Raw genomic sequence first — 46,462 nt, forward strand, 5'->3', positions numbered from 1 at the left:
ACCTCATTTATGGAGATTTTTACCTCATGAAGAAACAACGATTCAAACGTTCCCAGCAACCCGCGCCGACGCCGCCCGGCCAGGTGGCGCCGGCCTCATCCGTGGAGGCGTTCGCCTTTGGCGATCCAACGCCAGTGCTGGATCATGCCGACATCATGGAAAGCCTGGAGTGCTGGCTCAATGGCCGCTGGTACGAACCGCCAGTCAGCTGGCAAGGTCTGGCGAAGTCGTTTAACTCCAGTGTCCACCACAGCAGCGCTATCCACTTCAAGGCCAACATCCTGACGTCGACCTTTGTGCCGCACAAATGTCTGTCGCGGGATGCCTTCAAACGGTTCACGCTGGATTTCCTGACTTTCGGCAATGCCTACCTGGAGAAGCGCGCCAGCCGCACCGGGCAGATCCTCCAGTTAAAGCACTCCCTGGCCAAGTACGTGCGGCGCGGCAAGGATCTCGACACCTATTACTTTGTGTCCGGCTGGCAGCAGGAACATGCGTTTGCCAAGGGCGCGGTATTCCACCTGATGGACCCGGATGTAAACCAGGAGGTCTACGGCTTGCCGCAATACCTGTCGGCCTTGCAGTCGGCCTGGCTCAATGAATCGGCCACGCTGTTCCGGCGCAAGTATTACAAGAACGGCTCTCACGCCGGCTTCATCCTGTACATGACCGACGCCGCCCAGGACATCAAGGACGTCGACAAGCTGCGCAATGCGCTGAAAGACAGCAAGGGGCCGGGCAACTTCCGCAACGTCTTCATGTACGCACCTGGCGGCAAGAAAGACGGCATCCAGATCCTGCCGGTGTCCGAGGTCGCGGCCAAGGACGAATTTTTTAACATCAAGGGCGTGACCCGCGACGACCTGCTGGCGGCGCATCGCGTGCCCCCGCAGTTGATGGGGATCATGCCGAGCAATGCCGGCGGCTTCGGCGCCGTCGAGCCGGCGGCCAAGGTGTTCGCCCGTAACGAACTGGTGCCGCTGCAATCGCATTTTTTAATGATTAACGAATGGCTGGGAGAAGAGATAGTGAAATTTAACGACTACAACTTAGAGAACATGGAAGGGAAGGCAGCATGAGTGACGTAGCAGACCGCGCCGAGTGGCGCATTGCCCAGGACATCAAGGCAGCCATGGCGCATGCGCGCCGTACGCCCAAGCCGGAGGCGGATGGGCATTGCCATTACTGTGATGATGATGTCGCCCATGGGGCGCTGTTCTGCAATACGGATTGCCGGGACGACTACCAGAAGGAACAGGAGGCGCTCAGGCGCGCCGGACGCTGACGGCATACCTGCCCCGCCGCCATGTTGTAACGGCGGTGTCTGCATCGATCTGAGCCGCCTTGCGCGGCTTTTTTAACGTCCTGATAATGCCGTCTTGTCATGGAAAAGACGCCGGCTGCGGCTTTTAAAATCCAGTCCCCCACCCGCCTGGAGGCTTCGTTAAAGGCACTCCTTTTAACGCAGTTCGCCAAAACGCTGAACTTCGGCGTCACGCGGGGTTCGAGGGCAAATCGGCGGCATCGCCGTGACGCAAAATGACGCACTTTGTATGGGATTTTTGGCGCTTTGGGAGGGTTACAGCAAATTCGGCACGGAAAACCGTTTTTTTTCTTTGTGACGATCTAGGTTCTTTTGCTTATCCTGGTCAATCAGGCGGCACTCAGGACACCATGAACCTTGTTTGACGCTTGCCGGGTTCGCTTCCCAGCGATAGCCGGCTATGCATTGCCATTCCAGCGCTGTGTATAAATCTACATACAATATCGACAAGCAGCGCCCGCCATGCCGGGTGGCCCATTCCTGCATTTTTGTCATTCCCAGGCGCTTGCGGTCAAAGACACACTTGGCACACCATTGTTTTTTTTTGTTTCTTGGAATATTCAGCCAAACATGACCCGCCGCGCATTGCCATTGCATAGTGGTCGTTGAATTAACGTAGTCGGTGGACAAACAACGTCCTCCTCTGGAAACGACAATTGCCTGCATTTCCTCTATGCTGCTGCGTTTTCGGTCATGACTACATTGCGGACACCACGTGCCGGAAGCAATTTTCCCGCTTCCAGATTTCCATATATGCCCCTCCGCGCAACGCCAGCGCGCCGGCGTCTTATTGTTGCGGTAAGTCTCTTCCAGATACTCGCCGCCCCGATCTTTGGCGAGTCGTTGCACGCGCTCCAAACTCCCGTTCCGCTCCCTTGCGCATTCAGGACACCAGCGCCCATTCTTAATGTGATGAGGAACACAGGACCATTGATGCTGCTTGGCGCACTGCCAGAGCAGTGGTGTCTTGGTGTTAATGTAGCTGGTCGACAAACACAGTCCGCCGCGTTGCTGGGCACGCCGCTGCATTTCTTCAATTGTGAGTCGTGTATTGCTTTGTTTTGCGGGCAACTCGACTTCAAGTGGTTTGATGCTGGTCATTCGGAATATTGTATTAACCGCGACCACTGTTCGGCATAGTGGAAATCAGCGATGCACCACAAGTGGTCTTGTGTCCGTCAAAAGCGACAGGGATCCCGTCGATCAACACCTCGGGGTCGCCTTCAGCAATAAAGCAGACTTGATGGCCTGGGACTGGGCAGATGCACCGATCCCCCTTGCGCGCCACTTGACGATCCATCACCTTGCTGTTCGGCGCAGCCGAGACCACCATGCCGCCGTGGCTGGTGGGGTCGTTCAAACGGATAACACCGCGCATATACAATTCTCCCGATCAATACAATTGACGCGACGTTACTTGGAATAGCCTTGGGAGCCGGCACGGGCATCATGGCGAATACCCCACCATGGTAAAAACGCATTGCCCTCGCCACGGGCACGAAACCACGGTTTGTCAGAATCGATAGGACGCACTATCGCCGGTGGCACAACCAACACGGCAGTAGGATGCGCAGCATCGCTGGTGCCGGCCACCAGTACATTCTTGCCAAAGTGATTAGCGTAAGCGATGCCGAGAGCGACGTTGGTCAACGCGGTGCCAGCCCCCATTTCCCCTAGCAATGCCGGCGTATTGAATGACTGCTTCTTGAAGTCGAATTCGACCAACTCCGTGCTGAGCGTGTGCGCCAGGTTCGCGATACGGTCCCCGGAATCAGGATGCACAGCATTGGCGTCGTGGATCACATAACCGATGTCGGTATCTTGTTTTCCTGCGTTGTGGGTAGCAGCGTCCATCGTTGCTTTCCATGCCTGGACAACGCGGGGTGGCTTGCCCTTCTCTGCATTGAAATCAGTTACAGCCTTGGTGGCCGGATAACCAACCCAGGCCAAGGCTGCGCGCTCAGTGTTGTAACCGGGACCGGCTAAAATCAGCAGCACCATGTTTTCGTTGATCTGTTCATCTTTTGGCGGATAACTTGGTGCGTCCCAATTCATGACCCAGACGGTTTCGGCCGGGTGCGTCTGCAAATAGTCCAGTGCCGCTGTCAACGAAGTAAAGCCAGCGTTCGGTCCACCCATCGTAACGTGTACATCAGGTGGCGTGTTACGTGTCCAGACCGTTGGGAAATTGACGTTTCCGATGTCAAACGTATCGACAATAGTGTCTCGGGTGTAATTGGCAGCTTCGACCGGATCAAGCTTTCCGGTCGGGAGGGCATATTCCACATGGATACCAGCAAGCTCGCGCCACGACTTCTTGTCTTCAACCGAGTGTACATTGTAAAAATAACGTGAATCGGCGCCGTAGTTATCATGAAATTGGGATATCAGCTCAGTAATATATTTATGGTGATAACCCTTGAAGGTTTCTTTTCCACTATTACCTGAAGCAATCATGCCAATGGATTGCAGCGTACTAAATTTTTTTGGCTCCGTTTTCACCATATCGTCGTTCTTGTTTGGCTGCGCCAAGCCCAATGTCCACAAAAGTTGCCATTCAGTGGGATAGTCGCGCCGCTGCAGCGGGTTGAGCCATTGCACGCCAACGACCTGGGCCACAAACGGCTTGGAAGATTCAGTGGCGACTGGGGCGGCAGCGTTTGCCGTAGCAATAATTGGTGTCCCCGCAAACGCAGTCAGTAGTCCCAGCGCAGCTGTAGCTGCGAGAGTGGGTAGAGCAAGGAAACGAATCATAAGTTCTCCAACAGATATAGATTGCGGCGTGCTGGCATTGGCGCGGCCGGTAAACCAGAGCGCGATACTAAACACGAGAAAAAAAGCTAAGACAGCCCAAACCAGACGTTGGTTGCGGGAAGCGATTAAGGTATTCAATGGTGCTCCCTAGGCTGTGGCGCTGGTTTCGATTCGGGTGGGTCTTTTCGTCGGTCGACAATCTTTATGGGTATGCTTCCATTGAGGTCACCATCGCCTGCATGGTTTGCCCATTTGAGCGCGGACGTTTTCTGAAATTCGCCTTTGATGAAGTATTCAAGAAATATCTTGTTAGAGTCGGCGTCATCCAATCCATTGAGAAATCTCCAGTCTGCGGCGATTCTCAAATTGTGCAAATCCGTTTCCCGTATATCACAGCAGCCAATCGCTACATCATAAGCGAGTGCCTTTTCGGCATGCATGCTGTTGGTCATGATCGTTGAATGATTGGTGGCATGAGTATCCAGATTGAGTGCCAAGGTTTCCCTGATCTGCTTTTTACGCCAGTCGGTATATTCCGCGCTTGCGCTTCCCGGATCGTCCTCTGCAGTCACCGGATCGCCGTTCTTGTACATGCCTTCGCGCTTGGCTTTCATGCGCAATAGTGCATGATACTCATAACGCAAGGACGCTTCACTATCAACATCACCCTTGGCTGCGTCATTGGCATCTCTAGGATCTGTCGTACCCTCGGTATGTTTTGCATTGATATCATGGTCGCCCGCAAAAGGATCGTCAGGGTCTTGTACTCGCTTTGCATCGCGCGACTGGCCTGGGGCATCGAAACTTTGATTAAATTTCAGCGTTGTCGTGCCGAATCGCTTCGCCTCTGGCTTAAATGCGGATTTAGCATCTTCTGCCAATGGCGGGGCTTCCAGTGGGATTGTCCAATCTTTTGGCGGAAACCCATTGATGCTCATCCCCATGAGTTTTGTTACAACGATCATCAACGGAGCGAAAGTGACAGTCATAATCTTACCGACAGTGCTTTCGTTTGCCTCAATCCCCTTGCTGACTGAATATTGCGCATCGGGTGAATGCGGAATCCAAAAATCCTTTTTGGACTGCGGCTTGTTGTATTGGTTGACCATATAGTTGTATTCCATCCGCTCCGGATCGCCAACTCCTATGTCTTGCGCGAATACACGCTGGGTGAATATTCCTGCGCCTTCGCAAGCATCAATTTCTATTTGTTCCAACCCACGCCAGCCCATACCTTGTACCGGAGTCGCTGAAATAACTTGGTCATGTGGATTACAATATAACGTGACACGCCCATAAGTCGATTCTTTGTAGCCGTATTTGGTTCTGTCCGCTTGGGCGGTAAAACCATGGCTCACATTCGCCATGCGCTGATCAATACGCACGACCTCCTGGTGTTTTTCCTTGCGTGCTCCAATGATTTTAAAAAAAGCCTTCAACGTATCCCTACGCGCAGTAAAAGTCTGGCGTCCCGTGTGGCCTTGGGGGTCCTTCATACCGCGTTGCCCCCAGCTTTCAGTGAAATTTCCATCCAACAGGCTGTAAGGAGGATTGCACAATACATAGTTATCGGCCACGCATGACGAGGACTTACCACAGCCATCGATGGCCAACGGCATTCTATCCCCAAGAAAAGCCGCTGCCATGCCGACCATATTGCCTTGACTGTGACAGACAATAGTGATCGGCACATCGGCCTGTTTTTCGCGCAAAGACTTCACGAGTTTCGCCAAGCGTAACGCCGCTAGTACATAGTACGGACGTGGCGGACAGGCATAAACATTACGATCATTGGTAGGATTCATGTGTTGCACATGTACCCAGAGAAACAACTCTTCTGACAAACCTTCGCCCCACAAATCGGGCAACGTGGTGCAGCCGTTCGCAAAAGGACCGCCGCCCCAGTAGTTTTTTTCGTTGACGTAAATACCTTTGCCGTATGTTTGTAATTCCTGCAGACTGGCTTTGTAACCCCATCTGAACCGAATCACCGGCGAGAAAGTGTCATCGTTCTTTATAAACGTATTGGATGTCAGGTTAGGATTCAGATAGCCATCGGGCGTCAACTCGGTCTCGTATTTGCTGGACGTCAACTGACCTGCCTCTGGGGTTGCAAAGAAAAGATGGTCATTCCCCCGCTTTATGCGGTTGTTGAGCCCAGCGCAGATACCGTCTTCCGACTCCGAATACCATTCGCCATCGGAATTCACTCCATGGACGAAGATCACGATGCCGGGCAACGGCAGTTTCATGATCACGTCCAAAGGATTACCGTCAAACAGTGTGACGCCAGATTTGCAGCCCAATTCCAAGTTCTGCGGATCATCCACAGGAGAAGGAGCTGCGACACTCTCCGGATTTGTAGAAATATCAGTCATCGCGCATCCCCAAATGTAATCGGTGACTGCAGTGTCATTAAATGAAATTTATTGAACATGGGTAGAATTCTCATGAACGTGGTGTGTAGAAAAATGCCTTAATTTGCTGTAGGCGGTCGGCATCAATTTTGCTGGCTTTGCCGTCGCTGCCGCTTTGGCCGCTGACAGGGCTATCGCCTGCACGTTCGACGTGCGCTTTCATACCTTCCACCGGTTTGCCGTCCATCGGACTCAACAGCCGTGGCGTGCGGTTCAGATCGCCCTGGTTAAACTTAGGCAATTCCGCAGGTGAGCTGGCAGGACCATTCCAGTTATGGCCGGCGGTCTTGACGGTCAACGCACCCGGCCCGCCGATTTCGGGCGTACCGCCTTTGAGTTTGATGTAGGCGCCACCGGTGGTCATGAGCGTGATCTCTTCCGCCATCAGGATCAGGTGCTTATTGGCGGTCACCTTGAGATCCTTGGCCGAATCGACCTGCATGTCGTCATGCTGGCTTTGCATGAGGAATTTGCCGTAGTGGGCGATCTGCACGATACCGTCCTTGTGCGAGAACAGGGAAATACCTTTGCCCGCGTTCAGATTGAAGCGCTGGCCGGCAGTGAACTGCATGTGCTGCTGCGCCACCGAATCAATGTTCTTGCCGCCATAGCTGACAATGGTTTTAGGTGTGCTGATGGCGATGCCTTCCGGCGCCGTGACGCTGATGGTCGGCTTGCCGCCCTGGCCCTGCTGGTTGACGTTGCTGCCGGCGGAAGCGCTATTGATATCGTCCTTGAGCGCGCTCTGCGGCGAGTCATCCAGCGCCAGGCCCTGGTGTTCGGCGGCGTACTGGCCCAGCGATTTGAACAGGTCCAGGCAGTCTTGCATCAAGGCGACATGCTCTTCGTTGCTAAGTTGGTTGCCGCTGGCGTCGAGCCGTTTCCAGGCCGATATGAGCAAGGATTTGGCCGTTCTTAAACTGCCGCTTTCGTTACTCGTCAGCTCGAAGCCGTCGCCCCTGGGCGTGGTTTTCCCGTTGTTGCGTGGGTGCGTCAGGTAACCCAGGTTCAGCTGGCTCGACGCATGCTCACTACCTACCTGGACCGAGATCTGGGCCGGCGTGTCATCGAAGCGAACCTGGTTTATCCTGGTCCCTTTGATTTCCTTGCTGACAATACCGGACAGGTAGCGGTCACCAGGCAGGTTGCTGGTGCGGCTAAAACTCGGCGGCGGCGTCGGGCCACCATGCACGGCGCTGGTAATCACGATTTTATCCGGATCCCCGCCAATGAACGAAATTCTGCACTCGCTACCAACTCGCGGCAGAAAGATCGCACCGCCTCGGGCGAAGGCCGACGACGCAGCGACCCGCACCCAGACGGTGTCGAATTCGGTAATGTCTTCGCTGGCCGCCTGCGGGTTGGCGCGTTCTGTCGGCCGAATACCAGGGAGCCGAACCTTGACTCTTCCCAGCGAGTCGCAATGTACTTCTTCGCCCGGCGGGCCTACTACGATGACGGTCTGCGATTCGGTACGCGGTAAATCGATGCGCGGATCGTAGGCCGGCACAATGGCAATACCGCGTCGCACACAACTAAATTGATTGGTGTAGCGCGCATTGCGTTCGGCGTTGGCCTGGCCCAGCGTGGTCGCTCGGTCGCTGCTGTCGAAGCCCCAGCTGTTCAATGCAAACAGGCGCTTGGTACGTTCGCTCAGCGCGTGCGGGAGGTTGTTCTCCGCATCGACGCGCAGTTCGGTGATGATGAATTCGCGGTCCTTGGCGGGATGGCTGTCGATGCCATCGTGGCCGGTGACGGCGATCCATTGGCCTATGCAGAGGTCGCGCACGCCGCTTTCGCCCTGGAAGCATTTTGAGGCGTATTCGTGATGCTGCATGCGTAGCGTGCCGAGACTCTGGTAATCGGCGGCATTATCGCCAACATGTGGCGCGTCAATCTGAATATCTTCAATACCGGCAGCAAAACGATTGCCCAGCTTGCCCTGATTATTCATGCTCTGCATGGTGGCGCTGGTCAGGCGCGCTGTCTTGTAGTCCCAGCTCAGGCGCGTGAGATTGCCTGGCGTCAGGCTGCGCACGGCATGCCAGGCGGTGATACAGTCGCTGACCTCGGTACCGGCGTCGCGATGGTAACGCACGCTGCCAGCCTTGTTTTGCTCCAGCGTCCAGGCGTCGTCGAAGATGACCAACGTATGCGCCGGCGTCTTGTCGCTGCCGGCGGCGCTGGATTTTCCGGGCCGGATAAACCATGACAGGCCGCGTCGTTTCCACAAGCGGCGCAAGAAGGCCGCGTCCGACTCATTGCACTGATAAGTAAATTCTCGTTGCGGATAATTACCCTTCAACTTCCACAGCTCAAATTCAAACGCACGCGCCAGGACCGGATTGCTGTGGCGCCAGTTGTTCAAAATGATTTCGGTGATTTCGATTTCACTTTTCTTGTGGAAAATTCGGCTGTTGCAGCTTTTTTCCATGATGGCCAACGCATCGCGCACGATCAGCTGGTAACTGGCCAGTCCCCCATCTGCCTCACCGGCCACCACGCCATCCACGATGCCGCACACGGAGCGCAGGTCACCGGAATCGGTAACGAACTGCACTTCGACTGGCAGCGCCATGAATTCTTTGGTCGGCAGATTGGCCTGGGTGGACACGCACAGCAAGTGATATTCGATGCCGCCGCAGATGGTTTCCACACCGCGCACGTGCTGGACCAGCAACGCATCATCGACCACACTTTTTTCTTGCGACAGGCGCAGGCGGATTGGACGGTTGGCTTGGGTCAGGCCGGTGACTGCGCCGAGTAATGTGTTCGGATTCATCGCGCTCTTTTAAGTGGTTACGGAGGAAACGTAAAGATTTCTTTGTAAATCAGGAGCCGGCAAGTAAAGTATTTCCCGCGGGAAATTATGTATACCATTTTAGCAAACTTTATAGACATATTGGCATGCACATTGCAAACAATTGTGCCATAACAACATATTGCCGATATGTTAATGGTAGCATTAACGTAAACCTAAAATATAAACCGACAACTAAGGAGTCAATTGATCATGAGCACTAACCCCAGCCAAGATGCACCGAGCGGCAACACACTCAACGATCTCGTGACTTATGATCCCAATCACCTGCTTGATTCGTTGATTGAAAAATTGCACCTGAAAAACGATGCTGCGCTCTCGCGTGCGCTTGAAGTTGCGCCGCCAGTCATCAGCAAAATTCGCCATCGCCGATTGCCGGTTGGCGCATCACTATTAATTCGCATGCACGAAATTAGTGATCTTACGATTGGGGAGTTACGCGGCTTGATGGGGGATCGCCGTGCCAAATTCCGCATCAGCGACAAGCAATTCAAGCCGAAATAGAGCGAATTTCCAACCTATCGATGCGTAGGAGGTGCTTTCGCCACAAGTGAAAGCACCTGGACACGTTACCTCGATGAACATTTCCCCCGCATTTATAAAGTCGAGTTATACTTTTTAGCGATTGCAAAGCTCAACGCAGCACATTCCGCCAAAAATAGATGAAAACATCCCGCCTTATTGCCATTTCCAAACAGTTTGCCTCCTGGCAGCTGCGATGGCGTCCCTCGACTTAGTAAGGCCGTGGCACTGAAACCACACGTTGCCCCTATAATCTAGGGCTACTTGGCGTCGCCCGCGACATTCTTGCTCCAGCGCCTGAATAACAGGACAACATACCGGACAAGAAATTACAACGCGGGCAGCTTCACCCAATAAAATCAATGGGTTAGAACTAATATGCTGCTAATGATCGACAACTATGATTCCTTCACCTACAACCTGGTGCAATACTTCGGTGAACTCGGTGAAGATGTGCGGACCTACCGCAACGATGAAATTACGCTGGAACAGATCCAGGCGCTGAAACCGGACCGCATCTGTCTGTCGCCAGGCCCGTGCAGCCCGCGCGAAGCCGGGATTTGCGTCGACTTGCTGCAGCAGTTTGCCGGCAAGCTGCCGATCCTCGGCGTCTGCCTTGGCCACCAGGCCATCGGCGAAGCGTTCGGCGGCAAGGTGATCCGCGCGCAACAGGTCATGCATGGCAAGACCTCGCCGATTACCCATACCGGGGTCGGCGTGTTCAAGGATCTGCCTAGTCCGTTTACAGTGATCCGCTATCACTCGCTGGCGATCGAGCGCGCCTCGATTCCGGCTTGCCTGGAAATTACCGCCTGGACTGAAGACGGCGAAATCATGGGAGTGCGTCACAAGGACTACGATATCGAGGGTGTGCAGTTTCATCCGGAATCGATCTTGTCGGAACACGGCCATACGCTGCTGCGCAATTTTGTTCAGCGAACCGCCTGAACGCGCGGTAGCCGTATGCAGGCGTCAAACTAATTCCGGGTAAGGACATCATGCCAATCACAGACCAAGAAGCGCTGTTGCGCTGTATCGAGCATCGCGAAATTTTTCACGACGAAATGCTGTCGCTGTTCCGCCGCATCATGAAGGGCGAGATGTCGCCGCTGATGATTGCAGCGCTGACCATGGGTCTGCGCGTCAAAAAAGAAACCATCGGCGAAATCGCCGCCGCGGCGCAAGTCATGCGCGAGTTCGCCACACCCGTGCCTTGCCGCGACACCAGCAACCTGGTGGATATCGTCGGCACCGGCGGCGACGGCGCTCAGACTTTCAATATTTCCACCGCTTCGATGTTCGTTGCCGCCGCTGCCGGTGCGCGCGTGGCCAAACATGGCGGCCGCAGCGTCTCCTCGTCGTCCGGTAGCGCCGACGTGCTGGAATCGTTCGGCGCCAATATCAACCTGACGCCAGCGCAGGTAGCGCAATCGATAGAACAGACCGGCATCGGCTTCATGTTCGCGCCGAATCACCACGCAGCCATGAAGCATGCGGCGTCGGTGCGTAAAGAACTGGGTGTGCGCACCATTTTTAATATCCTGGGGCCGCTGACCAATCCGGCCGGTGCGCCAAATATCCTGATGGGCGTGTTCCACGCCGATCTGGTGGGGATCCAGGTGCGCGTATTGCAGCGCCTGGGTGCGCAACATGCAATCGTGGTCTGGGGCCGCGATAACATGGATGAAGTGTCGCTCGGCGCCGGCACCATGGTGGGTGAACTGGTCAACGGCGAAATCCGCGAGTATGAAATCCATCCCGAGGATTTCGGCCTGCAAATGATCGCCAGCCGCAACCTGAAAGTATCCAACTCAAGCGAGTCGAAGCAAAAAGTACTGGAAGCGCTGGAAGACCAGCCTGGCGCAGCGCGCGATATCGTCGCGATCAATGCCGGCACCGCCTTGTATGCGGCCGGTGTAACCAGTTCAATCGCCGACGGCCTGGAGAAAGCCCGTGCCGTAATCGCATCCGGCGCAGCCAAAGCCAAACTTGATCAGTTCGTGCAAGCCACGCAAACCATCGCCGCCGCCGGCTGATCGCAACAAACCGCAGTAAAGGAAGAATGCCATGTCTGATATCTTGAACAAAATTCTGGCCGTCAAAGCGGATGAAATCGCTGCGGCAAAAAAACAGCAAGACTTCGCCAGCCTGCGACGTGAAGTGGAATCGGACGCCGATGCGCGCGCCGGCTTGCGCGGATACGAAGCAGCCTTGCGTGCGAAAATTGCCGCAGGCAATGCCGGCGTGATCGCCGAAGTCAAGAAGGCTTCGCCATCCAAAGGCGTGATTCGCGCCGACTTCCGGCCGGCCGAGATTGCAGTCGACTACGCAGCGCATGGCGCCGCCTGTCTGTCTGTACTCACCGACATCAACTTCTTCCAAGGCGCGCCGGCTTATCTGCAACAAGCGCGTGCGGCATGCAGCTTGCCGGCGCTGCGCAAGGATTTCATGATCGATCCTTATCAGGTGTACCAAGCCCGCTCCTGGGGCGCCGACGCCATCTTGCTGATCGTCGCCGCATTGGACCACGGCCTGATGGCAGAGATGGAAGCGGTCGCCCATGAACTGGGGATGAGTGTGCTGGTGGAGGTGCACAGCAAGGAAGAACTGGATGCGGCCCTGAAGCTGAAGACCAATCTGCTTGGGATCAACAACCGCAATCTGCGCACTTTCGAGACATCGCTGCAATCCACGCTGGATCTGCTGCCGCATATCACGCCGGACAAGCTGATCGTCACCGAATCCGGCATCCACACCAAGGATGACGTCAAGCGCATGCGCGACGCCAATGTCCATGCCTTCCTGGTGGGCGAAGCGTTCATGCGCGCGGAACATCCAGGCGTTGAGCTCGCTCGCCTGTTCAATAACTAACCGGCTTTTCTCGTGCCTTGGCCATAGCGCCAAGGCATGCAATCAAGACTTAGAGGCTGTTGCAAAATTAACCTGGCGTTGTTGCATCTCCTAGCCGTACTACTCGTACTGTTTTCGTCGGCGCGCCTAGCCATCTTAATTTTGCAACAGCCTCTTAGAATGCCGGAATCAAGGAACCCTTGAATTCTGTCTCAATGAATTTGCGCACGTCTTCTGACTGATATGCTTTTATCAGTTTTTTCACCCAAGGTTTGTCCTTGTCGTCCACCCGTGTGACGATCAGGTTGGCGTACGGTCCCTTGGCATCCTCCACCACAATCGCATCGCGCTGCAATGACAATCCCGCCTTCACCGCGTAATCGTTATTGACCGAAGCCGCAGCCAGGTCATCCAGCGAGCGCGGCAACTGCGCCGCATCCAGTTCTACCAGCTTGAGTTTCTTCGGATTCGAGATAACATCCAGCGGCGTCGCATTGACGCCGTTTTCAGCGACACCTGCCTTCAACTTGATCAGGCCGGATTTCTGCAGCAACAGCAGTGCGCGATTGCCGTTGGATGGATCGTTCTGGATGCCGATACTGGCGCCGATCGGCAACTGGTCGACATTTTTGTATTTCTTCGAATAAATCCCCAGCGGCGCGGTGATGGTCAGGGCGACCGGGACGATCTTGTAGCCGCGCGCCTTGATCTGGCTATCCAGGAAAGGCTTGTGCTGGAACGCGTTGGCATCGAGATCGCCTGCCGCCAGCGCTTCGTTCGGCTGCAAGTAATCGCTAAAAGTGATCAGCTGGATTTCCAATCCATCGCGCGCCGCCACTTTCTTGACCACTTCAAACGTCTGCTCGGCATTGCCCACCGAAACGCCGACCTTGATCCTCGTCTTGTCCTGCGCATGCGCCATGTTGATGCCGGCGGCCAGCAATAAAATCGGTAAGGTCTTGAGGATCAGGCGACGCATTGTTTCTCCGTGGCGGTGTGTTGACAATAAAGTGAATGACAATATTCACATAGTCGTCGCCATTCGCGAAGGAACGATTTTGCATGTCGATATATCTCAATTACTTATTGATTGAGATTCATTCTTGTTTTATTCATATAATAAGCTTGCCGATCAAGCAAGCCATACCGCCGCTTACGGGTTCTCAGCAACACGAAAAATGACGACCGAAGTACTTTTGGAGGTTTTTGATGCGCACTATATACAAGGTGGTTACGGCCACATGTTTCAGCTTGTCCCTAATCAGTGGAGGTGCAATGGCAGCCGACCCGCCCAAGCAATATTCAGTACGCGATTTCTTTCGGAATCCTGAACAAGCCAGCTTCCAGCTATCCCCCAACGGCAAATACGTCAGCTTCATGCAACCGTGGGAAGGACGCATGAATATCTTCATCCGCACCGTCGGCTCGGATGCGGCGCCGCTGCGCATCACCTCCGAAAAGGCGCGCGATATCAGCGGCTATTTCTGGAAGGGCGACGATCACATCCTGTTTGCCAAGGACTTTGGCGGCGACGAGAATTTTCACGTGGTCTCGGTCGGGCGCGACGGCAAGGATCTGAAAGACCTGACGCCCTATCCCAAGGTGCGCGCACAGATCATCGACGACCTGAAGGACGACAAGGATGAGATCCTGGTCAGCCACAACAAGCGCAATGCGGAAATATTCGATGTCTACCGGATCAACGTCAAGACCGGCGCCGAAAAGCTGGTAGCGAAAAACCCCGGCACGATCCAGTCGTGGATTACCGATCACGATGGCAAGGTGCGGGCGGCGACCACGTCGGATGGCGTCAACACCAGCCTGCTGTACCGCGCCACCGAGAGCGCGCCGTTCAAGACCATCCTGACTACCTCGTTCAAGGATTCTGTCAGTCCGCTCTTCTTTACCTTCGATAACAAAAAGCTGTATGTCTCGTCGAACCTGGGCCGCGACAAGCAGGCGATCGTGATTTTCAATCCAGAAACCGCCAAGGAAGAACAGGTGCTGTATGAAAATCCTGAGGTCGACGTCGACGGTCTTTCCTATTCGAGGAAACGCAAGGTCCTGACAGAAATCAGCTACACCACCTGGAAACCCGAATATAAATTCCTCGATCCTGAAACCGAAGCCTTGCACAAAACCTTGCAGGAAAAGCTGCCCGGCTACGAAGTCCTCACGCAATCGCATACCAAGGACGAATCGAAGTGGATCGTGGCGGCCTATAACGACCGCACCCAAGGCAGCCGCTATCTGTTCGACAGCAAGACCGGCAGCCTGACCAAGCTGGCCGACATCAATCCCGCCATCGCCGAAAAGGATATGGCTGAGATGAAGCCGGTGCAGTACAAGGCCCGCGACGGCTTGCTCATCAATGGTTACCTGACCCTGCCGCTCGGTAAAGATCCCAAGAACCTGCCGGTGATCATCAACCCGCACGGTGGCCCGTGGGCGCGCGATGTCTGGGGCTACAACCCGGAAGTGCAGCTGCTTGCCAACCGTGGTTACGCGGTGCTGCAGATCAATTACCGCGGCTCGACCGGCTATGGCCGCAAGTTCTGGGAAGCGTCGTTCAAGCAATGGGGCAAGACCATGCAGGATGACCTCACCGATGGCGTCCAGTGGCTGGTCACGCAAAGCATCGCCGATCCTAAGCGGGTGGCGATCTATGGCGGCTCCTACGGTGGCTATGCTACGCTGGCTGGCGTTACCTTCACGCCGGATCTGTACGCGGCGGCGGTCGACTATGTCGGCGTCTCCAACCTGTTCACCTTCATGAATACCATCCCGCCGTACTGGAAACCGTTCCTCGACCAGATGCATGAGATGGTCGGTGATCCGGAGAAAGACAAGGCTTTGCTGAGCTCGGCGTCGCCGGCCCTGCATACCGACCGCATCAAGGCGCCGCTGTTCGTTGCGCAAGGCGCCAACGATCCGCGCGTCAACAAGGCGGAATCGGACCAGATTGTGGAAAGCCTGCGCAAGCGCGGCGTGCCGGTGGAGTACATGGTGAAGGACAATGAAGGCCACGGCTTCCACAACGAAGAAAACCGCTTTGATTTTTATACTGCAATGGAAGGCTTCTTAGCCAAGCATCTGGCGCCGCAATAAAGATCTCGGCACAGCTTTGATACAGGAATAGCGGGCACCGGCAACGGTTGCCCGCTTTTTTATGGCCGACACCAAGGTAACAATCAAAGCGCATCAGCTTTCCTCGTATAAACACATATCCCGCCGGTGTTTAGATACTGTTTCTCGGCAAATGCCTATTTGTTATAGGTCGAATCACAAAAGTTTAGTACGTTTACTAAACAATTAATAAGACTATATGTTAAATAAATCCTTATATATCAGTTAGTTATGTTTATTTATTTTTCAAAAAATTTGTACATTTAGATTTTTTACTATACATTGATACTCACAAAAACATTCTTGAGTTCCGGCGACATAAACCGCAGCAAGCTGCCGCGTCGTCAGCCAGCTCTCAAGTCAATGCGTGCGCCGCTGGCAGCATGCAAATAAGGAGGAGAGAATGAGAGCAACGATTCGCGATATCGCCCTGGCTGCCAACGTCTCGATTGGCACCGTGTCGCGCGCCTTGAAGAAGCAATCGGGGCTGACCGAGCAGACCCGCATCCACGTACAAAAAATTGCGAGCCAGCTCGGCTACAACGAATCCAATCTGCGTCAGGGAAAAATCCGCCGCCTGACTTTCCTGCTGCATCGACAGCATAATAATTTTGTCGCCAGCCCGTTTTTCTCGCATGTGCTGCACGGCGTGGAAACCGCCTGCCGCGAGCGCAGCATCGTGCCGACCGTACTGTCGATCGGCCCTGCCGACAATGTGATGGAGCAGATCCGCCTGCACGAGCCCGATGCGCTGGCGGTGGCCGGCTTCATGGAACCGGAAGTGCTGGAATGGCTGACGGAAACCGGCAAGCCGGTGGTGCTGATCGACTTGTGGGCGCCCGGCTTCCGCTCGGTCAATATTGATAACCTCGGCGGCGCGCTGGCCGCGACCCGCCATCTGATGGATCTCGGCCGCAAGCGGCTGGCCTTCATTTCCGGTCCGCTGTCCCACTACAGTATTGCGCAACGCGGGCTCGGCTACCGCCAGGCCTTGTTCGAGGCCGGCCGCCTGTTCGACCCGCGGCTGGAAATCACCCTGCAGCCAGGTCCGGAGCTGCATCTGCAGGCAGCTGCAGCGATCCAGACCTTGCAGCAATCGGGCCAACTGCCTGACGCCATATTTTGCTACAACGACGCCGCCGCGCTCACCGTCATGAGCGTTTGCCAGGCGCGCGGCTTGCGGATTCCGGAGGATATTGCAATTGTCGGCTTCGACAATATCGACGGTGCCACCAGCGCCACGCCGCCGCTCACCACGCTTGGTGTCGATAAGGAGGCGTTGGGACGGATGGGCATCAAATTATTGCTGGAAGACGCCCCGGCACAAACCGAAGTGACGCTGCCGGTGGATTTGATCCAGCGCGCCAGCACGCTTGGCAACTGAGCCGACCACACCATGAACATGCTCGAACTGACCGCAATGCCAAAAGACGAATTTCGCAATCCCTCGTTCCTGTTGCAACACGTGCGCGACACCATGCACTTCTATCATCCGGCGGCAATCGACGCCTCGGGTGGCTTCTATCATTTTTTCAAAGACGACGGCAGCGTCTACGACAGCGAGACCCGGCATCTGGTCAGCAGCACCCGCTTCATCTTCAACTATGCGATGGCTTACCGCCAGTTCGGCGATCCAGCTTATCTGGATGCAGTGAGCCACGGCGTGAAATTTCTGCGCGACGTGCATTGGGATCCGCAACTGAAAGGCTACGACTGGACTCTGTCGTGGAAAGACGGTCGCAAGCAGGTCACCGATCCGACCCGACATTGCTATGGCCTGGCGTTTGTGCTGCTGGCTTATGCACATGCCGCGATGGCAGGGGTATCCGGCGCGGAAAAATGGCTGTACGAGACCTATGATTTGCTGGAGCAGCACTTCTGGGAGCCGCATGCCGGCTTGTATGCAGACGAGGCCAGCGCCGACTGGCAAGTACAGTCGTATCGCGGCCAGAACGCCAACATGCACATGACCGAAGCTTTGCTGGCGGCCTATGAAGCGAGCGGCGATACGCTGTTCCTGGACCGCGCCGAAGCCGTGGCGCGCCATATCACCGTGCGCCAGGCTGCGCTGAGCAACAACCTGATCTGGGAACACTATCACCCCGACTGGTCGGTCGACTGGAACTACAACAAGGAAGACAGCAGCAACATTTTCCGTCCGTGGGGCTTCCAGCCCGGCCATCATACCGAGTGGGCCAAGCTGCTGCTGATCCTGGAACGGCACCGCCCGCTGGAGTGGCTGCTGCCGCGCGCGATCGAACTGTTCGACGCCGGACTCGATGCAGCCTGGGACATGGAATGCGGCGGCATCTACTACGGCTTTGCGCCGGACGGCGTGATCTGCGACCAGGACAAGTATTTCTGGGTGCAGGCGGAGAGTTTCGCCGCCGCCGCGCTGCTCGCCAAACGCACCGGCAAGAACCGCTTCTGGGACTGGTACGACCATATCTGGCAATACAGCTGGCGGCATTTTGTCGATCATCAGTACGGCGCCTGGTTCCGCATCCTGACGCGCGACAACCGCAAGTACAGCGACGAAAAGAGCCCGGCCGGCAAGACCGACTATCACACCATGGGCGCCTGCTATGAAGTGCTGGGCGCCTTGTCCGCTGAACCGAAATGATGAATCTCATGCCGCAAACAGGATCTCCGCAGTTCGTCTCCGCCGGCGACATCCTCACCGACCTGATCCGCGTCGATGACCGGCATTGGGCGGCGCAAGCCGGCGGCGGCGTCTGCGACGCATCGATCAGCGGCTTGCCTATTCAGTCTCATGCGCCATTCGCACCGCAGCTGGGCAGAACATCTCAACTTTGCCGTAGCAGTGGCGGCTGCATCCTGTCGCCGGCAAGGCGCTTACGCGCCGATGCTGGACGAAGTGGAGCAGCTGCTGATTCACAACCCGTCGAACGTATCGACCACATGTCTCTACTAAAGATCCCTTAGCACGCGGCGCCGTTCCGGCCCGCCCTGTCGCCAATCAGTTTTCCGATTTGGCAACGCCGGCAACGAACAACATCGAATTGCATACGTAATTCGTAGTGGGTAGGTGTATCCGATTACTTTGCACAAGCAGGTAACGATTATAAGGAGGAACGATGAATACGCAGTCATTCAGGAAGCTTGCTATTGGTGTTCTCGCCGCCATGTTGTTCGGCTGCGGCGACGGTTCAAACGGTCTGGATGGCGCGACAGGAAGCGCCGGAGCATCCGGCGCAAATGGCGCCGCCGGGGCTGCCGGTGTTAACGGCGTTCCCGGCCAGCCTGGTGCTGCCGGCGCAACGGGGCCGGCCGGTCTGCCTGGCGTTCCAGGAACCGGCACCACGCCACCGGTCACCGAGGTTGACGCCAATCAGCTCAAGCCGCTGCCCGAACTGGCGCTGACCAAATACATCAATCCGTTTCTCGGCACCAAGCAACAACCCGGCGGCACCCATCCCGGCAACACCAGCCCGGCCGCAACCCTGCCGTTCGGCATGGTGTCGTTCGGGCCGGATACCGACATCGATCATGAGTACTATTCCAGCGGCTCCGGTTATAACTACGACAGCAACATGATCAATTATTTCAGCATGACCCGCATCAGCGGCCCCGGCTGCCGCAGCGGCGGCACCTTACCGATCATGCCGACCATGCTGACCAGCCAGCTCACCAGCAACAGCAACCTGGTCATGCGCCAGAGCACCACCACTTTCGATCACAAGGATGAAAGCGCAACGCCAGGCTATTACAAGGTCAAGACCAAGGATGGCATCGTCACGGAATTGACGGCGACAGCCCGCAGCGGCTTTGCTCGCTTTACCTATCCGGACAAGACCAAGGCGATCCTGGTGATCGATGCGACCCAGAACAACTCGATGACTGGCGTCAACGCCCAGATCTGGCAAGATCCGGCCGATGCCAACGGCTTCTACGGCAAGACCACCAATAAGTTCAATTGCGGCGGCAGCTACGATGTGTATTTCTACATCCAGTCCGGCTCCGCCTATGCCAATGCGCCGCGCTTCATCAACAATACCGGCACCTTGATCCTGAATTTCGATCTGTCCAAATCCGCAGGCAGCAGCGCGGCGGTCAAGATCGGCCTGTCCTATGTCAGCCCGGCCAATGCCCTGCGCAACCTGAAAAAAGAAAACACCGGCTTTGACTTCGATAAAACAAAAAGCAAGGCGGACGCCGCATGGAACACCCGCCTCAATACTATCCAGGTGGATGCAGCCGGCGCCAGCAATGACTCCCTGACACAGTTCTATACAGCGTTCTACCACGCCATGTCCGGCCCGACCTTGTTCAGCGATGTGGACGGCAGCTACATCGGCCTGGACAAGCAGCGTCACCAGACCGATACCTACAAGGACAAGAATGGTGTGCTGGTGCGCAGAAACCACTACACCACCTTCTCCATCTGGGATACCTACCGCTCGCTCGGCGCCATGCAGGCCTGGCTGTTCCGCGACGAAGCGGCAGACATGGCGCAATCGCTGGTGAACGACGCCATACAATGCGGCGCCTTCCCGCACTGGGCTGACGCCAATGTCGATGATGTACCGATGGAAGGCGACCATGCGCCGATGCTGCTGGCCAGCCTGCAAGCCTTCGGCGCCACCAGGTTCGACAGCGCCACCGCCCTGACGTATATGCGGCGCGCCGCGTTCGGCCCTACACCAGACTGGCCGCAATGGCCGGCATGCAATGGCAATCCAGCTTTTGGCAGAAACGTGGCGGGCACCGCACAAGGCAATATGCCGGATTACCTGAAGCTGGGTTATGTCGCTGAAGGCAGCGACGCCAGCGGCATTCATACCGGCTCGATCACCATCGAAGGCGCCAATCGCGATTTCGCCATCGGCCGCTTCATCGACAACCTGGACCAAAGCAACGTCAGCGCCGACGACAAGAAAAATGCGAGCACCCTGCTGTTGCGCGGTGAAAACTGGAAAAATATTTTCAAGCCCGACACCAAGGTCATGGCGGTCAAGGACCTGGCCGGCAACTGGGCAACGCCGTCACAAGACGATGGTTACCACGAAGGCACGGCGGCGCAATATCTGTGGGCGATTCCGCACGACCTCGGCAAGATCGTCACTGCGCTGGGTGGCAACGCTGCTGCGATAACACGATTGGATACCTTGTTTTCCATCACCGCCAAGCCAGGCACGCCATCGGGATTGGCCATCGATTCCGGCAGGTTGAACGGTGGTGAAAACTCCAATGATTTCTACATGGGCAATGAACCCGGCTTCGCTTCACCGTGGGCCTATAACTGGACCGGCACGCCTTCGCGCGCACAGTTCGTGCTGCCGCAAATCATGGCAGCCACTTTCTCCAACAAACCCGAAGGCTTGCCGGGCAATGACGACGTCGGCGCAACTTCAGGCTGGTATGTGTGGGCATCGCTTGGACTGTATCCGATGATCCCGGGCGTGCCCGGACTAACCCTGGCGACGCCGCAATTCTCCAACGTCACGATCCAGCTGGCCGACGGCAAACGGCTGGTCATCAAGCGCGACAAGAGCGCCGCGTTTGTCAAAGCCCTGAAGGTGAATGGCAAGGATTGGCCCAGCACCTGGCTGCCTCTGAGCCAAGTACAGGCCGGCGGCACGTTGGACTTCAGCGTCGCCGACAAGCCGACCACTTGGGGACAGGCAAGCACGCCGCCATCGGGCGCCAGCGGTAATTTCTCTCAGACTCCCTGACCTGATGTAAGAAATGCGAATCGGCCATGCGGCCGGTTCGCTGGCGTTCGCCTGCTGCTGGCGCGGATTGCGTTCGTCTTTGTCAAAACACGCCAGCACCATCCAGAAATTTGGACTTTCAAAAATATAGCTATTGGAGGAACAATGAATCTGCACTTGAAGAAAAATCTTGCGATCGGTATTGCGATGGCCTCGCTGTTCGGTTGCGGCGGCTCTGACCAGGCATCGGTTGGCGGCGCCGGCGCTACCGCCGCTGCCAACAGCATGGTAAAGAAGGTGGATCCCGCAAACCCCGTTGACTCGCAATCGGACAGCGATACCTTGACCAAAACGGCCCTGACCGACTATGTCAATCCCTTCATCGGCACTGCGGATTCGGCAGCGCCGGCCACCGATCCGGTGCCTGCCGGCGCCAGAGGCGGCACCTTCCCCGGCGCCACGACGCCATTCGGCATGGTGCAATGGACGCCCATGACGCCTAGCAACGGCGGCCAGGACCATCCGGTGGGCTACATCTACAAGGAGAGCACCATTACAGGTTTCCCGTTGACGCAAATGAGCGGTTCCGGTTGCGATGGCAACCAGGGCGAATTGCCAATCATGCCGACCTTCGATGCCAGCTCGGTCGGCATCAACGCCAAGCCGAATTTCGATCACAAGAACGAAACGGCAAAACCAGGTTATTACCAGGTGACTTTGAACGATGGCATCAACACCGAGCTGACGGCTACCACCAGAACCGGCTTCGGCCGCTTTACCTTCCCTGCCCAGTCAGCCATCGCCAACGCCAACAAGACGCCTTACCTGGTGTTCGACGCCACCCGCACCAACACCATTGCATCGACCATCGGCGTCATCAAGACCGAAGGCAAGGATGCCTTGTCCGGCTCCACAGTAGGCGGCAATTTCTGTGGCGCGCGTACTTATACCCTGTACTTTTACGCCAAGTTCGACCGCGACATCACCGCCACCATCAGCAATGGCAAAGCCAACGTCACCTTCGACGCCAGCAAAAAACCGGCAGTGCTGATGAAAATCGGCTTGTCCTATGTCAGCAGCGACAACGCCAAAAAGAATCTGGAGCAGGAAAGCCCGCACTGGAATTTCAATGCAGTGCGCAATGCCGCTTCGCATGCCTGGAACAAACGTCTCAAGACGATCCAGGTCAGCGGCGGCAGCGATACGGAAAAACGCAAGTTCTACACCGCGCTGTATCACTCGATGCTATCGCCGAACACCAATAGCGATGTGAACGGCGACTATCTCGGTTTCGACCAGAAGACGCACAAGGTACAAGACGGCCGCACCCAGTATGTCAATTACTCCAACTGGGATATCTACCGCAGCCTGATTCCCTTGAACAGCATGCTGTTTCCAAAGGAAACCAGCGACATGCTGCAATCGCTGGTCAACGACGCCGACCAGTGCGGCGCCATCCCGCGCTGGGCGCCGATCAATGTCGATGCCGGCATCATGCCGGGGGACTCCGGAGTAGCGACCGTCGGCGGCGGCTATGCCTTCGGCGCCACCAATTTCGACGCCAAGAAAGCATTGAGCTACATGACGCTGGTGGGCAACAAGGCCGATGTGCAATGTACTGGCGATCACGTCCGTGACAGCGTCGACCGCATGAACGACTACCTGGTGCATGGTTATGCCGACATGGATAACGGCTGGTGGGCCGGTTCATTGACATTTGAATTCGGCACTGCGGATTTCGCCACTTCGCAACTGGCTAAATCCCTCGGCGACAACATGAATTACCAGCTGTTCCTGAGCCGCTCCGCCAACTGGAAAAACCAGTACAACCCGATCCAGAAACAACTCTTGCCACGCTATCGCAACGGCTCCTGGCTGTTGAATCCGCAACCGAACGCCGATATGGTGGAAGGCAATGCCGAACAATATACCTGGATGTCCGCCTACGATGCACGCGGCTTGTTCAATCTGGTGGGCGGCAATGCGGCAGCCATTACGCGCCTCGACGCCTTCTTCCAGAATCTCAACGCCGGCATGAACCTGCCGAATTTCTACATGGGTAATGAACCAAGCTTCGCCACGCCGTGGCTGTACAACTGGAGCGGCGCTCCATGGCGTACGCAAAAAGTGGTGCGCGATGTCGTCAACACGGTGTTCTCGGATGGCCCCGGCGGTTTGCCCGGCAATGATGACCTGGGTGCGGTCTCCTCCTGGTACGTCTGGGCTGCCATCGGCCTGTATCCTGAAGTACAGGCAGTCAGCGGCCTGACCATCGGCAGTCCGATGTTCGACAAGGTAGTCATCCACTGGGCCGACGGCAACAAGAAGCTAGTGATCAAGGCCAGCGGCGCAGCCACCAACTCGCCATACATCCAGACCGTGGCGTTGAACGGCAAGTCGCTCGACATGCCTTGGCTATGGCTCAAGGATCTGAAGGATGAGGCGAAGCTGGATTTCACGCTTGCCGCCAGCCAGTCGCAATGGGGCCAGGATTCAGCAGCCAGGATGCCGTCCTTCGGACTGGATGGCTTTACCAATCTGGCCGATGCGCTGAACAACCACGGCATAGGCACCGATGGCCAGCAAACCACGCGCGGCCTGGAAGGCTATACCTACGACATGGGCGGCTGGAGCTATTCCTCGCCAGCGCTGGCCGCAGCCGGCGCAACGCCGGGCGCCAGCTTCAGCTTCAATGGCATCTCGTTCACCTGGCCGGATGGCAAATCGGGGTTGGACAATATGGTCAGCCAGGGGCAGACCATTACGCTTGCCACGCCGCAGGCGGCCGGTACGCTCGCCATCCTGGGCAGTTCGACCAATGCCTCGGCCGCACCTACCGGCAAGCTGACCGTCATCTATACCGACAATACCCAGGCCGGTTTCGATTTGCGCTTCGACGACTGGACCCTGGGCGGCGGCTCGGCCACGGTGGGCAGCTACAACAAGATCGCCCTGACCAGCGCGCACCGGGTCGACCAGAACGGCAATACCGACAGCACCAAGGCTTACGTCTATTACTGGGACGCCACGCTCGACAAACAACGCAAGGTCAAGAGCATCACCCTGCCGTACCAGACCGACAACGGCGCGTTGATGCACGTGTTTGCGATGCAATTGAAGTAATGTGAAATGCGCTTATGGTTCGCCATGCGATCCATAAGCGCATTAATTCCAACTGGCGCTACCGTCCTAGAATTCCGCGTGCAGCCGTAACGAGCCTACTGTTACCGGCCCACGATCGGCGTTGTACGCAGGATTGTAAAACCGCTGCAAATCCGCCGTCACCGAGACTGCTTTGGACAGGCTGAAACTGTAATAGGCTTCCAGAATGCGTTCCGGCCTGTAGTTCAACTGCCCGTCGCCGATAAACACCCCCAGCCCGCCCGCAGCCAGATACTCTTGATGCGCTTTGCTCAAGCCGTTTTGTATCAGCGCGAAACCGACCGTGTCATTGTCGCGATGCCAGCTGCCGCCCTTGACTGATATCCCCGCACTCACGGAGCGTTCTATTTCAGAGAATGAATAGGTTTCGGTCTTGCCATCATTGCGGCTGGCGCGCGCAAAGATGCCGATATCGCTGCTCAGGCTTTGTTCGATGTTGATGCCGTAACCGTACTTGATCCGGCCCTTGCGCACCTGCGCCACATCAGGCGTGCTGCCGTTGAGCGCGGTATAAGCCAGTGCGTCGGAAAAGCTGCCCATGATTTCCTTGTTGCGGAATGCCAGCACGCGCACTTTCCCGGGCAAGTCCCCGATCACATGATCGTGTTCAAGCTCGATCTGGTCGCTATGGTATTTCATGATGCTGGTATCCAGGCGCTGGCCGTTCGACTCCAGCGGCACCATGAATCTGCCGGCCCGCACAACCCAGTCGTCATAGTAGTATTCAGCCGCTCCACCCCAGGTATAGCCACGGGTATCGCCAGAATAATCGTAGGCGCCATACGTCGACAAAGCCCAGTTAAGAAACTGCGTGCGGCCGTCATGGGCATAGGCATTGCTGTCGAAGATATCGATGATGCTGAGATTTCCCAGGGTCAGCACCAGACGCCGTCTGTCGACCATGCCGGCGAGCTGGTTCGGCGCCGGCTCCATGGCCTGCTTGTCGCCGCCGAAGCCCCATGTTTGCCGCAGGAACAATCGCGCCCGATAAAAAACCGGGTTGGGGCTGCTGCCCTTTTGCTGCTCTGAATCCATCATCCCGCCCAGGCCGGTCAAGCCGGACATCGGCACGGCTTGCACTACTTCCGGATCGAAGTACAGTTCGCCGCCGGTCCAGGGGCGCAGGCCGAAGAACAAGGTGCCGGAGAAGGAATAACCCTTTTCCGCTACGGTGCCCAGGCTGTTTGTGCCGGAATAGGCAGCGTCGAATGATGGTTTCTTTTGCCAGATATAGGTGGCCTGGCCATGCACGCCCCAGGTTTCTTCCGGGGTATCGTCCGCATGCGCGCCAACCGGCGCTGCCATCAACGCCGTCACCGCCAGTAAGGGCAATAGCAAATGCGGTTGCAACGCGGTATTAATCGACATTCTTGCGGCTTTCAACCAAGGCCGCCATATCCGGGAACTCCTGGCTGCCGCGCGTCCGCAAACCCTCGACGACGGTAGCCTGATTTTTCTCAGGCTGGTTCTGGCTGACTTTCCATTTGCCCGCCAAGCGCGTGATGACGATTTCGATGCCGACGATGGCGGTGATCAGTTTGTCGGTATAGTCGCGCGGCGCATCGGATACATGCCAGGGCTGCTCGAACGACGCTTCGTTGTGCGCTGTGAGCATTTCAAGATGCGTGCGCAACCAGACCGGATCATCAATAGGCCGCAGCGTGCCGTAGGCATGCGCCACCGCGTAGTTCCAGGTCGGCACGACTTTGCCGGTCTCGGCCTTGGTGGCGTACCAGGATGGCGTGATGTAGGCATCCGCGCCCTGGAATATCGCCAGCACTTCTACCTCTTTGGTGAACTCTTTCCAGAGCGGATTGGCGCGCGCGACGTGCCCGCGCAAAGTGCCGAACGGATCGGGTTCGGCCGACAGTAACAGAGGGATGTGATTGGCGTTGAGACCGTCTGGCGACAGGGTCACCAGCGTCGACAAAGGCCGCGCACGAATCAGATCGTGCAGGACCTCGACTCTCGGTTCGTCAAAGTGTTTTGGAATGTACATGGCGTGTAGCGGCTAGTGCGTGAGGTTAGTTGAATTGGCGGCGTAGGCGTCAGGCGTAAAGCGCTCCATCAGCGATTGCAGCCTGGCAGGTGTGGCAAAGCCGAACTTCGCGTACAGGCCATGCGCGGTACTGGTCGCCAGCATGAAGCGGCGCAACCCCTGCAGCCTTGGATGCGCCATGACGGCAGTCATCAGTTCGGCGCTGTAGCCTTTGCCGCGCTGTTCGGCCAGCACAAACACATCGACCAGGTAAGCGAACGTCGAATAATCGGTGACAACGCGCGCGTAAGCCACTTGCCGAGCGCCGGCAAACAGGCCGAAATTCAGCGAATGGCGAATCGATTCTTCCACGATCGCCAGCGGAATGCCGCGGGCCCAAGCCGATTCTTCAGACAGGAAGCGATGAATCAATGGAATATCCAGCTCGGCCGGTTCGGTGGTGATGCGCAGTTCTTCCATCAGGGGCTCTTTCAGCTCAAGTCATTTACATTACAGAAAACCACAGCCCTTTAAATTAGCATACTCCCGAATGAAAAACAGCGCCCTGGCGGCGCTGTATCTCAAATACGACTCTTCAATGCTTTCTTCTCAAGCTTTATTTCTCATGCATTGCTTGCCAGCGCCTTGCGACCCGCGTCTTCATCCAGCTCGCCTTCCCATTTGGCGATCACCGAAGTGGCGATGCCGTTGCCGATCACATTGGTGGCGGTGCGGCCCATGTCAAGGAACTGGTCGATGCCGATGATCAGCAGGATGCCGGCTTCCGGCAGATGGAACATCGGCAGGATGGCGGCCACCACCACCAGCGAACCGCGCGGCACGCCGGCCATGCCTTTGCTGCTCACCATCAGCACCAGCAACATCGTCAGTTGCTGGGCAAACGACATTTCAATGTTGTAAGCCTGGGCCACGAACAGGGCCGCAAATGCCTGGTACATCATGGAACCGTCGAGATTGAAGGAATAACCGAGCGGCAGCACAAAGCCGGTGATCTTGTTGTTGACGCCGAATTTTTCCAGCTGCTCCATGGTCTTCGGATAGGCGGCTTCGCTGCTGGCGGTGGAAAATGCCAGCATGATCGGCTCTTTCAACAAGCGCAGTAAAATGAAGATCCCGTCGCGCAGGAAGATGTAACCCATCGCGATCAGCACGGCCCACAGCGTAGCCAACCCGACATAGAATCCGCCGAGGAACTTGGCATAGGTCGCCAGCACGCCGAAACCCTGGACCGTAATCACGGCAGCGATGGAAGCAAACACGCCGAACGGCGCGAAGCGCATCACATAATCGGTGACCTTCAGCATGACATGCACCAGGCCGTCTACCGCCGCCGTCACCACTTTTGCCGACTCGCCTTTGATGGAGGCCAGGCCAAACCCGAAAAACAGCGAGAACACCAGGATCTGCAGGATTTCATTTTTCGCCATGGCGTCCACGAAACTGCTCGGGAATACGTGCGAAATAAAATCCTTGAGGTTGAAGCCGCTGGTATTCAGCTTGGTGTCAGCGCCCAGGGCCGGCAACGGCAGGTTGAGCGCATGGCCGACCTGGAGTACATTGACGAAAAACATGCCCAGCGCCAGCGACAGCAAAGAGGCAAGTACGAACCATCCCAGCGCCCGGACGCCGATACGCCCGACCGAGCTGCTGTCCTTCATGCCGGCAATGCCGGATACCAGCGTGCCGAACACCAATGGTGCGATGATCATCTTGATCAGCCGCAAAAACACATCGGTGATGATGGAGAAATAGCCGGCGATTTCTTTCGCCGCCGCTTCATCCGGCGCCAGGTTGTGGCAAATATAGCCGACCACTATGCCCAGAACCATGCCGACCATGATCCAAGTCGTTGCTTTAATTTTCTTCATGTGCGCTTCTTCATGTGCATATCCTGCCTCTGCCGTTAATCATACTTAACCATACAAAAACCTCTTAAGCCGATCCGGCATGCAAAGGATTGGCCGCCTCGTCATCTGTGCTTGTTCGGGCTGTGTTGTTTTGTGTCGACATGTGCCACATCGCAGAATGAATCCGCAGAAAATAGCAACATGGATTTTGCGTAAATGGCAATGTCTTACGAATCAAAATAAAAAAGCCCTCATGGCGGAGGGCCTTATGAAACCTGGCGTCGGCTGCAGGTTTGATGCCACCCCTGCCGTTGTGCCAAAGCGCAAACAGGCTCGCATGTTACCTTACAAAACATGCCTCAATCAACCAAAAATGAAGGCCCCGGGAGCAGGGAAACCTTGAACAGGCACACCTAGCTATGAGCGCTGTCTTGCCGGTGCAAAAATGAGACAGGCGGGCCGCACCGCCGGTTTTTCCCCAGCCCGGAAGGACTACCTTCAAGTTTTAGCGTCCACATCCCCGTTGTATTTTAATTTTGGAGTATCAAAAACCCGCGTTTTGCATCTCTCTGATGTATATTTCTCATCGGAAACTATAACAATGATTCATCCTGGAGATTGCAATGCAAAACCGTAGCATGAGCGGCGTCATTTTTTGCCTCGCCACATTAGGACTCAGCACTGCCGCATACGCTGAACTGCCCCCCATCAAAATCGGCGTGATCGGTCCTATCACCGGCCCTTCGGAAGACATGGGGCAAAGCATGATCGGCGGCGCCAGGGTCTTCCTGGCCGACATCAACCAGGTCGGCGGCGTACTTGGCCGCAAGATTGAACTGGTCGAGCGCGACGATCATGCCAAGCCGGATGTCGGCGCGGCCATGGCCAAGGAAATGATTGAAAAAGACCAGGTCGTCGCCGTCGTCGGTTTCGGCAATACCGGCGTCGCCCTGCCGGCGGCGAAGCTGTTCGAAGATGCAAAGATCCCCTTGATCGTCACCGGCGCCACCGGCGCCACGATCACCAAATCCTTCATGCCCCCGGCCTATCCAGCCAACTACATATTCCGCACTGCCGCCAGTGACGCGCTGCAGCCGATCGTGATCCTCAACGATGTGATCGACCGCCGCAAGATCGACAAGATCGCGCTGCTGCATGACGACAGCCCCTATGGCCAGTTCGGCAAGCAAAGCATGCTGGCCGAGCTGGGCCGGCGCAACATCAAGCCGGTGCTGGTGGAGAGTTTCAAGGTCGGCGACCAGGACATGACGGCGCAGTTGCAGCATGCCAGGGACAACGGCGCGCAAGCCATTGTGATGTACTGCCTTGCTCCCGAAGGTGCGATGGTAGTCAGAAGCGCAGAAAAACTGAAACTCAGATTACCGATCGTCGGACCGTGGGGCATGTCGCAGCAAACCTTTATCGACAAGGCCGGCCCGAGCGCGGAAGGCGTGCGCAGCTCGGTGACCTTCATCGAAAACGAACTGAGTTCAGTCAGCAACCAGTTCTCGCTGACCTATCGCAATGTGAACAAGACCAACCACATCCCATCCGCCGTGGCTGCGGCGCAGACCTATGACGCCTTGCGCCTGATTACGCTAGCGATATTCCAGGCCAACTCGGTCGACGGCGTCAAGATCAAGGATGCGCTGGAAAACCTGCAGGTGCACACTACCTCCACGGTCGTTTCACGCTATTTCAAACCCTTCTCGCCGACCGACCATGAAGCCATCGCCGTCAACATGATCGTCATGGGTGAGATCCGCAATGGCAAAGTGGCTTACGCCTACAAGGAAGATGCCAGCAGCGGATCGATTGCACGCACCAAGAAGCCCCAGTAAGCTATTGCCAGGCGCTGGCGGTTAGCGTTACCAGCGCCTGGCCTGAGTCCCGTCTCCCATGAACAGCCCGCCTGGCGGAATGGGATTCAAGCATCGCCGCCGGCTGTGTTAAATTGGCATTTTCACAACCAGCACAGAACCCATGCCACGTAACATAGAAATCAAGGCGCGCATCGACAGCATCGAAGCGCTCGCCGCCATCGCGGCTACCATCACCAGCGACGGTCCTCACCATATCGGCCAGGACGACACTTTTTTCACCTGCCCGGCAGGACGCCTCAAACTCCGCGTCTATGCGGATGGGCATGGCGATCTCATCTACTATCGCCGTGCCGATATGTCAGGGCCGAAAGAATCGTTCTACCAGATCTCATCCACTCCAGAACCAGATACCTTGCGCGAGTGCCTGACGCTAGCCTACGGCCACGCCGGACGGGTGCAAAAGCAGCGCACCTTGTTCATGGCAGGCAGAACTCGCATTCATCTGGACAGGGTTGCCGGCCTGGGAAATTTCATGGAGCTTGAGGTTGTGCTGGAAGAAAATGAGACGTCGGAAGCCGGCATGCGAGAGGCGCATGACTTGATGGCCCGGCTTGGCATTCAGGAGGCGCAGCTGGTTGAAGGTGCGTATGTGGATCTTCTTTCAGCAGCCGCCCTGAATCAATGACAGTCCGGCTAGTGAAACAAGTATCACGCGCATTGTGACGCACAGATAAAGCTCGCCGCCAGATTGATATCGCCCTCTCCCCTATACTTCGGCCACGCAGGGAATTCGCAAAGCGGCCGAGTGCGGCCCGGGACTCCGGCTGTATCCGAGACGATTTGCGCTACCGGCGCACTGCCCTGCTCCACCCAGTTTTCAAGAGCCGACAGTGAATCCCACGCGGCATTGAACATAGTCGACAACGAATGTCCGTAGCCCGGAATTTCGTAGTAGCGGACAAAACTCTCTACCCCTGCACTGCCCATGGTCGACTGCAGGCGTCGGAAATAATCTTCGCTCGAACGCGTGCTTACCAATGCATCCGACATGCCGTGCACCATCAGGACTTTCCCGCCTCTGGCCTTGAATGCCGACAAATCAGTTTTGTTGATGTCTTGCAGGATGGTGAGCTGGTCGATGCGCGCTTGCCATGCACCCGGATTTTGCGGATCAAGCGAAATCGCATCAAAAGCTGAATTGCGCGTGATGAAATGTTTCACCCATTCGGCCCAAAACGTCGCCCAGTACGGCGCCGTGGCCGGCATAGGCTGCGCCGGCTGGCTATCGCCCATGGCGAGCAACCTTACCGTTTTCTGCGCCGCCGAATCGCCGGCCAGGCCAAGGTCGGCGCCCCATACATTGAAGCCGGGATACTGCGTTTCACCGCTGCCGAGAGGCCGCGAAAATGTAATCGGCGTGCTGTAGATGTTCAGCGCGGCGATCTGTGCATCCGACAAACAGCTGTCGCCTGTATCGACGCCACCAGTACAACGCAAAGGGGAGCCATTCAGCATCGCGCCGGCCGGATCAAAACGGCTATTGCACGCTTGCATGTTGCTAATCAAGCCATCCTTGACGCCATCCAATGCATCGCAGCTTTCCATCACCGCGTCATACAAGGTCTTGCGCTTTGCCACGTTCAGATAGGCATCCGGCATGGCGAATGCGCGCGTGATGCGGCCGAATTGCAGATCGAGACTCGCCGCCGCCCAGGCCGGATACAGCACGATCACGCCATCCCAATCCTGCGGCCAGCGCTGCGCGACTGCCAAGGCTTCGCGGCCACCGGTCGAGCCGCCGGCAAAATAGGATTTCTGCGGCGTCGCGCCAGCGTAGTACTGTCTGATCAAATGGATCGCCACATCGCGCGTTTTCTTGAGCGCATCGCCGGCGAAATTCTGCAGGGCCTCGTCGTTCTGGCCGAACGATCCATCGCGGCTGCCCATCTGGTTAGCCGGATGTCCGGAATCGCTGGCGAATGACTGCCCACTATGTTCGACACCGCCGAGGCAAGCTAGTCAAACCAACAAAATGATCTTTTGCGGAACAAGTACCCTTTTGCGGAACAAAAGAAAAAGGCCCACCGAGCAGTGGGCCTTTTAGATATTGGTGCTGGCTGCAGGACTTGAACCCGCCACCCCCTGATTACAAGTCTCCCGTACCAATCAACTAAATCAAATACTTATTTACATTCTTTGTTCCGCAAACGCGTCAATGCCGATGACTGGCGAGGCAACGCTTACGCGACTCTGTTTTCGTTTGCGGAACAGTCTTTAACGTTTAAGCTCGATCTAATGCTTCCCAAACTAATGGAGCTTTCCCGACGAGGTAAGTGTGCCATGATCATTTCTTTTGAAAGGGGACGTGGCAGAGTTGCCACGTCGTTTCCTTTCATTGATTGATAATCACGGATTGATAACCACGGCATCGATTTGCAAATAGGAGCCGCTGCCTTTTGTAATTGTCAGGGTATGCGAACCTTTGCTCAAGTTGGGCAGCGCGATCATTGCTTGTAGCGGCGTATACGCGGTCCCTGCCGGAACATTGATGGAAGAAGTTGAGATGCCATCCAGCATCGCTGTCGCAGTCGCAGCAGCACCAGCGTCCCGAGGGCCAAGCACGGTGATTCCGGTTCCGGTAAACGTGATCGTGGCGGAATCGCCGCTGGTTACGGCGTAGTGCACATCAAAGTTGTAGTCTCCAGACACATGGTTGCGATTACTCGAATATTTCCAGCCGCTGGTATACGTAATACCTGTCCAAGTGTCGTTGTAGATATTCAATGTCAAGGTCTGCGGTTGCTGATTGCGATAAATCGTCAATGTCAGAGGACCACTGCTGCCGGCCGCGGCACAGGCGCTGAGCAAATCAGATACGGTGTTGACAGGCAGGTTCTTGCCGCCGGCAACGCTTTTTGTAATAGCATCGCCCGTCTGCAGTCCTAGCGTCGCCGCGACGCTTCCCGAGGGCACACTAACAAGTTGTACGCCCTGGACCGTGGGCAAGCCTGCTGCCGACTGCTGCGCCACAGTAGTAATGGATACAATCGAAGCGCCCAGCCAGGTGGTTTGATCGGATGTCGATGTCGACGTGGTTGAGCCGGTATAGTCCAGCGCAGGCAACGCCGGCGTCAGCGCTTTTGCTTTCAAGGCGGCAGTCTGGACGCCGAATTGAGTGTTATCGGTTGCAAAGCTCTTAAAGCCAATGGCGACCGCTGGAGAATTATTCGGCACGCTGTAGTCCCCTGTCGTCGGATTGGTGAACAGCGGATTGCCGACAGCGGACGCAGTCTCCCAGCTGCCAGGGGAGATTTTTTGTGATGCGGCCTGGTCTCCGGTGGTCATGAACAGGCTGTTGTTAACCGTTTTGCCTAAGCCCGAGATATTCTGATTATTATGTGCAGCCATAACGACATTGTTTTGAAAAATATCATTGCTATTGGCAAACCATACTTGCGGGTAGAACCCGTTATTCAAAATGATATTGTTGCTACCAATACGGTTGAAACCTTCCCGGAATTTCAATCCGCCATTAAGGCCGCCACTTCTGGGAATACTTTCGCTAAGTAGAACATTGTTCTGTACCAGGTAGTTTGAAGTGCCATCATCGAAATCGATATCCCAGCCGCGGTCACAACGGAAGCGATTGTTCTGGATGACTGTCTGATACTCGGCATCCAGATTCCAGATGGTCGGGTTACTCGTCATTTCGCTTTTCATTGCGCTTGAGTTCGGACTCCAGTAACGATCCCGTCCCCAAGCATTGAATGCTCCATGATCGCCTGTCTCCAGAACAGTATTGAAGACATCGTTATTGGCAATCAGGTGACCACCCCAGGTGCCGTCACCAATATTGATGCCGGCGCGAGGCGTATTGTAGATACTGTTGTGCTGCACCGTGATTTTGGAAGACATCGAAATTTCGACGCCGGCCACCTGCTTTTCCTTGGTGCCAATATCGTGTATCAGGTTATCCGAAGCAATCGAGACAGACGGATAATTATCGCTCTTTGGCCCCTGCACCATATCCAGGGATGCATAATTCGCCGCCGCGTTGTAGTTCATCGGCGGCACCGCATTCGCTGCAGTCGACGACCGCACCGCATCCGGCCTGCCGACAAACGCAATCGCGCTGGCGCCGATATTGTAGATTTCGTTGGCATGGATGTTGATGTTGCGGTTATAACCGCTGACGAAGATGGCGTTGCCGCCCAATCCCTGAAAGACATTGTTTGAGATTTCAATATTGGAAGCGCCTTCAGTCAGGATGGCGCCACTCCGATAAATGGTCCAGTCGCTTCGCAGAAGCGGTTCCGTGGTCTTCATGAAGGTATAGTTGGTAGCGGTGAAGTTCAGGCCGTCAATATGGATATTTTGAGCAGGACTCGCTTCCGTTCCCCGGATGTTGATCAGGTTTTCAATCGCCGAACCTTCGAATCTAGCCGATTTCAGGTCCACTCCCGTGGGCGGATAAAAATAGAGAGTTGAAGTAGCGGCGTTGTAAAACCACTCACCAGGAGCGTCAAGCTCCTCAAAAATATTTTCAACATATTCCGTGGATGTATCCGTTGCCTGTTCCATGCGATTGTTGCCAACGCGACTTCCCAAATTCAATCCGGCACTTGTAGTCACTCCGAGTATCAGCTGATTCTGGTCGCTCCAGTGTGCAGTGCTAATCATGGAATGCAAATAGCCGCCAGCCGGATTTTTCCAGTTATTGGAACGAGTCGTAATGGTTGCCTGATCCGAGAAACCATTAAAAACAATTCCTGTACCAGATTGATAATTCGGATAGCGTGCGCGAACCTGGGCGGCGCCGTTGACAAAGAGCTGGTCAAATGCGGCTCCGCTGACGCCGGCCTGCATGATGTTTCCCTTGTACACCGTCCACGTCAGGCCGGTCAATGGCCGTGCTCCGCTGATGACAGGATGCGCGCCGTTATCCGCGTGAATGAAGATGCCTGAAGCGCTCGGTCCCAGCAGCAGCGGTTGAGTCAGGTAATGGGTACCGTCCTCGACAACCACTTCCTTGATATTTGCTTGGACCGCGCTCGCGACTGCTGCAGCCAATGTGGCTTTTGGCGTTGTCTTGTCACCAGTGGCCGCATCGTTTCCTGATGGGGAAACATAAATCACGGATGCACCTGGAGTGGCGGGGCCATTGCCACCAGATGCCGCTTTGGCTGATGGTGCATTGCCAGGTTGCCCCGCACTATTCGAGTCGCCCCCGCCGCAGGCACTCAGGGTAAAAACCAGGAAGATACTTAAAAGGATATGTCGCGGTGAGATAAAAGCTATGTGTTTTCCTTGCGGTTTCATAGAACTGTCTCCATACGTTGGTTTTATATCTATCATTGCAAAATTTCTAAAACGGGATCTGTCAGATAGCGAGCCGGTCTACCCTCTTCAGTTCGTACTTCATGATTTAACTGACTTCTATGATCTGACAAACGGCCTACGTGCTCCTTGGTTCACTGCAAACCATCGAGTAGCAGCCAGACGCGGCTACCTGCGTCCAGCTCTCTAAGAACAGTACATATGCCTTTATGAATAGGCCTCCCGCATTTTTTCGCCACGACTTCCAGCGATGCCTCGAAGCCCGGCCATGTTCACTCAACTATCAAACAACTATCGACGGAGAGCTATTGGAAGATATTGACGCCGTCGAAGGTGGCGTATGTACCGGAAAGCTTTGTGATGACGATGGTATGTGCTCCCTTGGTCAGGGTCGGCGACGTATAGGTGGCGACATTCCCGTGTCGCTGGCCGTCAGCCGGCACCGTGTTGACGGTCTGCTGCGCGCCGCCATCGATGCTGATTCCAAGATTGCCTTGGTCGGTGTACATCTCGCCGAAAACCTGGATGGCCGTACCGCTGAACGTCAGCGTCACCGTATCGCTGCTGGCGGTCGTGTAGTGAAGATCGTCGAGGTAGTCTCCATCCCCCCGATTGGCGAGGTGTCCCCATGAGCCGGCGTAGACGAATCTGGCATTGTCGTCATTGATCCGGCCTGTCAGTTGGCCCACCGTCACGTTGGTGGCAGTGCTTCCGGCCGGGACGCTGGCGATCAGGAATCCGTCGGACAAATATTGGACATTGGCGGCCTGCACGCTGCCGAAGAATACCGGCGGATCGGACAAGAATCCTCCGCCGGCAACGAGCACCTGTGAACTGTTGCCAGAGACAGGCGAAGCGTATGACATCTTGCTGCTCACAGAGGCCGCCAGCGATTGATATGCGGAAGTCAGGCCCGCATTACTGAGAAGCGATGTTGGGACATCGCTCAAACTAGCAATGGTCGTGTTTTGACCAAGGTTAACATCTATTGCTTGATTACAATAAGGGTAAGTGTTCAAGCTGCCGGAAATATAGTTTCCGGTGATCCAAAAGTGACCAGTCGGACTGCACCCGCCCTGGTCCCGGGGAGAGGAATCGAATGCTACATTACCCTTCCAGTTGATCCATTCAGAACCAGCGTCATCGTAGTAAGTAAAGTTTGTGTTGTTACCTTCGAAGGCCACGTTGCCCTGAATTTGTATTCCATGGGCCAGTGTAGCCACCGGATCGATGGTAACGCCATCGGCCTTGTAGTAGTACTGCGCTTGGTGTCCCTCAACGTAGATTGCGGCTCCGTCGGAAAGCACTTTCATGTAATCGTACAACAGGTTGTTGCTGATGGTGTTGTCGGCATTGATGTTGACGGATTCTTGCGGATGATTGGCCTCATCGACATGACCCTGGATGACTCCTGCTGTAATGGCGGTATAGGGAACATCATGAATTTCGTTGTGGGTGACGGTGGTTTTGCGACCGAACAGCAATGTGATGCCGCACGCCGAACTGTAGTCGCTGCCGATGTGGTGGATCACATTGTTGGAGATGGTGTTGCCGGTCATGATCTCGTTCGTGCCGACCGTGTCTTTCGCAACCAAGGACGGGCTCGGATTGCAGTTCTGCTTGATGGCTGCTGCATTGGTTGCGCCCGGGGTCGGATCATAGGTGCAGCCCAGCAAAATTCCGGTCGAGGCGATTGCGGTGAACTCGTTGCCTTGGATTAGATTATTCGAAGAGCCGTACATGAATGCCAAGCCAGCCCCTCCCAGGTTGACGAAGCGATTGCCGCTGAACGTAACGTTATTCGATGCGCTGAAGCTGACGTTCGCCAGCGGTTGCGTCAACGATCCCCACGGGCACGATCCTGCCGGACTCGAGAAACCGCACATGCCCTGGTTGTTGGCTAGCGTCATCCGCAGATTGCTCTGCACGTCGGCGAACCCGACGCTGGTGGACGGGTCGTTCCATGTCGCGTAAGAAAACTGCAGGCCGGAGAAGGTCACGTCATGCAACGGGTTGGCCAGCGTTCCTGCCCCCTGCAGCAGACTCTCCAGCCGGGGTAGCTCCACATCCAATGCCGCCACCGACTGGCCGCTCACCGGCTGATAATAAAGCGTGCTTGCCGCCGAATCGAGGAACCATTGTCCCGGCTGCAGCAGGCCGACGGCATTTTGCAGCGACGCCGGCATCTTGCTGCTACTCATCGATGGCAACCCACCGCTGGCTTGAGAGAATGTGGCCCGGCTAGTGACGTTCTTCCAGCACGGCTGCGTCATCACCAACTTGCCGTCAGAGTAACTCGCTACCCGGCAGCGTGATTCGGTCCACGCCCCATTGCCGGCAGGATAGTCGAATTCGACACCCGCCACCTGGGTTGCATTCAGCTTGGCGAACCACGCCATTGCCGCGCTATCGGCACTGATGTCATATCCAGTCGCAGAACCCTGCCAGCCCCCTTTGAAACCAAGCTGCGCCGGCGTCCGCTGTGCGATCGGCGCGGCCGTTCCGTTAATATACAGCTGCCGGGTATTGCTATTGGCAGGCGCCGGCGCTGTCCATACGCCGCTGGTCCCAAGCTGCGACCAGCCTGTCACCTGAGTAGCGCCGGAAATCACCGGATGGGCCCCTGACGCGGCATACCACACCACTGGATGACCCGATGTGCCTGAGTCTACCGCCCCAAAAGCCCAGGTGTTCGCCAGCCGGTAGGGACCATCGGCAAGCTGGACTGCCACATCAATCGCACCGGCAGATAACTGCGCTCTCACTGCCTGCTGAGCACCGCTTAATCCACATGGAGCGCCCTGTGAACATGCCGCGCCAGAGCCAATTGGAGAGGCGTATAGAATTTTAGCGTTAGCAGCGGGAGTAGCTGGTGAGGGAGTGTCCGAGGCGCTTTTATTCGACGCCGCCATATTCGAAGCGGAATTGCCATTTTGCCCAGGCAAGCCCGAATCACCGTTGCCACAGGCATTCAAAGTAAAAGCCACGCACAAGCAGAGAAAAGCATGCATTGGCATGGCATAAAAAACTCTTTTCTTATTCATATTCATGACAGTCCCCAAATATTGGTTTTTGTATCAATAATTAATTTTCATTTTATTAACGTCGTAATGGTAAATTGGTGTAATGGCTGGACCAATTTAATATATTCCATTCAAAATGTAAACGCGTTACTTTTTGTCATGATATTAAAACTGGGTTTCCACTAACGGCGAGGGTTCAGTCCAAAATTGCGTCATTTTGCGTCACGATGACACAGCAGGTGTATGGCGCCCGTATCTGGGTCGAGCATCTACGCAGCACCTGGGCAGATGGCGCCTTTAAAGCCTATGGCGATGTGACGGCAGTCAAGTGCGAGGAAGTCGAGCTGGGCGGCGTCAAGAAACTGGCGTTGTACGCACAGATCTCGCCCACGCCGGAGCTGGTCGCCATGAATAAGGCCCGCCAGAAGATCTACACCAGCATCGAAATCAATCCGAAATTCTCTGATACCGGCGAAGCCTACCTGGTCGGCCTGGCCGTGACCGACAGCCCGGCTAGTCTTGGTACTGAGGTTTTATCGTTCGCCACCAAGAACCCCGGCAACCTGTTTTCGGCGGCGGAAGAAACAACGCTGGAATTCGAGGAAGCCCCCCAACCTGAAACCGAAGGAATCACATTGTCCGACACCATCAAAAACCTGTTGAAACGCTTTTCTACCAAGGCCACCGGCGACGATGCCCGCTTCGGTGAACTGGTCGGCGCCGTCGAGACCCTGGCAACGCATGCGAATCTGAGCGCGGACGAATTCGCGGAAGAAAAGACCCGCGTGGACGCACTGCAAGCTGCCTTGCAAAAGACGAATGAAGATTTCGCAGCATTCAAGCAACACGTCGAATCGACTGATGCGAATCCTACGCATCGCCCTACGGCGGCCGGCGGCACTGGCGTGGCGGAAACCGAGTTTTAATCGGCGCAGGTCATTCTGCCCCAACACGATCATCGCCCCACACATACAGGAGTCACCCGCATGAAAAAACATACCCGTACCGTCTACAACCAATACACCCAGCGCCTGGGTAAATTGAACGACACCGAGAGCGTCGCCAGCATGTTCAGCGTGGCGCCGAGTGTGCAGCAGAAGCTGGAAACCAAGATCCAGGAATCCAGCGAGTTTTTGAGCAAGATCAATATTTACGGCGTCACCGAGCAAGAAGGCGAAAAAATCGGCCTGGGCATTTCCGGCCCGATTGCTGGCCGCACCAATACCGACAAGGGCGACCGCAAGACCCGAGATTTGACCGCCCTGGACAATCGCGGTTATCGCTGCGAAAAGACCAATTTCGATACGCACATCAAGTATCAGACGCTGGACGCCTGGGCCAAGTTTGCCGACTTCCAGCAGCGCATCGCTAACGCCATCCTCGCCCGCCAGGCGCTGGACCGCATGATGATTGGCTTTAATGGCCGCACCATTGCGGCGGATACGGATATCGACAAGAATCCGTTGCTGCAGGACGTCAATAAAGGCTGGTTGCAGCATTACCGCGAACAAGCGCCGGAACGCGTCATGCATGAGGGCAAGAAGGATTCCGGCAAGGTCATTGTAGGCGCCGGCGGTGACTATGAGAATCTGGACGCAGTCGTCTTCGATGCAGTTACCCGGCTAAACGAGCACCCCTGGCGCACGGCGGCGCGGGTCGATGACTGAATCACTCCGATTTCTCTCTGACGCCCGCCCACCGCCGATTTATTGACGGATGACTTTTTACTTTTAACTCCATGAGCTTTATTGCTATTGCGCCACCTTCAGCCGGCGTCGGCACGTCCCTGCCGGAAGTCGGTATTGTCGAAAACGATGGCTTCTATCCCGATATCGTCTTGCAGGATATGCGCGACAACATGCGCCTGGACGGCACTGTCACCAGTCCGCGACTGGTCCAGGCGATTGTGGCCGCCGTGCTGCATGTCAATGCGGAGCTGCGCGACTGGAAGCTAATCCAGATCGCCGCCGGCTTCGCGGGCCTGGCCGCCGTGCCGGCGGACCGCGTCAATCGTGAAAGCGTCAACATTTCGCACTATCGCCGCGCCGTCTACTGCTGGGCCAAGGCGGATCTCATCGAGCACTACCGCGACTACGACAGCACCGCGTCGTCGCTACGACTATTGTTGGCCCCATAGCCTACGATACTCCGCTGTTTACAGCAGAGTGCTTCATTGCACGGGGTCTCCAGGTTTCTGTAATCTAGGTGGGGGCAAGAGTGGGTGCATGAGCGGAGTGGCGCGGTAAGTCGGCTCTGGCCCGCAATCGATCTTCGTCCAGGTCAAATTGGGATATGAGATATGAAAACAACCTTCCGCCGGTTTCGGAATGTGTTTGATCGCCTCACTCCAAGCATCCATTTCCGCTTTGGTTGGTTGAGTCGCCCCATTATTCGTTGTCTCAGCCAAAACAGAGGACGAACAGCCTGCTGAAAATAAAAGACTCGCTATAACTATAGCTTGAACCATGCGGCGCATGCAGGACATTATTGTTACCGAGTGCATATGATTTCCTTTCGTAGATATGAAAATTATCCCCGTGGGGATCATGATCAAATCGATTTTCATCAGTTCAACAGCGCCGCATCCATTTGTTGTTCCCGTTACGGCGAATTGAGCCATCTCATTCGCAATCGCCCCAGATTGTTCGATTTACAAAAAAACGCACTTGGCTTGGCGGCGTTGCTTTCATTCCGATGATGTTGCCGGCTGTTCTTCTATAACGTTCGGGCAAAACATTCGGTTGGCAAACTTTGATTAAATCCAGATATCTTTAGGGCATGCGTAAAAGGCTGTGCTTAAGCATGGAAAAATTATTACAAAGCGATACATTGAAAAAATGAACAACCTCTCCCAAGGGGCGAGGTTGCTCATTTTCTTTTCTGAGAAAAACTGTCAATTTGTTCATCTATCTACCAAACAAGTTGACAGTATCCTCCGCCGCTAAATCAGCAACCAATTCCAAACCATGTGCACCATACTGATGGTGGCGTTGGCGTTGGCGTTGGCGTTGGTGTTGGTGTTGGTGTCGGTGTCGGTGTCGGTGTCGGTGTCGGTGTCGGTGTCGGTGTCGGTGTCGGCGTCGGCGTCGGCGTCGGCGTTGGCGTTGGCGTTGGCGTTGGCGTCGGGGTTGGTGTCGGCGTCGGGGTTGGGGTTGGTGTCGGTGTAGGAGCCGGTCCAGGGTTTGTGATAGTGTCGTTATCCAGCGTGACTGCCGCGTTCAACGCCAAGAGCCTTCCACTCCAGCTGACTGTCGCCCCCGTCGTAATGGAGGTGTGCGCCAGGAGGTTCCCCGCAAAAGCGCTCCCCGCGGCCAAGGTCGCCGAGCTACCGACCTGGAAATAGACGTTCCGGACGTCGGCCCCGTTGATCAGGACCACCGAAGCACTAACTGTCGTGGTCAGGGTGCTGCCGATTTGGAAAACGAAAAGAGCGGCGGAGTCACCTTGGGCGTCGAGAGTCAGGACGCCTCCGCACGTAGCCGCGGCACCGAAATTGTAGACGCCCGGGGGCAAAGTCAGGCCGCCGAGATCCACGCCGCTAAGGTTATTCCCGGGCGGCGACGTCAGGGCCACGATTTGCCCGTAGGCGGTGGCCAAGTCAGCCTGAGCCTGAGCCGCGACCGCGTCGCCCTCGTGGAGCGCCCCGTCGGTGATCACCCCGGGTGGGAAACCGGTCACCGCGACTCCGGGACTCACGCCGACGCTGCCGGAGACGGTGCTGACGCCGGCACTGGTGACCGTGCTGGCGCCCAACACAGCAAAATCCTCCGCGGAGCCGAGGGATTGGCCATCGCCCAAAGGGGCGAAGGCCAACAGCGCGACCGCGATGAAGAAAAATCGCGAAATCGCCTGGGCCGCAAATGTAGAATGTCGGGTGGTCATAAGCAGAAGAAGGTATGTCTAGCGTGATCCTCCGGTCCTCCTTGGATGGAGACTCGGGAACTATCTTTCAAAGGACACGAAAGAAGGCTGACCTCACCGCGGCCTTTGTATCCAAGGCCGGAACGATCTAACCCATGTAATTCACGAAGGGAGGCGAGAGGCCGGGCGTCCGAATTACACCACAGTAGAAGCTTAAACTGGTCCCGCCGGTCGCATACCTGCGTTTATTTTGCCGCAGGATCAAGAATGGCGGTGGGCTCTTCATTTTCCATCAGCGCCGGCATGGCTCCCCTGAACTCCTAATTAGAGAGGAGCGAGCATTTCCGGTGCGAACCAAAAACCGCCCGGCGGAAGCCCGCAGGTCAATTACACCGCCTAACGACGGCGGTGCGGACGCCGCGAGGGACTGCCATCAATGTCTGCCCGGTGGGCCAAGTGCGCCGGGATGGAAAAGGTCCAATCTCACGGGCAAATTCGCGGCGACCTACTGCTGAAGTTCTTCCGGAAGCGCTAGTGAACACTTAGCTCAGCCGATTTCGCCAGTTGCAGACCAGCATCAATGCTGGCGATCGGAACGGGAGCGCTTTGCGACACCGCGGGTAGCTGAGGCTGAAGACTCTGACGGCAGAGCCAAGTCAGCGCCTTGACCGCGAGTTCCACCAATATGAACGGCTTGACGATGAAATCCTTTCCGCCGCTTAAGACGGATCGCGCTTGCGTTCCGAAATCAGAATGAGCCGTGACAAACACGACCGGTGTCGTGCGATTCAGCGGGATCTCGCGCAGTCCGAGACAGAGTTCGAGGCCGCTTTTTCCTGGCATTTCCACATCGAGAAAGATCAGGTCAAAGTGTTCTTCCTTGAGGAGTTGCTCGGCCGCGAGCGGGTCGCCCAGGCTGACCGCAGCGAGTTTGGCCCGGCTCAGAGCCGAACAGATCGCCTCGCGCGAAATCACTTCGTCGTCCACCACGAGGATCCGGGGTGACCCCAGGGACTGGGGGATTGAAGCAGTCGCTTCCTCCGTCAGGAGCGCCAGCATATCGATGGCTTGTCCCAAGGTGTTCACGACCGACGCCGTGATCTTCTTCGGCTTTTCGCGCAACTCAATCAGCAACGCTTCCACGCCATTGGCCAGCTGCGCGATCTTCCCAAAGCCAAGAGCCGCGGCCGCGCCCGCCAGCGTGTGAGTCCGCTCGTGGATCTCCATCAGCTCTTCACTCCGAAGCTTTTCCTCTTCTGTTCGGGCCAGGGCCAGATAGCCAGTCCGCATCCGGGCCAGCGCCTGCCGTGCCTGGTCGAGAAAGGTGGCCAGGAGGTTATGCGGCACCGGAGCTTCCGCCATGACTTCGCTCTCCCTCCCAGGCTCAGCTTGCCCGTCGAGCAATTGGGAGATCAAAGTTACCATATCGGCCGGGCTATTTTCTAGCTTCGAAAGCACCCTGGTCGCGCCAGCCGCTTCCGCTTCGCGGGCCTGCCGCCCGAGATAGGAGTTGGAACAAACGATCACCGGCAGCGCTCCGGAAGGAAACTCCGCTCGGATATCGCCGAGCAGTTCCACGCCATTCGTCCTCGGCAGGCATAGGTCTAAAATCACCAGGCTAATTCCGCCCTGCTGTAAGACGCGCAGCGCTTGCGCTCCGTCCGTGGCGACCTCCACTTTGAATCCCCGGCCAAGAAGGTTTTCCTGGTAGAGGTGCACGACGATTTGATCGTCATCGACGATCAGGATCGTCTTCTTCTTGGTGGGCGTATAGACTCGTTTCATTCGCTTAGACCTTGGCATGTGCTGGGGACTGCGTGAACTGGAGGAGCGCATTCTGCAGGCGCGGAAATTTCTCTCGAAGGTCATCGAGCAAAGACATAGCTCCGGAGAGGTCGCCGGACTGACCGGCTTTCTCCAGGGCCCGCAATGGCAACGTCAGAACTTCGACGCCGATAGACATACTGGAGCCCACTATCTTATGAGCCAGGCTGGCTACTTCTGTTGCTGACTTCGTTAGGATCGCTTCTTTTAAGCCATCGAGCATGAAGATGGTTTGGGCTAGGTAAAGCCCAACCAAATGCTCCATCCGCTCAGGATCGTCATCCGCGATGTCGCGAAGAAGCTCAAAGTCCACCAGCACTTCTTCCGGAGAGTTAGTGGCTCGAGGCGGAGAAACAGGTGCAGGGACAACGTGCGGGACCTCGGCCGCGCTCGATTCGACTTTATCGTAGCGATTCAAAGCTAACTCGAGTTCGTGACTCCGCACGGGCTTGCTGAGATAGTCGTTCATCCCCGCCGTCAGGCATTTCTCGCGGTCTCCGGCCATCGCGTTGGCGGTCATGGCAATGATATGGACCGGCTTTTTCCAATCGAAGCCTCCGACCCGCTTCTGTTCTAGCTCGCGGATGCGGCCGGTCGTCTCGTAGCCGTCGAGAAGTGGCATTTGGCAGTCCATCAGGATGATGTCGTAAGGGCTGCGCTTAAAGATCTCCAAGACTTCCGTTCCATCCGCCACCGCATCGGCGCTATAGCCAAGCTTCCGGAGCAAGCCCAAGGCAACCCGCTGGTTCACATCGTTATCTTCCGCCAGCAGGATGCGCAGTTCCCGATGGGTTGTCGGCAGAGCGGTCGGAGCGGGCAGGACTCTCTGCGCTTTCTCAGTCGCGCCGATGGATTTGGCCCCGACAACTTTGGCGATCGAATCAAAGAGAAGCGATTGCTTGATTGGTTTGATCAGGCAGTCATCGATGCCGGCGGCCCGCAACCTATTCTTATCCAGTCGGCCACCGATAGAAGAGAGCAGAACAAGACGGACCCCGGCCAGGGCGTCCTCTGACTTTATGGCCCGCGCGAGAGTCAGTCCATCGGTGCCCGGCATCTGCATATCGAGCAGCACCACATCGTAAGGATCATCCGCAGCGTGGGCCCTGCGCAATTCCGCGAGCGCACTCTTCGCGTCCCGCGCCGCGCGCGAACGCATCTTCCAGGCGCGCGTCTGCAGCCGCAGGATCTCGCAGTTCGTCTCGTTGTCGTCTACGATCAGGACGTGCAGATTGGCTAACTCGTCGGCGATCGCGAGATCGTCGGGGAACTCACCGACGGATTTCATCAGGCGGACCGTAAACCAGAAGAGCGATCCTTTACCGGGGATGCTATCAACGCCGACCGTGCCGTGCATGTGTTCGACGAGTTGTTTCGAGATGACCAGTCCCAGCCCGGTGCCGCCATACTTGCGTGTGGTCGAGCCATCCGCCTGGCTGAAAGGTTGGAAGAGCCTTTGCCGCGCCTCCAGCGGGATCCCGATCCCGGTATCCTGCACCTCAAAGCGCAGAAACGCCTCTCCCTCACTCTCGCCTTCGAGAGATATCTTCACGACCACTTCGCCGTGTTCGGTAAACTTGATCGCGTTGCCGACAAAATTGAGTAGCACTTGGCGCACCCGGCCTGGGTCGCCGCGGAGGTGGACTGGTACGTCATGCTCGATGAGACAGGCTAACTCCAGGCCTTTGCCCTCCGCCTTATGGGCCAATAACTCCAGGCCGCCATGGACAGCCTCATGCAGGTCGAACTCAACCTCATCAAAGGAGAGCTTGCCCGCTTCGATCTTGGAGAAATCGAGAATGTCATCGATCACCTGGAGCAATGACTCCGCGCTGCTCTGGATCGTGCTGGCAAAAGACCGTTGCTCCGTGTTCAGCTCGGTGTCGAGTAACAAGCCAGTCATGCCCATGACGCCATTCATCGGCGTGCGTATCTCGTGACTCATGTTAGCGAGAAACTCACTCTTGACGACGGTCGCGGCTTCCGCCGCGGCCTTCGCCGCGCGCAACTCACTCTCGTTCCGTTTGCGCTCGGTGATGTCCTGCACACTGCCTTCGCAGTAGAGGGGCTGGGCCTCGGCGTCACAAACCAGATGAG

General features: G+C 56.2%; 30 protein-coding genes and 3 pseudogenes. 18 read left to right on the forward strand and 15 right to left on the reverse strand.

The window, feature by feature from the left end; all coding sequences use genetic code 11:
- Positions 1–26: 26 nt before the first annotated feature.
- Both ABI171_RS23180 and ABI171_RS23185 read left to right on the forward strand, forming a co-directional pair.
- Positions 27–1,079, forward strand: a complete 1,053-nt coding sequence (locus tag ABI171_RS23180; RefSeq protein WP_348094909.1) for a phage portal protein — start codon at positions 27–29, stop codon at positions 1,077–1,079.
- Positions 1,076–1,285: a hypothetical protein gene (locus ABI171_RS23185; protein ID WP_348094910.1), complete on the forward strand. Its 210-nt coding sequence runs from the start codon at positions 1,076–1,078 to the stop codon at positions 1,283–1,285. Before ABI171_RS23180 ends, ABI171_RS23185 begins: the two co-directional genes overlap by 4 nt.
- A 294-nt stretch (positions 1,286–1,579) precedes the next feature.
- Here ABI171_RS23185 and ABI171_RS23190 read toward each other — a convergent pair whose 3' ends face one another.
- From ABI171_RS23190 to ABI171_RS23210, 5 genes are all read right to left on the reverse strand, one after another.
- Entirely contained in the window at positions 1,580–2,425 is an 846-nt protein-coding gene (locus ABI171_RS23190) for a hypothetical protein (RefSeq protein WP_348094911.1), read from the reverse strand.
- 13 nt (positions 2,426–2,438) lie between these two features.
- Positions 2,439–2,702: a PAAR domain-containing protein gene (locus ABI171_RS23195; protein WP_348094912.1), complete on the reverse strand. Its 264-nt coding sequence runs from the start codon at positions 2,700–2,702 to the stop codon at positions 2,439–2,441.
- A gap of 35 nt (positions 2,703–2,737) precedes the next feature.
- Positions 2,738–4,216 (reverse strand): virulence factor, encoded by a 1,479-nt coding sequence (locus ABI171_RS23200; protein ID WP_348094913.1) that lies wholly within the window; start codon positions 4,214–4,216, stop codon positions 2,738–2,740.
- Entirely contained in the window at positions 4,213–6,456 is a 2,244-nt protein-coding gene (locus tag ABI171_RS23205; RefSeq protein ID WP_348094914.1) for a hypothetical protein, read from the reverse strand. Before ABI171_RS23205 ends, ABI171_RS23200 begins: the two co-directional genes overlap by 4 nt.
- A 70-nt stretch (positions 6,457–6,526) precedes the next feature.
- The gene (locus ABI171_RS23210) at positions 6,527–9,277 is read right to left on the reverse strand and encodes a type VI secretion system Vgr family protein (protein WP_348094915.1); all 2,751 of its coding nucleotides are present in this window, start codon (positions 9,275–9,277) and stop codon (positions 6,527–6,529) included.
- Positions 9,278–9,508: 231 nt separating this feature from the next.
- Between ABI171_RS23210 and ABI171_RS23215 the strand changes: the two genes are divergently transcribed.
- The 4 genes from ABI171_RS23215 to trpC all read left to right on the forward strand — a co-directional run bounded on the left by ABI171_RS23215 (position 9,509) and on the right by trpC (position 12,709).
- Complete coding sequence (locus ABI171_RS23215; protein ID WP_348094916.1) at positions 9,509–9,820, forward strand: hypothetical protein; 312 nt, start codon at positions 9,509–9,511, stop codon at positions 9,818–9,820.
- A gap of 396 nt (positions 9,821–10,216) precedes the next feature.
- On the forward strand, positions 10,217–10,786 hold the full coding sequence (locus ABI171_RS23220) for an aminodeoxychorismate/anthranilate synthase component II (RefSeq protein ID WP_348094917.1): 570 nt from the start codon (positions 10,217–10,219) through the stop codon (positions 10,784–10,786).
- Between the two features lie 50 nt (positions 10,787–10,836).
- Positions 10,837–11,874: an anthranilate phosphoribosyltransferase gene (gene trpD / locus ABI171_RS23225; RefSeq protein WP_348094918.1), complete on the forward strand. Its 1,038-nt coding sequence runs from the start codon at positions 10,837–10,839 to the stop codon at positions 11,872–11,874.
- A 31-nt stretch (positions 11,875–11,905) separates the two neighbouring features.
- Positions 11,906–12,709 (forward strand): indole-3-glycerol phosphate synthase TrpC, encoded by an 804-nt coding sequence (trpC, locus tag ABI171_RS23230; RefSeq protein WP_348094919.1) that lies wholly within the window; start codon positions 11,906–11,908, stop codon positions 12,707–12,709.
- Positions 12,710–12,863: 154 nt separating this feature from the next.
- On the opposite strand, the gene ABI171_RS23235 is transcribed toward trpC, so the two are convergent.
- Entirely contained in the window at positions 12,864–13,610 is a 747-nt protein-coding gene (locus tag ABI171_RS23235) for a MetQ/NlpA family lipoprotein (protein ID WP_348094938.1), read from the reverse strand.
- A 353-nt stretch (positions 13,611–13,963) separates the two neighbouring features.
- On the opposite strand from ABI171_RS23235, the gene ABI171_RS23240 reads away from it, so the two are divergent.
- The 6 genes and pseudogenes from ABI171_RS23240 (at position 13,964) to ABI171_RS23265 (ending at position 24,612) form a co-directional block, all read left to right on the forward strand.
- The gene (locus ABI171_RS23240; RefSeq protein WP_348094920.1) at positions 13,964–15,796 is read left to right on the forward strand and encodes a S9 family peptidase; all 1,833 of its coding nucleotides are present in this window, start codon (positions 13,964–13,966) and stop codon (positions 15,794–15,796) included.
- 421 nt (positions 15,797–16,217) lie between these two features.
- Positions 16,218–17,198, forward strand: coding sequence for a LacI family DNA-binding transcriptional regulator (locus ABI171_RS23245; RefSeq protein WP_348094921.1), 981 nt, complete (start codon positions 16,218–16,220; stop codon positions 17,196–17,198).
- A 12-nt stretch (positions 17,199–17,210) separates the two neighbouring features.
- A complete protein-coding gene (locus ABI171_RS23250) occupies positions 17,211–18,437 on the forward strand; it encodes an AGE family epimerase/isomerase (protein WP_348094922.1) in 1,227 nt (408 codons plus the stop codon).
- 116 nt (positions 18,438–18,553) lie between these two features.
- Positions 18,554–18,749 (forward strand): annotated as a pseudogene (locus tag ABI171_RS23255) (hypothetical protein); the annotation flags it as partial.
- A gap of 163 nt (positions 18,750–18,912) precedes the next feature.
- Positions 18,913–21,510, forward strand: a complete 2,598-nt coding sequence (locus tag ABI171_RS23260) for a GH92 family glycosyl hydrolase (protein WP_348094923.1) — start codon at positions 18,913–18,915, stop codon at positions 21,508–21,510.
- 144 nt (positions 21,511–21,654) lie between these two features.
- Positions 21,655–24,612 (forward strand): GH92 family glycosyl hydrolase, encoded by a 2,958-nt coding sequence (locus tag ABI171_RS23265; RefSeq protein ID WP_348094924.1) that lies wholly within the window; start codon positions 21,655–21,657, stop codon positions 24,610–24,612.
- A 66-nt stretch (positions 24,613–24,678) separates the two neighbouring features.
- Here the strand turns inward: ABI171_RS23265 and ABI171_RS23270 are convergent, their stop codons facing one another.
- The 4 genes from ABI171_RS23270 to ABI171_RS23285 all read right to left on the reverse strand — a co-directional run bounded on the left by ABI171_RS23270 (position 24,679) and on the right by ABI171_RS23285 (position 28,518).
- A complete protein-coding gene (locus ABI171_RS23270; protein WP_348094925.1) occupies positions 24,679–26,019 on the reverse strand; it encodes a carbohydrate porin in 1,341 nt (446 codons plus the stop codon).
- A complete protein-coding gene (locus ABI171_RS23275) occupies positions 26,009–26,650 on the reverse strand; it encodes an FMN-binding negative transcriptional regulator (RefSeq protein WP_348094926.1) in 642 nt (213 codons plus the stop codon). Before ABI171_RS23275 ends, ABI171_RS23270 begins: the two co-directional genes overlap by 11 nt.
- A 12-nt stretch (positions 26,651–26,662) precedes the next feature.
- Complete coding sequence (locus ABI171_RS23280) at positions 26,663–27,109, reverse strand: GNAT family N-acetyltransferase (RefSeq protein ID WP_348094927.1); 447 nt, start codon at positions 27,107–27,109, stop codon at positions 26,663–26,665.
- A gap of 143 nt (positions 27,110–27,252) precedes the next feature.
- On the reverse strand, positions 27,253–28,518 hold the full coding sequence (locus ABI171_RS23285) for a dicarboxylate/amino acid:cation symporter (RefSeq protein ID WP_348094928.1): 1,266 nt from the start codon (positions 28,516–28,518) through the stop codon (positions 27,253–27,255).
- A 602-nt stretch (positions 28,519–29,120) separates the two neighbouring features.
- Between ABI171_RS23285 and ABI171_RS23290 the strand changes: the two genes are divergently transcribed.
- Together ABI171_RS23290 and ABI171_RS23295 are read left to right on the forward strand one after the other, a co-directional pair.
- The gene (locus tag ABI171_RS23290) at positions 29,121–30,338 is read left to right on the forward strand and encodes an ABC transporter substrate-binding protein (RefSeq protein WP_348094929.1); all 1,218 of its coding nucleotides are present in this window, start codon (positions 29,121–29,123) and stop codon (positions 30,336–30,338) included.
- Positions 30,339–30,480: 142 nt separating this feature from the next.
- Positions 30,481–31,005 carry a class IV adenylate cyclase gene (locus tag ABI171_RS23295; RefSeq protein WP_348094930.1) on the forward strand — a complete coding sequence of 175 codons (525 nt, stop codon included), beginning with the start codon at positions 30,481–30,483 and terminating at the stop codon, positions 31,003–31,005.
- A gap of 23 nt (positions 31,006–31,028) precedes the next feature.
- On the opposite strand, the pseudogene ABI171_RS23300 reads toward ABI171_RS23295, so the two are convergent.
- From ABI171_RS23300 to ABI171_RS23310, 3 genes and pseudogenes are all read right to left on the reverse strand, one after another.
- Positions 31,029–32,303: pseudogene (locus tag ABI171_RS23300) on the reverse strand (tannase/feruloyl esterase family alpha/beta hydrolase); the annotation flags it as partial.
- Positions 32,304–32,726: 423 nt separating this feature from the next.
- Positions 32,727–35,639: a PDZ domain-containing protein gene (locus ABI171_RS23305; RefSeq protein WP_348094931.1), complete on the reverse strand. Its 2,913-nt coding sequence runs from the start codon at positions 35,637–35,639 to the stop codon at positions 32,727–32,729.
- A gap of 323 nt (positions 35,640–35,962) precedes the next feature.
- Complete coding sequence (locus tag ABI171_RS23310; protein ID WP_348094932.1) at positions 35,963–38,707, reverse strand: hypothetical protein; 2,745 nt, start codon at positions 38,705–38,707, stop codon at positions 35,963–35,965.
- 200 nt (positions 38,708–38,907) lie between these two features.
- Between ABI171_RS23310 and ABI171_RS23315 the strand changes: the two genes are divergently transcribed.
- The 4 genes and pseudogenes from ABI171_RS23315 (at position 38,908) to ABI171_RS23330 (ending at position 41,847) form a co-directional block, all read left to right on the forward strand.
- Positions 38,908–39,606: a GPO family capsid scaffolding protein gene (locus tag ABI171_RS23315; protein ID WP_348094933.1), complete on the forward strand. Its 699-nt coding sequence runs from the start codon at positions 38,908–38,910 to the stop codon at positions 39,604–39,606.
- 60 nt (positions 39,607–39,666) lie between these two features.
- Positions 39,667–40,320 (forward strand): annotated as a pseudogene (locus ABI171_RS23320) (P2 family phage major capsid protein); the annotation flags it as partial.
- 98 nt (positions 40,321–40,418) lie between these two features.
- On the forward strand, positions 40,419–40,817 hold the full coding sequence (locus ABI171_RS23325; protein ID WP_348094934.1) for a head completion/stabilization protein: 399 nt from the start codon (positions 40,419–40,421) through the stop codon (positions 40,815–40,817).
- An 829-nt stretch (positions 40,818–41,646) separates the two neighbouring features.
- Positions 41,647–41,847: a hypothetical protein gene (locus tag ABI171_RS23330; protein WP_348094935.1), complete on the forward strand. Its 201-nt coding sequence runs from the start codon at positions 41,647–41,649 to the stop codon at positions 41,845–41,847.
- Positions 41,848–43,072: 1,225 nt separating this feature from the next.
- On the opposite strand, the gene ABI171_RS23335 is transcribed toward ABI171_RS23330, so the two are convergent.
- Entirely contained in the window at positions 43,073–44,326 is a 1,254-nt protein-coding gene (locus tag ABI171_RS23335; protein ID WP_348094936.1) for a response regulator, read from the reverse strand.
- A gap of 4 nt (positions 44,327–44,330) precedes the next feature.
- A partial coding sequence (locus ABI171_RS23340) for a response regulator (RefSeq protein WP_348094937.1) occupies positions 44,331–46,462 on the reverse strand: 2,132 nt, incomplete at its 5' end.

Origin of the sequence: Collimonas sp., assembly GCF_039923675.1 — a bacterium.
In the GTDB taxonomy this organism is placed as follows: Bacteria; Pseudomonadota; Gammaproteobacteria; order Burkholderiales; family Burkholderiaceae_D; genus Collimonas.

Bases quoted from the DNA above. Each gene is read 5' to 3' on its own strand.
- ABI171_RS23260 (WP_348094923.1), top strand. From the start codon at position 18,913: ATGAATACGCAGTCATTCAGGAAGCTTGCTATTGGTGTTCTCGCCGCC.
- ABI171_RS23305 (WP_348094931.1), bottom strand. From the start codon at position 35,639: ATGAAACCGCAAGGAAAACACATAGCTTTTATCTCACCGCGACATATC.
- ABI171_RS23205 (WP_348094914.1), bottom strand. From the start codon at position 6,456: ATGACTGATATTTCTACAAATCCGGAGAGTGTCGCAGCTCCTTCTCCT.
- ABI171_RS23190 (WP_348094911.1), bottom strand. From the start codon at position 2,425: ATGACCAGCATCAAACCACTTGAAGTCGAGTTGCCCGCAAAACAAAGC.
- trpC (WP_348094919.1), top strand. From the start codon at position 11,906: ATGTCTGATATCTTGAACAAAATTCTGGCCGTCAAAGCGGATGAAATC.
- ABI171_RS23250 (WP_348094922.1), top strand. From the start codon at position 17,211: ATGAACATGCTCGAACTGACCGCAATGCCAAAAGACGAATTTCGCAAT.
- ABI171_RS23195 (WP_348094912.1), bottom strand. From the start codon at position 2,702: ATGCGCGGTGTTATCCGTTTGAACGACCCCACCAGCCACGGCGGCATG.
- ABI171_RS23215 (WP_348094916.1), top strand. From the start codon at position 9,509: ATGAGCACTAACCCCAGCCAAGATGCACCGAGCGGCAACACACTCAAC.
- ABI171_RS23330 (WP_348094935.1), top strand. From the start codon at position 41,647: ATGTGCACCATACTGATGGTGGCGTTGGCGTTGGCGTTGGCGTTGGTG.
- ABI171_RS23210 (WP_348094915.1), bottom strand. From the start codon at position 9,277: ATGAATCCGAACACATTACTCGGCGCAGTCACCGGCCTGACCCAAGCC.
- ABI171_RS23180 (WP_348094909.1), top strand. From the start codon at position 27: ATGAAGAAACAACGATTCAAACGTTCCCAGCAACCCGCGCCGACGCCG.
- trpD (WP_348094918.1), top strand. From the start codon at position 10,837: ATGCCAATCACAGACCAAGAAGCGCTGTTGCGCTGTATCGAGCATCGC.
- ABI171_RS23315 (WP_348094933.1), top strand. From the start codon at position 38,908: ATGACACAGCAGGTGTATGGCGCCCGTATCTGGGTCGAGCATCTACGC.
- ABI171_RS23245 (WP_348094921.1), top strand. From the start codon at position 16,218: ATGAGAGCAACGATTCGCGATATCGCCCTGGCTGCCAACGTCTCGATT.
- ABI171_RS23310 (WP_348094932.1), bottom strand. From the start codon at position 38,707: ATGAATATGAATAAGAAAAGAGTTTTTTATGCCATGCCAATGCATGCT.
- ABI171_RS23335 (WP_348094936.1), bottom strand. From the start codon at position 44,326: ATGAAACGAGTCTATACGCCCACCAAGAAGAAGACGATCCTGATCGTC.
- ABI171_RS23325 (WP_348094934.1), top strand. From the start codon at position 40,419: ATGAGCTTTATTGCTATTGCGCCACCTTCAGCCGGCGTCGGCACGTCC.
- ABI171_RS23275 (WP_348094926.1), bottom strand. From the start codon at position 26,650: ATGTACATTCCAAAACACTTTGACGAACCGAGAGTCGAGGTCCTGCAC.
- ABI171_RS23185 (WP_348094910.1), top strand. From the start codon at position 1,076: ATGAGTGACGTAGCAGACCGCGCCGAGTGGCGCATTGCCCAGGACATC.
- ABI171_RS23240 (WP_348094920.1), top strand. From the start codon at position 13,964: ATGGCAGCCGACCCGCCCAAGCAATATTCAGTACGCGATTTCTTTCGG.
- ABI171_RS23280 (WP_348094927.1), bottom strand. From the start codon at position 27,109: ATGGAAGAACTGCGCATCACCACCGAACCGGCCGAGCTGGATATTCCA.
- ABI171_RS23285 (WP_348094928.1), bottom strand. From the start codon at position 28,518: ATGAAGAAAATTAAAGCAACGACTTGGATCATGGTCGGCATGGTTCTG.
- ABI171_RS23290 (WP_348094929.1), top strand. From the start codon at position 29,121: ATGCAAAACCGTAGCATGAGCGGCGTCATTTTTTGCCTCGCCACATTA.
- ABI171_RS23295 (WP_348094930.1), top strand. From the start codon at position 30,481: ATGCCACGTAACATAGAAATCAAGGCGCGCATCGACAGCATCGAAGCG.
- ABI171_RS23270 (WP_348094925.1), bottom strand. From the start codon at position 26,019: ATGTCGATTAATACCGCGTTGCAACCGCATTTGCTATTGCCCTTACTG.
- ABI171_RS23220 (WP_348094917.1), top strand. From the start codon at position 10,217: ATGCTGCTAATGATCGACAACTATGATTCCTTCACCTACAACCTGGTG.
- ABI171_RS23235 (WP_348094938.1), bottom strand. From the start codon at position 13,610: ATGGCGCATGCGCAGGACAAGACGAGGATCAAGGTCGGCGTTTCGGTG.
- ABI171_RS23265 (WP_348094924.1), top strand. From the start codon at position 21,655: ATGAATCTGCACTTGAAGAAAAATCTTGCGATCGGTATTGCGATGGCC.